The organism is Pseudomonas sp. IT-P12 (genome assembly GCF_949767465.1).
Taxonomy (GTDB): domain Bacteria; phylum Pseudomonadota; class Gammaproteobacteria; order Pseudomonadales; family Pseudomonadaceae; genus Aquipseudomonas.
Genome location: NZ_CATKPY010000028.1, coordinates 114002 through 171672 on the forward strand (window position 1 = coordinate 114002; position 57671 = coordinate 171672).

Consider the following 57671-nt stretch of genomic DNA (forward strand, 5'->3'; position numbering starts at 1 on the left):
CCAGTTGCTCGGGACTGATTGCCAAGATGTGCGCCAGTGCCGAGCAGATCGCCGGCAAGTGCGCCGGGCTGTTGCGCTGGCCGGCAAACATGGCAGGCGCCATGTCCGGCGAATCGGTTTCCAGCACCACGGACTCCAGCGGCAATTCGGCCAGCACGCGGTGCATGCGCAAGGCCTGTGGCCAGGTGGCGGCACCGCCCAGGCCCAACCTGAAGCCGAGCCTGATGTACTCCCGGGCCTCTTCGCGACTGCCGGCGAAGGCGTGGATGATGCCGGCGCGTTTGAGCTTGAAGCGTTTGAGGGTGGCGATCACCGCCGCATGACTGCGCCGTACGTGCACCAGCACGGGCAGATTGAAGTCGACGGCCAGTTGCAACTGGGCTTCGAACAATGCCTGCTGGCGTTCGCGATCAAGGGTCTCGATGAAGTAGTCCAGTCCGATTTCGCCGACGGCGCAGAGCTGGCGGTGACCGGCCAGGCGACTCAGCCAGTCACCCAGTTCACGCAGATCTTCGGGTCGATGCTGCTCCAGGTACACAGGATGCAGGCCAAAGGCTGCATGCAGGTCCGGATCGCCCTGCACCAGCTCCCAGACCCGCTGCCAGTTGCCCTGGTGAACGCCCAAGACCACCATCCGACGCACGCCGAGGGCGCGACTTTCGGCCATCAATGCCTGGCGGTCGGCGTCGAAGTCCGGGAAGTCGAGGTGGGTATGGGTGTCGATCAGCTCCACGGCTCAGTCCTGGCGAATTCGCTGCTTGAAGGTCCGCGCGATGGCGTGCACGCCGGGTTGGTAGTCCGACTGCTCGATGGCGGCGAGGGCCAGTTGCAGCGCCTTGTCGGCGATCAACTGATGCTGCTGGGCCATCGCGTTGACCGGCAGGGGCAGGAAGTCCAGCAGCTGCGTGTCGCCAAAGGTGCCAAGGCGCAGGGGGCGGGATTTCAGTGGGAAATCGTGCAAGGCATCGAACACACCCTGCAGCAGCACATAGGATGTGGTGACCAGCGCATCCGGCAGATGCCCCAGGCGCTCAAGCAGTTCTTCCATCAATTGCTTGCCCCATTCGCGGCTGAACGACTCGCCGTGTTCGATCAGGATCTCGCCGGTGAATCCACCCAACGCCTCCTTGAACCCGGCGGCCCGCTCCTGGCTGATGCTCAGTTCAGGGCGCGCGCCGATCAGGGCGATCTGCCGGGGTACGGGGTCGAGCAGGCTGCGCGTCAGCTGCAGGCTGGCTTCGTGGTCGTCGCTGATCACCGAACAGAAGTCGTCAGGCGCCATGACCCGGTCGATGGCGATGATCGGCATCCCCTTGGCTTGCAACTGACGGTAGCTGTCGTCATCGGCTGGCAGGCAACTGGCGACGATCAAGGCGTCGCAGCGCCGGGCGCGGAACAATTGCAGCAATTGCCGCTCGCTGTCCGGCGCATCGTCGGAGCTGGCGATCAACAGTTGATAGCCGCGCGCCCGGGCCCCCTGTTCCAGCAACTTGGCGATCCGCGCATAACTGGGGTTTTCCAGGTCCGGCAGGATGAAGCCCAGGGTGCGGGTATGCCGGCTGCGCAGCCCCGCCGCTTGCGGGTTGGGTGTAAAGCCATGGAGTTCGACGACCGCGCGCACGCGCTCGACGGTGGCGCTGCTGATCCGTTGCTGTTCAGCCTTGCCATTGATGACATAACTGGCGGTGGTCACGGACACACCGGCCAACTGTGCAATATCACTGAGTTTCAAACCGGGATTTCCTTTTTTTCGGGCGTGCCCCGAGATTTTCGCCAATCCTACCCGATTCGGGCATGCACCCTATTGTCGCAACCATCCGACAGGTTGGGCTTCAACCCTGAAAGATTATCGAGTAACGTGCCAAACATTCTAGATTAAACGTTTCAGCAAGCGTATTTTCTACACATTAGGTGCATTTGGCCGGTTCTGCCGCGAAACCGCCAAAAGTTGCGACCAAGCGCCTAAGCTGACTCATTCAAAACAATACCTGGCGCCCCGAGGTGCCAAAAAGGAGAACGCATGCTCGAGCTTACGATAGAGCAGATATCCATGGGCCAATCGGCCGTGGACAAGTCCGCCGCGCTGGAGCAGTTGGCCCGGCACCTGGTGGCCGATGGCCTGGTTGCCGACGGTTACCTCGCCGGTTTGCAGGCCCGCGAGGCCCAGGGCTCGACCTTTCTGGGTCAAGGTATTGCCATTCCCCACGGTACCCCGCAAACCCGCGATCAGGTGTATTCCACCGGCGTGCGGCTGATGCAATTCCCCGAGGGCGTGGACTGGGGCGACGGCCAGATGGTGTACCTGGCCATCGGCATCGCGGCCAAGTCCGACGAGCATTTGCGGCTCCTGCAACTGCTGACCCGCGCCCTCGGCGAAACCGATCTGGGCCAGGCCCTGCGTCGCGCCAGTACGCCCGAAGCCCTGTTGAAACTGCTGCAGGGCGCGCCCCAAGAGCTGGCTCTGGACGCCCAGATGATCGGCCTGGGAGTGTCGGCCGAAGATTTCGAAGAACTGGTCTGGCGCGGTGCGCGTCTGCTGCGTCAGGCGGATTGCGTCAGCAACGGTTTTTCCGCTGTCCTGCAGCAGGTCGAAGCGTTGCCTCTGGGGGATGGTCTGTGGTGGTTGCACAGCGAGCAGACGGTCAAGCGTCCGGGCCTGGCGTTTGTCACGCCGGACAAGCCCATGCGTTATCTCGGTCAGCCACTGACGGGGCTGTTTTGCCTGGCCAGTCTCGGTGAAGCGCACCAGGCCCTGCTCGAGCGCCTGTGCGCGTTGCTGATCGAAGGTCGTGGTCATGAACTGGGCCGCGCCACCAGCCGCCGTAAAGTCCTCGAAGTGCTCGGGGGCGAGCTGCCCGCAGACTGGCCGAGCGCGCGCATTGCCCTGGCCAACGCCCATGGCTTGCACGCGCGTCCGGCGAAGATCCTCGCGCAGCTGGCGAAAAGTTTTGAAGGCGAGATTCGTGTGCGTCTCGTCGATGGAAACGACAGCGCCGTGTCGGTGAAGAGCCTGAGCAAGTTGCTCAGTCTCGGCGCCCGCCGTGGTCAGGTGCTGGAATTCATTGCCGAGCCGGACATCGCTGCGGATGCCTTGCCGGCCCTGCTGGCCGCCATCGAAGAAGGCCTGGGTGAAGAGGTCGAGCCGCTGCCCGTGGTGAGCCCGCCGCGTGAAGTCCCCACTGACATTGCCGAAGTGCTGCTCGCTCCGGCGGCCGGCAGTGTGGTTCAAGCGATCCCTGCCGCCCCGGGCATCGCTATCGGCCCGGCGCATATCCAGGTGGTGCAGGCCATCGACTATGCGCTGCGTGGCGAGTCCGCCGCAGTTGAGCGCGAGCGTCTGCAACAGGCCTTGGCGCATGTGCGTCGCGACATCGCCGGGTTGATCGAGCGGAGCCCGTCCAAGGCCATTCGTGAGATTTTCATCACCCATCAGGAAATGCTCGACGACCCGGAACTGACCGATGAAGTCGAGGCCCGCCTCAAACAGGGCGAGAGCGCCGAAGCCGCCTGGATGACGGTGATCGAGGGCGCGGCCCGGCAACAGGAATCGTTGCAGGATGCGCTGCTCGCCGAGCGCGCGGCGGACTTGCGCGACATCGGTCGTCGGGTGCTGGCGCAACTCTGTGGCGTCGAAACCCCGAGTGAACCCGATCAGCCGTACATCCTGGTGATGGACGAAGTCGGACCGTCCGATGTGGCGCGCCTGGATCCTGCCCGGGTCGCCGGCATTCTCACCGCTCGGGGCGGCGCCACCGCGCACAGTGCGATCGTCGCCCGCGCACTCGGCATCCCGGCATTGGTCGGCGCGGGCGCGGCGGTGTTGCTGCTGGCGCCGGGCACGCCGCTGCTGCTCGATGGCCAGCGCGGTCGCCTGCATGTCGACGCCGATGCGGCGACCCTGCAACGTGCCCGTGCAGAACGGGATACGCGCGAACAACGCCTGAAAGCGGCGGCCGAACAACGCCATCAACCGGCGTTGACCCGCGATGGGCACCCGGTGGAAGTGTTCGCCAATATCGGTGAAAGCGCTGGCGTCAGCAGCGCGGTGGAGCAGGGCGCCGAAGGCATTGGCCTGTTGCGCACCGAACTGATTTTCATGGCCCACCCGCAGGCGCCGGACGAGGCCACCCAGGAAGCCGAATACCGGCGCGTGCTCGATGGGCTGGCCGGTCGGCCGCTGGTGGTGCGCACCCTCGATGTCGGCGGCGACAAACCGCTGCCATATTGGCCCATCGCCAAAGAAGAGAACCCGTTCCTCGGGGTGCGCGGCATTCGCCTGACCTTGCAACGCCCGCAGATCATGGAAGCGCAACTGCGCGCCTTGTTGCGGGCCGCCGATAACCGACCGCTGCGCATCATGTTCCCGATGGTCGGCAGCGTGGAGGAATGGCGCGCGGCACGGGACATGACCGAACGCCTGCGCCGGGAAATCCCGGTCGCCGATCTGCAACTGGGGATCATGATCGAAGTGCCGTCGGCGGCGTTGCTCGCCCCGGTGCTGGCCCAGGAGGTCGACTTCTTCAGCGTCGGCACCAACGACCTGACCCAATACACCCTGGCCATCGACCGTGGACATCCGACCTTGTCGGCCCAGGCCGACGGTTTGCACCCGGCGGTGCTGCAACTGATCGACATCACCGTGCGTGCCGCCCACGCCCACGGCAAATGGGTCGGCGTGTGCGGCGAGCTGGCGGCCGATCCGCTGGCGGTACCGGTGCTGGTCGGTCTTGGCGTGGATGAACTCAGCGTCTCCGGGCGCAGCATTGCCGAGGTCAAGGCGCGCATCCGCGAACTCAGCCTGACCCAGGCTCAAACCCTTGCCCAACAGGCGTTGGCCGTGGGCAGCGCGAACGAAGTGCGCGAATTAGTGGAGGCTCTGTAATGGCCCGGATTCTCACCCTGACCCTCAACCCGGCACTGGACCTGACGGTGCAGTTGCCACGCCTCGAGCCCGGCCAGGTCAATCGCAGCGACGACATGCACACCCATGCCGCCGGCAAGGGCGTGAACGTGGCGCAGGTGCTGGCGGACCTCGGACACCAGCTCACCGTCAGCGGATTCCTCGGCGAAGACAATCTGCAAGCGTTCGAAACCCTGTTTTCCAGGCGCGGTTTCGTCGATGCCTTCATCCGCGTTCCGGGCGCCACCCGCAGCAACATCAAGGTCGCGGAAGGCGACGGGCGCATCACCGACATCAACGGTCCGGGGCCGAAGGTCAGTGAAGCGGCGCAACAGGCGTTGCTCGATCGACTGGATCAGGTTGCACCAGGGCATGACGCGGTCGTTGTCGCTGGCAGCCTGCCCCAGGGCATCAGCCCGCAGTGGTTGCAGGCGTTGGTGCTGCGCTTGAAAAAAATCGGGCTGAAGGTGGCGCTCGACACCAGCGGTGAAGCCTTGCGCGCGGCGCTCGAGGCGGGTCCGTGGCTGATCAAGCCGAATACCGAAGAGTTGGCTGAAGCGCTTGGCCGAGAGGTGGTTTCGGTCGCCGCGCAAGCCGATGCCGCGAGCCGTTTGCACGGGCAAGGCATTGAGCATGTGGTGATTTCCCACGGTGCCGACGGCGTGAACTGGTTCAGTGTCGGCGCGGCGCTGCACGCCACGCCACCGAAGGTCAGCGTCGCCAGTACGGTGGGCGCGGGGGATTCGTTGTTGGCCGGCATGCTCCACGGTCTGCTCAAGCCCGACACCCCGGAGCAGACCCTGCGCACCGCTACGGCAATTGCAGCGATGGCGGTGACGCAGATCGGTTACGGCATTGGCGATGCGACGCAATTGGCGCAGCTCGAACAGGGGGTACGCATTCATCCCCTGACAGAACAATAAGAGGGTATGTCATGAAGTTAGCCATTGTTACGGCCTGTCCGAACGGCATGGTCACCAGTGTGCTGTGCGCCCGCTTGCTCGATGCGGCGGCACAGCGCCAGGGCTGGAGCACCAGCGTCGAAGTGGTGGATGCGGCGCACCCTGAGCGGCAGTTGTCGGCGGCGACGATCGAAGCGGCCGAATGGGTGCTGCTGGTGACCAGTGCGCCAGTCGACCTGTCGCGATTTGTCGGCAAGCGCGTGTTCCAGAGCACCCCGGCGCAGGCGCTGCAGGATGTCGAGGCGGTGTTGCGCCGTGGGGCGCAGGAAGCACAGGTGCATGTGGCACCTGAAGTGGCGGTCGAACCTGTGGCCGATGCGCAGAACGCCCCGCGCCTGGTGGCGATCACGGCGTGCCCGACCGGGGTGGCCCATACCTTCATGGCGGCCGAAGCCTTGCAGCAAGCCGCCAAAAAATTGGGCTACGACCTGCAAGTTGAAACCCAGGGCTCGGTGGGCGCGCGCAATCCCTTGAGCGCCGCCGCGATTGCCGAAGCCGACGTGGTGCTGCTGGCCTGCGATATCGAAGTCGCCACCGAGCGATTTGCCGGAAAAAAAATCTACCGTTGCGGCACCGGTATCGCCCTGAAACAGGCCGAGGCGACGTTGAACAAGGCCCTGGCCGAGGGCAAGCAGGAAAGTGCGGCTGCCGGGGCCAAGGCACCGGCCAAGGAAAAGACCGGCGTCTACAAACACCTGCTGACCGGGGTGTCGTTCATGCTGCCGATGGTGGTGGCGGGCGGCTTGATGATCGCGTTGTCGTTCGTCTTTGGCATCACTGCGTTCAAGGAAGAAGGCACCCTCGCGGCGGCCCTGATGCAGATCGGTGGCGAGACGGCCTTCAAGTTGATGGTGCCGCTGCTGGCAGGCTACATCGCCTATTCGATCGCCGACCGCCCGGGCCTCGCACCGGGGATGATCGGCGGCCTGCTGGCGAGCACGCTGGGCGCCGGTTTCATCGGCGGGATCATTGCCGGTTTCATCGCCGGCTATGCGGCGCAGGCGATCAATCGCTACGCGCGTCTACCGCAAAGCCTTGAAGCGTTGAAGCCGATTCTGATCATCCCGCTGCTGGCGAGCCTGTTCACCGGCCTGGTGATGATTTACGTGGTCGGTAAACCGGTGGCGGGAATGCTTGCCGGGCTGACGCATTTTCTCGACAGCATGGGCACCACCAACGCGATTCTGCTCGGCGTGTTGCTCGGCGGCATGATGTGTGTGGACCTTGGCGGGCCGATCAACAAAGCGGCGTATGCCTTCTCGGTGGGGCTGTTGGCCTCGCAGAGCTACGCTCCGATGGCCGCAACCATGGCGGCCGGCATGGTGCCCCCCATTGGCCTGGGCATCGCCACGTTCCTCGCCCGTCGCAAGTTCGCCCAGACCGAACGCGAGGCCGGGAAAGCGGCGCTGGTGCTGGGTTTGTGCTTCATCTCTGAAGGCGCCATTCCCTTCGCCGCCAAAGACCCGTTGCGGGTGATCCCGGCAAGCATGGCCGGCGGCGCGCTGACCGGGGCCCTGTCGATGTACTTCGGGTGCAAACTGATGGCGCCGCATGGTGGGTTGTTTGTATTGGCGATTCCCAATGCGATCAACCATGCCTTGCTGTACCTGTTGGCGATTGTCGCCGGCAGCCTGCTGACCGCCGTGGCCTATGCCCTGTTGAAGCGCCCGGAAGCGGTCGAGCTGGCCGCCGAGCCCGTGAACGCCTGAGCACGCGAGACTTGTGTGGGAGCGGGCTTGCCCGCGATAGCGGAGTGTCAGGCGCCATGGATGTTGGCAGTGAGGGCCTCATCGCGGGCAAGCCCGCTCCCACAGGTTTTTGGGGTGTTCACTCTGTCCAGAAACTACCCGATTCACTGTGGGAGCGGGCTTGCCCGCGATGGCGGTTTGTCAGTAGACGTCCCGACGATAGCGTCCCTGTTCGATCAGCCGCTCGACCTCTGCGGCGCCGAGTACGTCGTTGAGTACCTGGTCCACGCCGCTGGCCATGCCTTCCAGGCTGCCGCAAACGTAGAGCATCGCGCCGTCGGCCAGCCATTTTTTCAGTTCATCGGCGGATTCGCGCAGGCGATCCTGAACGTAGATCTTCTCGGCCTGGTCCCGCGAGAAGGCCAGGTCCAGGCGCTCGATATCCCCTGAAATCAGCCACTCCTGCAACTCATCGCGGCACAGGAAGTCATGCTCGCGATTGCGCTCGCCGAACAGCAGCCAATGACGCTGTTGCCCGTCGGCGATCCGAGCCTTGAGCAAGCTGCGCAGGCCGGCCAGGCCGGTACCGTTGCCCACCAGGATCATCGGCACGGGCTCGACCGGCAGATGGAAACCGCTGTTGCGGCGTACCCGCAGGCTGATGCCGCTGCCCACCGGGGCGTGTTCGGTCAGCCAGCCGGAGCCAATGCCCAGGCTGCCATCGGCATGCAGTTGCTGGCGCACGATCATTTCCAGCACGCCGTCGGCGGCAATCGACGCGATGGAGTATTCGCGCATCGCCAGAGGCACCAGCGCATCGACCAGGGCCTGGGCATGCAGGCCGACCAGATGGGCACGGTTCTCGGGCAACTGGCGACTGGCGAGTGCCTGTTCCAGTGGCTGCGACAGGCTGTCGAGCTGCACCGTGGCCCGCCCATCGAGCCCCAGGCCATCAAGGAAGTGTTCGATGGCCCACGGGCAATTGCGCGGCAGCACTTCCACCAGGTCGCCGGCCAGCCAGCTGCTGGTGGTCGGGGCGCGAAGACCGAGCAGGTACACCGGCGAGCCGCTGCTGTCGGGGTTCATCAGGTCTCGGCGCACCAGCGTCCAATGGTCGTAGCTCGGTGCCTGCCAGGTGTCCACGGGCGCCTGCCCGGTCAGCAGGCCCAGCTGTTGCTGCCAGTGACGCAAGGCGTACGGGTCGCCGCTGTCCACTTCCACCGGGGTGAACAGGCTCTTGCCGCCGTGTTCGCCCAGCCAGGTGTGCAAGCGCCGGGCGAAACCACAGAAGTGCTGATACTGGCGATCGCCCAGGCCCAGCACGGCGTAGTTCAGCCGCTCCAGGCTCAACGCCCGGCCCAGCACCTTGCGTTCGAACCCGCGGGCACTGTCCGGCGCGTCGCCGTCGCCGAAGGTGCTGACCACGAACAGCGCGTTGTTCGATTCCCGCAGATCCTGTTCGCTCAGGCTCGCCAGCGGCTGCACGTTCACCGGCAACCCGGCGGCCTGCAACTGGCCGGCGGTCTGCCACGCCAGTTGCTCGGCAAACCCGCTCTGGCTGGCGAAGCCGATCAGCCATGCCGGGGTGTTGCCGCCCGGTTGGACCAGGCCCTGGCGCGCTTCCTTGATCTGGCGCTTCTTGCGGCGGCGGTCGAGATAGAGCATCCAGCCGGTGATGAAAAACAACGGCATGGTCAGGGCGGTGAGCGTCAGGATGATGCGTCCGCCAATACCGAAGTAGCTGCCGGTGTGCAGGGCGTAAATGCTGGTCAGCAACTGCGCCTTGAAGCTTTTGTCGCTGTAGCGGTCGTGCCGTTTGATCACGCCGGTGACCGGGTCCAGGGTGATCTGGTTCAGGGCGCGGTCATGGGGCGAGTCTTTCAACAGGTAGAACACCGTCGCCGGTTGTCCGGCCACGGGTGGCATGCGGGTGTTGTAGAAACTCAGGTCGGGACCCGCCGCGCTGTAGATGCTGCTCCACATGGCCGAGTAATCGGCGACCGGCGCCGGGCCGGCTGGCGCCGGGCCGCGATTGCGCACGCGTTCGTTCTGCGGCGCGTCGGAGAGCAACCGGGTCAGGCCCTTGCTGTACCACTCGTAGGACCAGAACAGCCCGGTCAGCGCCGACAGGAGGTAAAACACCAGGCACCAGGTGCCCGCGACGGAATGCAGGTCCCAGTTGAAGCTGCGACCTTTTTTCTTCCAGTCCAGGGTCAGCCAGGCGCGCCAGCTTTTCCACTGGCGGGGCCAGCGCAGGTAGAGGCCGGACAGGCAGAAGAACACCAGGATCAGCGTGCAGGCCCCGGTGATCTGGCGACCGCTGTCGCCCATGGCGAGGAAGCGGTGCAATTGCAGCATCAGGCCGAAGAAGGACTGGCCGCTCGCTTCGCCCAGCAGTTCGCCGGTGTACGGATCGAAGAAACGCATGGGACCGCGCCGTTCACCCGGCGGCGGGGTGAAGAAGGCCCGGGCGGCGATGTCGCTGTCGATGTCGACCGAGAGCATCGCGACCTTCAGGCCGGTGGCCGCTTCGACTTTCGCCACCAGTTCGGCGGGCGGCAGCACACCGGCAACCTGTTTCTGTACCTGCAGCACAGAGGGGTTCACCGCATACAGGATTTCATCCTGAAACGAGACCATTGCCCCGGTGATGCCCATCAGGGCCAGGACCAGCCCGGCACTGATGCCAAAAAACCAGTGCAACTGGAACAGGGTTTTCTTCAACACGTCGCTCGCCTTGTTCGTTCGAAAGTGGTCATCACGGCGCGCATTATGATGCCGTGGGTTGTCGAGAAACATTCTTTTTCACACGCAAAAGCCCTGTTCATCCGGATGAACAGGGCTTCGCCTGACGGTTACTGCTTCGGTGGGAGCGAGCGGGCTCGCTCCCACCGGTCTGGCGGTGTTCCGGGAATCAGAAGTGGAAATTGGTGCTCAGCAATGCCGTACGACCGGCCGCCTGGTTGGCGAAGTGGGTCGAGAAGGCTTTGTCGTAATAGGTTTCGTCAGTCAGGTTCTGCACGTTCAATTGCAGGTCGATGTTCTTGGTCAGCTTGTAGGCGGCCATCGCATCGTAGCGAACGTAGGAATCCACCATGGTGGTGTTGTCCACGTTGCCAAATACCTTATCGACGTAGAACGCTCCGCCACCGATGGTCAGCTTTGGCGTGACTTGATAAGTCGTCCACAGGCTGGCGCTGTTTTTCGGGGTGTTCGGCAGTTCGTTGCCATTTTTGGCTTTGTTGGCAGGCAGATCACCGCCATCGACCTGTTCGCTGTCCATGTAGGCGTAACCGGCGAACACTTGCCATTGGTCGGTGAGCTTGCCGCTGGCCGACAGCTCGAAGCCCTGGACGCGGGTTGTGCCGGCGTTTTCATACGACGTGGTGTTGACCTGAACCCGGGCGTTTTCCTTCTCGGTGCGGAACACATCGGCGGTCAGCGACAGGCGATCGTTCAGGAAGTCCCACTTGGTGCCGATTTCGTAGTTCTTGGTGGTCTCCGGCTCCATGTCGCTGCTCAGCAGGTTGCCGCTGCGATCCGGCGTGCCGCTCAACGGGTTACCGTCCTGGCCTTCACCGAGGGTGGCGCCCGGTGGTGTGGCCGACGTCGCATACGAGGCGTAAATGCTGCCGTTCGGTGCCGGCTTGTAGACCACGCCGAACTGACCGGTGACGAACTCACTGACGTCATCGCCCTTGTAGGTCGTCGCGCCGGCCGCGGTGTAGCTTTTGTATTCGGTGTCGAAATGGTCGTAGCGCAGGCCCATGTTCACCAGCCACTGCTCGGACAACTCCAAGGTGTCGAACACGTACAGCGCATAGGTGTCGGCTTTGGTGTCGGTGCCGGCATAGTTGCGCGAGATCGCGCCGTTCCATGGATCGTTCGGGTTCGGGTTCGACAGCGAGGTGCAGTTATAGCCACTTGGCGCGCCGATCATGGGAGGACGGCAGTTGGTGCTGGATGGAGGCGCTGTGGTCAGCGGCGTGGTGTCGGTGTTCACGTTGTACGACGATTTTTCACTTTCTTCGCGGCTGAACTCGATGCCGGTGGAGAAGCTGTTCTTGAACCCGGCGATGTAGACATCACCAAACAGATCGGTCTGGTTGGTCGTCGTTTCCGTGTTGCTGACGCGGGTGTTGGCCCGGCGCCAAACGCTGTCGAAGTTGACGTTGCCCTTGCTGTCGTCCGGCTGGGTCAGGATGTAATCCTGCATGCTGGTGCCGTGGCGCAAGGTGTTCTTGATCGTCAGCGCGTCGCTCAGATCATGCTCGATGGCGAAGGTGGCGGTATCGGTGCGGCCCTTGCGGAAGTCGCGGTCCAGACCATAGAAATTGCTGTCGTCGCCTCCGGAGAACGGCTTGTCCGGATTGGCCTTGGTGCGCGGCGACGAGAACGAATACGGAATGCCCGAGTCCGGTGTGTCGTTACTTTCCAGGTGGTAGTAATCGAGATTGACCCGGGTGTCGGTGCCCAGGCCGAACACCAGGGATGGCGCGACACCCCAACGGTCGTAATCGACCTGATCACGGCCGGCGACATTGCTTTCGTGGCTCATCAGGTTCAGACGGCCGGCAGCGGTGTCGGTGAACTGGTAGTTGCCATCGAAGGTGTAACGCTGGGTCTGGTCCGAACCCCAGGTGAAGCCACCGTCGAGCGAGTTGCCAAGGTGAGCTTTCTTGCTCACCAGGTTGATTGTGCCACCGGCCGCGCCACGACCGCCAATGGCGGAATTCGGGCCCTTGCTGACTTCGATCGATTCGACCGCGAAGATCTCACGGCTCTGCGAACCGGTGTCGCGCACGCCGTCCAGGTAGGTATCGCCCTGGGCATCGAAGCCGCGAATGAATGGACGGTCGCCCTGCGGGTTACCGCCTTCACCGGCACCAAAGGTGATGCCGGGAACCGTGCGCAGGGCGTCCTGCATGTTCAGCGCGCCGGTGTCCTTGAGGACTTGTTGTGGAATGACGGTGACCGAGCGCGGCGTGTCGACCAGCGGGGCGGTGTACTTGGGCGAAGAGGCCTTCTCGGCGTTGTAACTGGTCGCGTCCTGCGCTTCACCGGTGATGGCAGTGGCATCCAGGGCAATCGCGCCGTTCGGTGCCTTTTCGTCCGTCTTCTCGGCGGCGAACACCATGTGCCCTGCGGAGCCGGCGGTAAGTGCCACGCCAATCGCCGAGGCGAGCAGACGCGGTGAACTGACAGGTAATTGTGCTGGTTGGCGCGACATCTGAATTTCCCTTCCCCAAGGATTTGAGGTCGCGGAATATAGGGTAGACGCGTCTTTGTATCAATTGCGAAACGTTACTATTCGCACTGAATTTACATTCTTTACAATTTGCCCTTACGGTTTTTGATGATTCATTCGTCTGCCGGGTTTTACACTGGCAATAAGAATCAATACCATTGTCATCCTTTTGCCTTCAGGTACTTTCCATGCTGCTGCACATCAAGGGCTTGTTCACCAAAGAAGAGGTGCAGCGTATTCGCGAAGCCCTGGAACAGGCCGATTGGGCGGACGGCAAGATCACGGCCGGCTATCAGTCGGCCAAGGCCAAACACAATCTGCAATTGCCCGAGGGTCATCCGCTGGCCAAGGAGATCGGCGCGGCGATGGTCGAGCGGCTGTGGAAAAACCCGCAATTCATGTCGGCGGCGTTGCCGCACAAGGTCTTTCCACCGTTAGTGAACTGTTACACGGCGGGCGGCAGTTTCGACTTCCATATCGACAACGCCGTGCGCCAACCCAAGGGCAGCATCGAGCGCGTGCGCACCGACCTGTCATCGACGCTGTTCTTCAGCGAGCCCGAGGATTACGACGGCGGTGAGCTGGAAATCCAGGACACCTACGGCGTGCAACGGGTCAAGCTGCCGGCTGGCGACATGGTCCTGTATCCCGGCACCAGCCTGCACAAGGTCAACGCTGTCAGCCGAGGCACGCGGTTCGCCGCGTTCTTCTGGACGCAAAGCCTGGTCCGTGAAGACAGCCAGCGCGCGCTGCTGTTCGAAATGGACGGGGCGATCCAGCAATTGACACAGGACGTGCCTGATCATCCGTCACTGGTTCGCCTGACCGGGACCTATCACAACCTGCTGCGTCGTTGGGTCGAGGTATGAGTTTTCGACTGCGCCGTGAGGAAGTGCTCGATGGCGACCAGCTCAAGGCCATGCTTGAGGAAAGTCCTGCCAGCGCCGCACAGGCCATCCTGATCGCCGCGCGCGCAGGTGTGCTCGACGCTCAAGCGTTGCTCGGACAAATCCTGCTGGACGGGCAGGGCATCGAACTGGACCAAAGGCTGGCGCTGCGCTGGTTCGAGATCGCGGCACAGGGCGGGCACCTGATGGCCCGCAACATGCTCGGTCGTTGCCATGAGCATGGCTGGGGTTGCGTGGCCGATGCCGCCGTCGCCGCCCGGCACTATGGCGTTGCTGCCGATGCCGGGCTGGATTGGGCGATGTACAACTACGCCAACCTGCTGGCGACCGGACGGGGTGGAGTCGAGGATCAGGTGCAGGCGCTGAGCCTTTATCGACGTGCCGCGCAGTTGGGCCACGCGAAGTCGATGAACCTGCTGGGGCGATACCTGGAGGAGGGGCGGTTCTGTCCAGCGGACCCGGCGGGCGCTGTGCACTGGTATCGACGTTCGGCCCTCGGCGGCGATTTCCGTGGGCAGTTCAGTTATGCGGCGGTGTTGGCGAGTGAAGGCAACCTCGATGAGGCGCTGGATTGGTTACGCAAGGCGCTGGTCGGCGGCAATCTGAATTTCCTGCGGGTGGCGAGCCAGTCGTTGCTGGGCGCCACCGATCCACAGATCCGTGCCCTGGCAGCCGACTACACCGAACGCTGCGCTGAACTCGAGCAGACGCTAACCCCCTTGTAGGAGCGATCTACAGGTGCACAAAAAAGCCCATGACAGGTCATGTCATGGGCTTTTCAATGCCTGCAGCGTTTACACGTAGAACGATTTCAGCGGCGGGAAGCCGTTGAACTCGACTGCGCTGTAGCTGGTGGTGTAAGCACCGGTCGACAGCCAGTACAGGCGATCGCCGATGGCCAGGTTCAGCGGCAGGCCGTACTTGTAGTTTTCGTACATGATGTCGGCGCTGTCGCAGGTTGGGCCCGCGATCACCACTTCTTCCATTTCGCCTTTCTTCTCGGTCCAGATCGGGAACTTGATCGCTTCGTCCATGGTTTCGATCAGGCCGGAGAATTTGCCCACATCCGTGTACACCCAACGCTCGACGGCGGTACGGGATTTACGGGCAACCAGCACCACTTCACTGACCAGGATGCCGGCGTTGGCGATCAGCGAACGGCCGGGCTCCAGGATGATTTCCGGCAGGTCGTCACCGAAGTCTTCCTTGAGGAAGCGGATGATTTCCTCAGCGTAGGTTTCCAGGCTGTTGGTGCGGGTGATGTAGTTGGCCGGGAAGCCGCCACCCATGTTGATCAGCTTGAGGTGGATGCCGTCTTCTTCTTTCAGGCGCTCGAAGATCACCTTGACCTTGGCGATGGCGGCGTCCCAGACGCTGATGTCGCGCTGTTGCGAGCCGACGTGGAACGAGATGCCGTAAGGCACCAGGCCCAGGTCGCGGGCGAGGATCAGCAGGTCCATGGCCATGTCGGTCTGGCAGCCGAATTTGCGCGACAGCGGCCAGTCAGCCGTGGTCGAGCCTTCGGTGAGGATGCGCACGTAGACCTTCGAGCCCGGTGCCGCCTTGGCGATGTTGCGCAGGTCCGCTTCGGAGTCGGTGGCGTACAGGCGCACGCCCTTGTCGTAGAAGTAGCGGATGTCCTTGGACTTCTTGATGGTGTTGCCGTAGCTGATCTGATCCGCGCTCACGCCACGGCTCAGCACCTTGTCCAGCTCATAGATCGAGGCGATGTCGAAGCTCGAACCTTTCTCTTTGAGCAGGTCGATGATCTCGACGGCCGGGTTGGCCTTGACCGCGTAGTAGACCTTGGCGAATTCGAAACCGGCACGCAGGTCATCGTAGGCCTGGGCGATCATCGCGGTGTCGATCACCACGAACGGGGTTTCCTGTTTGTCGGCGAAGGCCTTCATTTTCTGAAAGGTTTCGCGCGCGAAATAGTCTTCGACCTGGATCGACATGCTGGGAACTCCTACTGGCAAACTGAAAAATCAATGGGTGCAAATGAACGCCCTCCGTATCCCCACTTTGGTTCGCCTACTTCCCAAGGCATTGCCGCCGAAAGCAAAAAGGCCATCCAGATCGTTTGAGAGCTACTGCAGGCTCGGCGCCTACGGCGCTACGCACGCAATACTGCGTTGGGAAGAGGCTCGGAATGCTCATTTACAATCAGTAGACTCCGCTTCCTCGCCTCTTCCCGCCTTGTCTTGCCTGCGCTCGCTACGCTCTCAAACGATCTGGACCTGTGTTCCCTTGGCCTTGCTGTCTCGTCGTCAGTACTTGAGCCGGATGGATCGTTTCCAGCATGGACGTTCGGCGCGAACTTTAGGGCGTGAGGGACCTGAGATCAACAAAAAATGTCGCGTTTTTGCACTCTTCTGACGTGCGTGACCGACATCACTCTTTGTAGCGGACAGAGATGACGGGCAGATGTTCCCGGACAATTTTCAAGTGTTAAAAATACCTGCACGTTCGACACTTATGAGCCCCAGATCATCGATAACTACAATGACGTCAACATCGGCGACGTTGGCTGCGAGACGGTTCTGTCAGTGCAAATCTGGTGAGTGCGAGGGCGGTTTTTCGAAGCGGTTGAAAGGCGTGGGTGTTGATATTTCTTTCCGGCCGTTGAGTAACGCCGAATGGCAGCGAAAAAGTGGGAGCGAGCCTGCTCGCGATTTGCCATGGCCACATTGTCGTTGGCTGACACTCCGCTATCGCGAGCAGGCTCGCTCCCACAGGTTGACGTGATGGGGGCCGATCAGACGGCCGCAGCCTCCGCCGGCGACACGATGCTGGTCTTGCCGCCACGGGATTTGCCGGAACTCAGGTACTCGGCAATCGATTCTTGGGTCACTTCCCCCAGGAACACCCGCTCGGCATCCATCACCGGCAACCACGAGCGGTTGAACTCGTACATCCGCGACAACAGGATGCGCAAATGCTCGTCATACGCCGCAGTGGCATTGAACTCACGCAGGTACTGCGCACAGGTACCGGTCTGACGGTGCAGGTCGCGACGTCGTACGTAACCGAGCGCCTTGTTCTCGCCATCCGTGACCACGACGTAACGACGGTCATGCTCATCCATCAATTCCAGCGCATCGGCCACCGGGGTTTCCGGGCTGACCGACGGCGCGTTGTCCGCCGCGTCTTCGGCCTTCACCAGCAACAGGCGCTTGAGGGTGCTGTCCTGGCCGACGAAGTTGCTGACGAACTCGTCCGCCGGGTGGGCCAGCAAGGTGTCCGGGTGGTCTATCTGCAATAGCTTGCCGGCGCGGAAGATGGCGATCTTGTCGCCCAGCTTGATGGCTTCGTCGATGTCGTGGCTGACCATGATCACGGTCTTGTTCAGCGCTCGCTGCATCTCGAAGAATTCGTTCTGGATCATCTCGCGGTTGATCGGGTCGACCGCGCCGAACGGTTCGTCCATCAGCAGCAGCGGGGCGTCGGCGGCCAGTGCGCGGATGACGCCGATCCGTTGTTGCTGACCCCCGGACAGTTCGCGGGGGTAACGGTGCAGGTACTGTTTGGGTTCCAGCTTGATCATGCTCATCAACTCGCGGGCGCGGTCGTGGCACTTCTGTTTGTCCCAGCCGAGCAGTTTCGGCACGACCACGATGTTCTCCTCGATAGTCATGTTCGGGAACAGGCCGATCTGCTGGATCACATACCCGATGTTGCGCCGCAGCGTCACTTCGTCGAGGTCGGTGGTGTCTTCGCCGTTGATCAGGATCTTGCCCGAGGTCGGCTTGATCAGGCGGTTGATCATTTTCAGCGTGGTGCTCTTGCCGCAACCCGATGGCCCGAGGAACACGCAGATCTCGCCCTCATTGACGGTCAGGCTGACCGAGTCCACGGCTTTCACGTCTTTGCCGTTGCTTTGGAAGGTCTTGCTGAGGTTTTGGAGTTCGATCATTTCAGGAGTCCTTTTGGAGTCAGCGTGCGTTGCAGCCATTGCAGGAGCAGGTCGGCGAAGATGGCCAGGAGACTGACCAACACGGCGCCGACGATCAGCATCGACATGTCGCTGCGGCTGATGGAAGCGAGGATGAGTACGCCGAGGCCACCGGCCCCGATGGTGGCGGCGATGGTCATGACACCGATGTTCATCACCACAGCGGTGCGCACGCCCGCGAGGATCACCGGCACCGCGATTGGCAGTTCGACCATGCGCAGGCGCTGGCCGAAGGTCATGCCAATGCCGCGTGCGGCTTCGCGGATACCCGGTTCGACGCCGGTCAGGGCCAGGTAGGTGTTGCGCATGATCGGCAGCAACGAATAGAGAAATACCGCGGTGATCGCCGGCATCGGGCCAAGACCCTGGCCGAAGGTCGAGTAGAACGGCAGCAACAGGCCGAACAGGGCGATCGACGGTACGGTCAGCAGCACCGTGGCGCTGGCCTGCAATGGGCCGGCGAGGGTCGGGAAACGCGTCATCAGAATGCCCAGCGGCACGCCGACCACGATCGCCAGGGTCACGGCGATGCCGACCAGGGTGATGTGCTGCCAGGTCAGGTGCAGCACTTGCTGCCAATCGAGGTGGGAAAAGGCGTTGATAAATTCCATGTCTTTTCCTTTATCAGTTCAAGGGATGCTGGCGCAGGAAGTCTGCGGCAACGGCTGAAGGGCTTTGGTGATCGACATCCACCCGCGCGTTGAGCTGGCGCATGGTTTCGTCGTCGAACAGTTCGGCCAGGGGCTTCAATTGCTCGGCCAGTTGCGGATGGGCATCGAGGAAGGCCTGGCGCACCACCGGCGCGGCGGTGTAGTCCGGGAAGTAATGCTTGTCGTCTTCGAGCAGTTTGAGTTTGAAGGCGTTCAGGCGGCCGTCGGTGGTGTAGACCAGTCCGGCGAACACCTGACCGTTGCGCAACGCGGTGTAGACCAGGCCGGCGTCCATCTGGCGGATGTTCTTGCGTGTCAGGTTCATGCCGTACAGATCGACCATGCCGGCCAGACCGTCGGAGCGATTGGCGAACTCGGTGTCCAGGGCCACCAGGTTGTTGGTCGTGGCTTCCTGGTGCAACACCTTGTTCAGATCGCTGATGCTGTTGATCTGCGGGTACTCGTCGGCCACCTTTTTCGGCAGGGCGAGGGCGTAGGTGTTGCTGAATTTCGACGGGCTCAGCCAGACCAGACCTTTTTTCGCGTCGAGTTCTTTCACCCTGGCGTAGGACTGCGCGCTGTCGAGTTTTTCGGTGACATGGTTGTAGGCCACCAGCGACACGCCGGTGTATTCCCAGAGCATGTCCAACTGGCCGCTTTCGTGGGCACTGCGCGCCAGGTTACTGCCCAGGCCACCGGTGACTTGCACGTCGTAGCCCTTGGTGCGCAGGTATTGCGAAGTGATTTCCGCCAGCAGGGTTTGTTCGGTGAACACCCGGGCGCCGATGCGCAGCAGCGGTTTTTCGGCGGCTTGGGCAAAGCCAGCGAGCAGCAGGAGGCCGCCTAGAATCAAGCTTGGTATTTTCATGAATATTCCTTTGCCGAGGCTTAAGACGGGCGCAGGCCGCGTTCGAGCCAGAGTCGGCTGGCGAATGTCACCAGGCCGTCGAGCAGCAGGGCCAGCAGGGCGGTGCAGGCGGCGCCGAGCAGCAGTTGCGGCTGATTGTTCAGGGCGATGCCGGGGAAGATCAGGCTACCCAGGCTGTTGGCGCCGATCAGGAATGCCAGGGGTGCTGTCCCGACGTTGATCGCCAGGGCCACACGCACACCGCCGATGATGATCGGCACCGCGTTCGGCAGTTCGACTTTCCACAGGACCTGGCGCGGGGTCATGCCGATGCCGACGGCGGCTTCCTTGAGCGAGCCCTGGACGTTTTTCAAGCCTTCGTAGGTGTTGCGCACGATGGGCAGCAGCGAGGCGAGGAACAGGGCGAAGATCGCAGGGCCGCTGCCGATGCCCAGAATGCCCAGGGCGATGGCGAGTACGGCCAGAGGCGGCACGGTGTTGCCGATGTTGAAGATTTGCATGAAGCGCTCGGCGCGGTCGACCATCGACGGGCGGCTGAGAAAGATCCCGGCGGGGATGCCCACAACGAGGGCGGCCAGCATGGAGGCCAGGACCAGAATCAAATGCGCTTGCAGGTAAAACAATAAATCGTCGCGGTACTGTTCAATCGTGTTGATGCCAATCCAGTGGACCAGCAGGGCCAGGAGGGCGACCGCAACCGCACCTCCTGTCAGCCCTTTGCCATAGCGAATAGCCACAGGCGGACTCCTTTTCTTGGTCGGCGAACGCAGTCCCGTCTGGCAGGCCATTGCTGGCTGCCGGGCAGGCGTTCGCGAGAAGCGGCTGATGGCCGAGCGCTTTCCACTGCAGGAGCGAGCTTGCTCGCGATAGACGTCCAGGCAACGGGTACTTTCACAAGCACGCGTTATCGTTGACGACCATCGCGAGCAAGCTCGCTCCTACAGGGGACGGCGTACGGCCACATCGAGCCATGAGCGCAGCCTCGTCAGGCTAACTTGCTGATTTTTCAGCCCCTGATACGAGTGTCGTAACAGGGGAGTGGACGCCTCCACCTTTTAAAAGGTTCCATAGCTGGCAGCATTTAGCCACCCTTTATCCTGCCCCACGTTCCTTTCAAGACCGCAAAGTGGCCGGCGGGCGGTGGTTTGGGGCGGTCGGTTTGCGCTATACTCGCCGCCCTTTTTTGAATCACCGCCAGGCGATTTCCCATGACCAGACAGGCCGCCGAAGTCGCGAAACGCCGCACTTTTGCCATTATTTCCCACCCCGATGCCGGTAAAACCACCATCACCGAGAAGCTCTTGCTGATGGGCAAGGCGATTGCGATTGCCGGTACGGTGAAATCCCGCAAATCCGACCGCCATGCCACTTCCGACTGGATGGAAATGGAAAAGCAGCGGGGCATCTCGATTACCACGTCGGTCATGCAGTTCCCGTATCGCGAGCACATGATCAACCTGCTCGACACCCCGGGTCACGAAGACTTCTCCGAAGATACCTATCGCACCCTGACGGCGGTGGACTCGGCGTTGATGGTGCTCGACGGCGGTAAGGGTGTAGAGCCACGGACCATCGCGCTGATGGACGTCTGCCGACTGCGCGACACGCCGATTGTCAGCTTCATCAACAAACTCGACCGTGACATCCGCGACCCGATCGAACTGCTCGACGAAATCGAAGCCGTCCTCAAGATCAAGGCTGCGCCGATCACCTGGCCGATCGGTTGCTACCGTGATTTCAAAGGCGTTTACCACCTCGCCGGCGACTACATCATTGTCTACACCCCTGGCCATGGTCATGAACGCACCGAAACCCGGATCATCGAGAAACTCGACTCCGACGAAGCGCGCGCGCACTTGGGTGACGAGTACGAGCGCTTCCTCGAGCAGCTCGAGCTGGTCCAGGGTGCCTGCCACGAATTCAACCAGCAGGAGTTCATCGACGGTCAGATGACCCCGGTGTTCTTCGGCACCGCGCTGGGCAACTTCGGCGTCGATCACGTCCTCGACGCCGTGGTGGACTGGGCGCCGCGCCCGCTGGCGCGTGTGGCCAACGAGCGCACCGTGGAGCCGGTGGAGGAGAAGTTCTCGGGCTTCATCTTCAAGATCCAGGCGAACATGGACCCCAAGCACCGCGACCGTATCGCCTTCATGCGCATCTGCTCCGGCAAATACGAAAAAGGCATGAAGATGCGCCACGTGCGCACTGGCAAGGACGTGCGCATCGGCGACGCCCTGACCTTCTTTTCTTCCGAGCGTGAGCAACTGGAAGAGGCGTACGCCGGCGACATCATCGGCCTGCACAACCACGGCACGATTCAGATCGGCGACACCTTCAGCGAAGGCGAAACCCTGGGCTTCACCGGCATCCCGCACTTTGCCCCGGAACTGTTCCGCCGCGTGCGCCTGCGTGACCCGCTGAAATCCAAGCAGTTGCGCCAGGGCTTGCAGCAACTGGCCGAAGAAGGCGCGACCCAGGTGTTCTTCCCGGAGCGCAGCAACGACATCATCCTGGGTGCCGTGGGTGTGCTGCAGTTCGACGTGGTCGCCAGCCGCCTGAAAGAGGAATACAAGGTGGAATGCTCCTACGAGCCGATCACCGTGTACTCCGCGCGCTGGATCGAATGCGCCGACAAGAAGAAACTCGAGGAATTCTCCAACAAGGCCGTGGAAAACCTGGCACTCGACGGCGGCGGTCACCTGACCTACCTCGCCCCGACCCGGGTCAACCTGGCCCTGATGGAAGAGCGCTGGCCAGACGTGAAATTCCGCGCGACGCGCGAGCATCACTAAACGCTGAGCTGAGACACCCAAAACCCCGGTCGCCAAAGCGCCGGGGTTTTTTATTGTTATCACGGTCCCTTGTAGGAGCGAGCTTGCTCGCGATGGTCTGAAGTGCGCCGCTGGGTGTCAGGCTGCCAGCGTCATCGTTGATGACCATCGCGAGCAAGCTCGTTCCTACAGGGGGCGGAGGGATTGGAATAAGGGTAATTCACAACCGGTCTTTCGGTTGCTTGCATTTTCTGGATGCAGTGGCGTCCTATCTGGAGAACGGGGCTGATCGGCACTGATGGGTATTCGGCGCCGGATGGCATTCGTTGATCAGGAGGGAATCGGCTATGAACAGGTTGTTTCGCATTCTATTGCTGTTGAAGGTGTTGGTGATGCTGTCCTTCGGGACGTCGATGGCTTGGGCCGAGTGCGAGGACCATGACACGCAGGCGTCGAGCGGGCAGGAGGGGCATGCGGGGTTGATGGTCGCCAAGTCCGAATCCGAACCGGGTGATCAGGGACAGGGTGGCAGTTCGGGCGATGATGATTCGATGGACGATCCGGGTGCTGATGACGCGGATGAGGATGATAGTCAGACGTAAACTGCGGGAATCGACGCAACCTTGTGGGAGCGAGCTTGCTCGCGATGGCGGTGTGTCAGTCAACATGAATATAGACTGACACACCGCCATCGCGAGCAGGCTCGCTCCCACAGGTCTTTTTTACGCAGCGCCGTCGAGGAACTGCTCCGCGTAGTGGCAAGCCACCTGACGGCTGTCCAGTGGACGCAGCAGCGGCTCTTCAGTGCTGCAGCGCTCGGTCGCGTAAGGGCAGCGCTTGTGGAAGGCGCAGCCCGGCGGCGGGTTCAGCGGGTTGGGCAGCTCGCCGACGATCTTGATTTTCGGCTTGGCCGGATCCGGGTGGATGGTCGGTGTCGCCGACAGCAGTGCCTGAGTATAGGGGTGCAACGGACGGGCATAGATGTCGTGCTTCGGACCGATTTCCACCGGGCGACCGAGGTACATCACCATCACATCATCGGCCACGTGTTGCACCACGGCCAGGTTGTGGGAGATGAACACGTAGCCGGTGTTGAATTCCTGCTGCATGTCCATGAACAGGTTCAGCACCTGTGCCTGGATCGATACGTCCAGCGCCGAGGTCGGTTCGTCTGCCACCAGCACCTTGGGCTGCAGCATCATCGCGCGGGCCAGGGCGATCCGCTGGCGCTGACCGCCGGAGAACATGTGCGGATAACGCTGGTAGTGCTCGGGACGCAAGCCAACCTGCTTCATCATCGCCTGGACTTTCTCGCGACGTTCGGCGGCGCTCAGGCTGGTGTTGATCAGCAGTGGCTCGGCCAGTTGATCACCGATCTTCTGGCGTGGGTTGAGCGAGGCGTACGGGCTCTGAAACACCATCTGCACGTCTTTGCGCAATTGCTTGCGCTGGGCCTTGTCGGCACCGGCCACTTCCTGGCCGGCGATTTTCAGCGACCCCGAGGACGGCTCTTCGATCAGCGTCAGGGCGCGGGCCAGGGTGGATTTGCCGCAACCGGATTCACCGACGACGGCCAGGGTCTTGCCAGCTTCCAGTTCGAACGACACGCCGTTCAGGGCGCGCACGGTGGCGTGGCCCTTGAACAGGCCACGGGACACTTCGTAGTGACGGGTGAGGTCGCGGGCGGTAAGTACGACGGCCATTACGCCACCTCCTGGTTCAGCGGGTAGAAGCAGCGGGCGAGGCTGTGGCTTTTCGGATCAAGGCCTGGACGTTGCGCGCGGCAGTTGTCCTGCACGTACGGGCAGCGCGGCGACAGCAGGCAGCCCTGCGGACGGTCGTAACGACCGGGAACGATGCCCGGCAGGGTCGACAGGCGTGAAGCCCCGAGGCTGTGCTCCGGAATCGCCTTGAGCAGTGCTTCGCTGTACGGGTGCGCAGGAATGTCGAACAGTTGCGGCACCTGGCCGACTTCAACGGCCTGGCCGGCGTACATCACGCACACGCGCTGGGCGGTTTCGGCCACGACCGCGAGGTCGTGGGTGATCAGCACCAGGCCCATGTTCTGCTCTTTCTGCAACGCCAGCAGCAGCTCCATGATCTGCGCCTGAATCGTGACGTCGAGGGCGGTGGTCGGTTCGTCGGCGATCAGCAGTTTCGGTTCGCCGGCAATCGCCATGGCGATTGCGACACGCTGGCTCATGCCGCCGGACAACTGGTGCGGGTAGGCGTCCATACGGCTGGCGGCGCCCGGGATTTCAACCTTTTCCAGCAGTTCGATGGCACGCTTGCGCGCCGCCTTGCCGGACATTTTCAGGTGCAGGCGCAGGACTTCTTCGATCTGGAAACCGACGGTGTAGCTCGGGTTCAGTGCGGTCATCGGGTCCTGGAACACCATCGCCAGGTCCTTGCCGACGATCTGCCGGCGCTGGCGGCTGCTGAGCTTGAGCATGTTCTGGCCGTCGAAACTCAGGGAATCGGCGGTGACGATCCCCGGGTGCTCGATCAGACCCATCAGCGCCATCATGGTTACGGACTTGCCGGAGCCGGACTCGCCAACGATGGCCAGCACTTCGCCCTTGTCCACCTTGAGGTCGAGGCCGTCGACCACGGGTGTGGCGTTCTTGTCGCCGAAGCGAACGTTGAGATTCTTGATTTCTAGCAGTGACATGGGAATCTCCTCAGGCGGCGTTCTTGAGTTTCGGGTCCAGCGCATCGCGCAGACCGTCGCCCATCAAGTTGATTGCCAGCACGCTGAGCAAAATGGTCAAGCCCGGCAGGCTCACCACCCACCAGGCGCGTTCGATGTAGTCGCGGGCCGAAGCCAGCATGGTGCCCCACTCCGGGGTTGGCGGCTGTACGCCAAGGCCGAGGAAGCCCAGGGCGGCGGCATCGAGAATCGCCGAGGAGAAACTCAGGGTGGCCTGAACGATCAGCGGCGCCATGCAGTTGGGCAGCACGGTGATGAACATCAGGCGTGGCAGGCCGGCACCGGCCAGGCGTGCAGCCGTCACGTAGTCGCGGTTCAGCTCGCCCATGACAGCGGCGCGGGTCAGGCGAACGTAGGACGGCAGCGACACCACGGCGATGGCGATCACGGTGTTGATCAGGCCTGGGCCGAGGATGGCGACGATCGCCACGGCCAGCAGCAGCGACGGCAGGGCCAGCATGATGTCCATCAGGCGCATGATGGTCGGGCCGAGCATTTTCGGGAAGAAACCGGCGAACAGACCGAGCAGGATCCCCGGAATCAGCGACATCACCACCGACGACAGACCGATCAGCAACGACAGGCGCGAACCCTGGATCAGCCGCGACAGCAAGTCGCGTCCCAGTTCGTCGGTGCCGAGCAGGAATTGCATCTGCCCGCCTTCGAGCCAGGCCGGAGGGGTCAGCAGGAAGTCACGGTATTGCTCGCTCGGGTTATGCGGGGCCACCCACGGCGCGAAGATCGCGCAGAAGATCACCAACAGCATGAACAGCAGGCCGGCGACAGCACCTTTGTTCCGGGCGAACGCTTGCCAGAATTCCTTGTAGGGCGAGGGGTACAGCAGGCTCTGATCCGCCGCGGAGGCAGCGGTGGCTACTGAGGAAGTTGGAGTGCTCATGAATGATGTCCTCAGCGCTGATGACGGATGCGTGGGTTGGCAAAGCCGTAGAGGATGTCCACCACGAAGTTGACCAGAATCACCAGGCAGGCGATTAACAGGATGCCGTTTTGCACGACCGGATAGTCACGGGCGCCGATGGCTTCGATCAGCCATTTGCCGATGCCCGGCCAGGAAAAGATGGTTTCGGTCAGGACCGCACCGGCCAGCAGGGTGCCGACTTGCAGGCCGACCACCGTCAGGACCGGAATCAGCGCGTTGCGCAGGCCGTGCACGAACACCACGCGAGCGGGCGACAGGCCTTTGGCGCGGGCGGTACGGATGTAGTCCTCGCGCAGCACTTCGAGCATCGACGAACGGGTCATCCGCGCGATCACCGCCAGCGGGATGGTGCCGAGCACGATGGCTGGCAGGATCAGGTGATGCAGGGCGTCGGCAAACGCACCGGGCTCATCGGCCAGCAGCGTGTCGATGAGCATGAAGCCGGTGCGCGGCTCGATGTCGTACAACAGGTCGATCCGTCCGGAAACCGGGGTCCAGCCCAGGGACACCGAGAAGAACATGATCAGGATCAGGCCCCACCAGAAGATCGGCATCGAGTACCCCGTCAGGGAGATGCCCATCACCCCGTGGTCGAACAGCGATCCTCGCTTGAGTGCCGCGATGACCCCGGCCAGCAGGCCCAGGATGCCGGCGAACAACAGCGCGGCCATGGACAGCTCCAGGGTCGCGGGGAAGAGGGAGGTGAACTCGGTCCATACGCTTTCACGGGTACGCAGGGATTCTCCCAGGTCGCCGTGGGCCAGTTTACCGATGTAGTCCAGGTACTGGGCGTAGAGCGGTTTGTTCAGACCTAGGCGTTCCATTGCCTGAGCGTGCATTTCGGGGTCGACCCGACGTTCTCCCATCATGACTTCCACCGGATCGCCAGGGATCATGCGTATCAACGCGAAAGTCAGCAACGTGATGCCGAAGAACGTGGGGATCAGTAACCCCAGTCGGCGGGCAATAAAACTAAACATCGTGTGGTGTACCTCATCAGCCGGTTAGGCGTGCCTGGTGTCCCTGGGGTCAGGGACACCGGGAGTTTTCTTATTTACTTCACCTGGGTGGTGGCGAAGTTATTCGTGGTGAGGGGGCTAATGTGATAGCCCTCTACGTTGTTGCGCATTGCGGTGAACATTCTAGTGTGCGCCATGCTGATCCATGGCAGATCCTGGTTAAAAAGAACCTGGGCCTGTTCATACAAGGCTGCACGTTCGGCCGGGTCGGTTTTCGCCCGGGCCTGATCAAGCAGGGTTTGAAACTTGTCGTTACACCAGCGGGCGTAGTTTTCGCCGTTTTTGGCCGCCTCGCAACTCAGAAGAGGCGTGAGGAAGTTATCCGGGTCGCCGTTATCGCCCGCCCATCCGGCGGAAACCAGGTCGTGCTCGCCGTTTTTCGCGCGCTTGAGCATTTCGCCCCATTCCATCACGCGAATGTCGATCTTGATCCCGACCTTGGCCAGGTCAGCCTGCATCATCTGCGCGCCGAGCATCGGGTTGGGGTTGGTCGGACCGCCACCGTTGCGGGTGAACAGGGTGAAGGTGGTGCCTTCCGGTACGCCGGCTTCCTTGAGCAGGGCACGGGCCTTGTCGAGGTCGCGGGTCGGGTTTTTCAGCGTGTGGTTGTAGCCTAGCAGGGTGTCGGGGTACGGGTTGACCGCGACGGTGGCATTGCCCTTGCCAAACAGCGCGTTGACCGCCGCTTCCTTGTCGAACGCTATGTCGATGGCTTTGCGCACGCGCACGTCGCTCAAGTATTTGTGCGACGTGTTCATGGCGATGTAGGCAACGGTCATCGCGTTGAGTTCATCGACTTTCAGCTTCGGATCGTTCTTGATGCTCGGAATGTCATCGGGCTTGGGATACAGGGCGATCTGGCATTCGTTGGCCTTGAGTTTCTGCAGGCGCACGTTGTTGTCGATGGCGATCGCCAGGATCAGCGAGTCAGCCGGTGCCTTGCCACGGAAGTACTCCGGGTTGGCCTTGAAGCGAACCTGGGCGTCCTTGTTGTAGCGCTGGAAAATGAACGGTCCGGTCCCGATTGGCTTGCTGTTCAGGTCGCCGGTCTTGCCGGCCTTGAGCAACTGGTCGGCGTATTCGGCAGGGTAGATCGAGGAGAACGCCATGGCGATGTCGGCCAGGAACGGCGCTTCGCGGCGGGTCAGGGTGAATTTGACCGTGTTGTCGTCAACTTTCTCGACGCTTTTCAGCAGCTCCTTGAAGCCCATGCTTTCAAAGTAGGGAAAGCCCACGCTCGACTTGTCGTGCCACGGGTGCTTCGGGTCCAGCTGACGCTGGAAGCTCCAGACCACATCGTCGGCGTTCATGTCGCGGGTCGGCTTGAAGTATTCGGTGGTGTGGAACTTGACGCCCTTGCGCAGGTGGAACGTGTAGGTCAGGCCGTCTTCGCTGATGTCCCAGGACTCGGCCAGTGCCGGCACGACATCCGTAGTGCCGGGCTTGAAGTCTGCCAGGCGATTGAAAATGGTTTCGGCCACCGCGTCGGCTGTGACTGCAGTCGTGTATTGAACCATGTCGAAGCCTTCCGGACTGGCCTCGGTGCAAACCACCAGGGGCTTGGCCGCTGCGCCAACCGCAACACTCAGCAAGGCGGCCGCGATGGCCGCACGTAGGGGAAGCATTTTCATCAAGAACCCTCTGCAATCGGTTAAGAGGACAAAAGCCGAACGGCCGATTCATCGCTGAATCAGCCGTTCGGCCGGGTGCATTACAAAATGTTGAACGGGATGGTGGTCACGAGGCGGAACTCGTTGATGCTGCCATCGGATTGTTGCTCACTGGCGCGGTGGGTGGTGTAGGTGGCGCGGATGGCAGTGGCTTTCAGCGGGCCGCTTTGTACCGCGTAGGAGGCGCCGATGCCATATTCGTAATGGTGTTCACCGTCCTGTTTCTGAATGCCATCGTAGCCTTTGCCTTCTACGCCGCCATTGCCGTTGTAGTGAGTGCCGTCGATGCCCCAGCCGCGCGCCTGGTAGAGGTTGAATTTCAGGCCTGGCACGCCGTATTCAGCCATGTTCAGGCCGTAGGCGATCTGGAACGATTTTTCGTTCGGGCCGTTGAAGTCCGACAGCAGGGAGTTGGCCAGGTAGATACCGTTGGTTTCGTGCAGGTAGTCGAAGTACTCGTTACCGTTCACTTCCTGATACGAGAAGGTCAGGCTGTGGGCCTGGTGGGTCAGACCGAACGACAGCGAGTAGGTGTCGTTGTCGATGTCGCCGAGCAGCTTTTTACCTTCGTCCTGGGTTTTGTAGTAGTTCAGGCCGGTGGTCAGGCTCAGCACCTGGCTGTCACCCAGCACGTGGCTGGCGCCGAAGTAGTACTGGTTCCAGAAGTCCTTGGCCTGGGTCGCCCAGAGGCTGGTGGTCAGGCTGGCCAACGGGTTGTAGGTGATGCCGCCAGTATAGATGTGGTCGGATTCCACGCTGCGGTTGCCGTATTCGGAACGGAATTTCTGCTGGCTCTGCTCCATACGCGGGGACACGCGGTCAAAGGTCGCGAAATCGAAAGCCAGGTTGTCCAGCTCGCCGATTTTCAGGCTGGCGCCCTGGAAGCTCGATGGCAGCGCACGGTTGCCGATGGTATCCACTTGCGGGCTGCTGTAGCTCTGGCGACCGACGGTCAGGGTGCTGTTGGAGAGGCGTGCCTTGACGTTGGCCAGGCCGAGTTTGCTCCACTGGTCGACCGCGTCGCCGTTGGAGTGAGCCAGGGTGCGGTTGGAGCCACCCTTGATGTCTTCGCGGCTACGGTCCAGCGCAATCGCGTTGTACGCCGCCACTTCGGTGCTGAAACCCACGGTGCCTTGGGTGAAGCCCGAACTGTAGTTGAGGATGGTGCCCTGGACCCAATTGATCCGGCGCGAGCCTTCCAATTCCTCACCGTGGCGCTCGTAGCCATAACGGCCACCGCGCTGCAGGTCTTCGTTGGAGTACCAGTTGCGGGTCGTGCCGCTCAGGGACTGGCCGTCGATGAAGCCGGTCGCTTCGCTCTGTGCACTCTTGTCTTTCACGGTGACCGGGGTGAACGCCTGGCTCTGGGTTTCCGCGTAAGCCGTGGCGGTGATGCTGCTGATGGCCAGGGCCAATATCGCGGTGCTGCTCAGTTTCATGGGTGAAGCTCCTTACTTTCTTTTTTTTTAATGCCGGTTTTTTTGGTGGTCCGGCTATTTGTTGGAACTCATTCACGCAAGGCAAACGTTTGCTAGTTGCCCATAAGGCGATTTACGGCAATACGCTTGCGTGAGGGTGCAATGCACCCCCAAGCGTTTTAGCTACACGGTTTGTTATTTATCGATGCTGACACCCGAGAACACGTTGCGGCCGAACGGGCTTACCTTGAAGCCTTCGACTTTGGCGCTCAACGGCTGGTTGACCGTCGAGTGGGCGATAGGCGTGATCGGCACCTGCTGCTTGAGCAGTTGCTGGGCCTGTTTGTAAAGCACGGTGCGCTGGTCGCGATCGGTGACGATCTTGGCCTGCTTGATCAACTTGTCGTAAGCCGGATCGCACCATTGGGAGTAGTTGTTGCCGCCGATGGCATCGCAGCTGTAGAGCGTGCCGAGCCAGTTGTCCGGGTCACCGTTGTCGCCGGTCCAGCCGATCAGACTGATGTCGTGTTCGCCATTCTTGGTGCGCTTGATGTATTCGCCCCATTCGTAGCTGACGATCTTTACCTTGAGCCCGATCTTCGCCCAGTCGGCCTGGAGCATTTCGGCCATCAGCTTGGCGTTCGGGTTGTAGGGGCGCTGGACCGGCATCGCCCACAGGGTGATTTCGGTGCCTTCCTTGACGCCGGCAGCCTTGAGCAGTTCCCTGGCTTTTTCCGGGTTGTAGGCGACGTCCTTGATGGTGTCGTCGTAGGACCACTGGGTCGGCGGCATGGCGTTGACCGCCAGTTGGCCGGCGCCCTGGTACACGGCGTTGAGAATGCCCTGCTTGTTCACCGCCATGTCCAGCGCCTGGCGCACCTCGAGCTGGTCGAAGGGTTTGTGGCGCACGTTGTAGGAAATGTAGCCGAGGTTGAAACCAGGCTTCTCGATGAGCTTGAGTTTCGGGTCGTTCTTCAGTGCGTCGACATCGGCAGGGCGAGGGTGCAGGGTGACCTGGCACTCGTTGGCCTTGAGCTTCTGCACCCGTACCGAGGCGTCGGTGTTGATGGCGAAAATCAGGTTGTCGAGTTTGACCCGGCTCGGGTCCCAGTACTGCTTGTTGCCGCTGTAACGGATGTTGGAGTCTTTCTGGTAGCTCTTGAACACGAACGGCCCGGTGCCGATCGGCTTCTGGTTGATTTCGCTCGGCTTGCCCGACGCCAGCAACTGCTCGGCGTACTCGGCGGACAGGATGGCGGCGAAGCTCATGGCGATATTCTGGATGAACGCGGCGTCCACGCTGTTGAGCGTCATGACCACGGTCAGCGGCCCGGTCTTTTCGACCTTGGCGATGTTCTTGTTCAGGCTCATCCCGTTGAAATACGGGAATTCGGTGGGGTAAGCCTTACGGAAAGGTTGCTGCGGATCGAGCATGCGGTTGAAGGTGAACAGCACGTCGTCGGCGTTGAAGTCACGGGTTGGCGTGAAGTACTTGGTGGTGTGGAACTTCACCCCTTCGCGCAGGTGGAAGGTATAGGTCAGGCCGTCTTCGGAAATATCCCAGCTCTTCGCCAGCCCCGGGACCACATTGGTGGCGCCTTTTTCGAACTCTGCCAAGCGGTTGTACAGCGGTTCGGCGGCATCGTTATCGGTTGCAGTGGTGTACTGCGCGGTGTCGAAGCCCGCCGGGCTGCCTTCGGAGCAGAACACCAGGCTGTTGTTGGCGGCCTGGCTGACGGAGGTGGCGGCCAACAGGCCGGTGCCCAGCAATGCGGATAAAACCAAGGTATGGCGCATGACGCTCCCTTTTCTCGTTCTCTAAGTGTTCTCAACGAGCGACCCACCCCGCCGCAGGCGTGGTGGCCTCTCTTGTTTCAATCCATGACAAGCAGCGATAACCCATTGCCCACGCATACACTGGTCAGATCCCGACGTTAAGAGGCGTGGGTCTGGCAGTAAATGCGTAAAGTCCTAAAGACTCGTAGGAAAGGTCAACGCGTCCGGCACCGCTGACGTGGTACTCGGCGGAATTTTATGTAGGTAATTTCCTACTTTGCCGGCAGATAAAACGGCGGCGACGTCAGGAACGTCGCCGCCGTCAAACCTTACTTGCTGACGCTGACGCCGTAGAAGGAGTTCAAGCCAAATGGGCTGATCTTGAAGTCCTGCACGTTGGTGCGCATGGGTTGGAACACCGTCGAGTGAGCGATAGGTGTCATTGGAACAGCGTCCTTGAGGACGTGTTGCGCCTGCTTGTACAGTTCGGTGCGCTTGGCCTGGTCCGAAGTACGCTTGGCTTGCTTGACGATGTCGTCGAACTTCTTGTCGCACCACTTGGAGAAGTTGTTGCCTGCAAGCGAGTCGCAGCCGAACAGCACGTTGAGCCAGTTGTCCGGGTCACCGTTGTCGCCGCTCCAGCCAATCAGCATCGCGCCGTTCTCACCACCCTTGGAGCGCTTGATGTACTCGCCCCACTCGTAGCTCTGGATCTTCACGTTGAGACCGATTTTCTTCCAGTCGGACTGCAGCATTTCTGCCATCAGCTTGGCGTTCGGGTTGTACGGACGCTGTACCGGCATGGCCCACAGAACGATCTCGGTGCCTTCCTTGACGCCCGCTTCCTTGAGCAGCTCCTTGGCTTTCTCAGGATCGTACTTGGCATCCTTGATGGTGGTGTCGTAGGACCACTGGGTCGGCGGCATGGCGTTGACTGCCAGTTGGCCGGCGCCCTGATACACGGAATCGATGATCTGCTGCTTGTTGACCGCCATGTCCATGGCCTGGCGCACTTTCAGCTGGGACATCGGGTTTGGCTTGTCGTCGCCCTTGATCTTGTCCATCACGTTGTAGGCGATGTAGCCAAGGTTGAAGCCTGCCTGGTCAGGCATCTTCAGGTCCTTGTCTTCTTTCAGCGCCTTCAGGTCGGCCGGACGAGGGAACAGGGTGACCTGGCACTCGTTCTTCTTCAGCTTCTGGATACGCACCGACGGGTCGGTGGTGATGGCGAAGATCAGGTTGTCGATCTTGACGTCGTCAGGCTTCCAGTAGTCCTTGTTCCCGGTGTAGCGGATGTTGGAGTCTTTCTGGTAGCTCTTGAACACGAACGGGCCAGTGCCGATCGGCTTCTGGTTGATGTCCGGGGCCTTGCCGTCCTTGAGCAGTTTCGCGCCGTATTCGGCGGACTGGATCGAGGCGAAGCTCATGGCCATGTTCTGGATGAACGCGGCATCAACGTCCTTGAGGACGAACTTGACGGTCTTGTCGTCGACTTTCTCGACCTTGGTGATGTTGGTGTCCATCCCCATGTCGGTGAAGTACGGGAATTCAGTCGGGTACGCCTTACGGAACGGGTCGTCCTTGTTCAGCATGCGATTGAAAGTGAACAGCACGTCGTCGGCGTTGAATTCGCGAGTCGGCTTGAAATACGGGGTGGTGTGGAACTTGACACCGTCGCGCAGGTGGAAGGTGTAGGTCAGGCCGTCAGGGGAGACGTCCCAGCTGGTTGCCAGGCCAGGAATGACGGCGGTGCCACCACGCTCGAACTGAGTCAGGCGGTTGAACATGGTTTCTGCAGAGGCGTCGAAGTCGGTTCCGGTGGTGTATTGACCTGGATCGAAACCGGCCGGGCTCCCTTCGGAGCAGAACACCAGGTTAGTCGCAGCTTGAGCGAAGGGTGCGCTAGCCAGGAGGCTGGCGCCGACTAAAAACGGAATGACCGCGTGTTTGAGCATGGTGGCCTCATGATTTGTTGTCATTTTTGAATGTGAGGACGACCTTGTGAGTCGTGCCTGCGGATACTTATGCAGGGGCTGTACCCAATGCAATATCCCGAGTCGTTACAAGCCTGAAACGGTGGCACGAACGTACCTTAATGTCGCATTTGTATAATTTTGATGCATTTGAACGTTTGCGCGTTGCTTTTCTGGGCTGACTTGCGCACTTTTTTGGTGCGCGAAATCCTCGGGTTGCCCACGGCTGGGGCGAGGGTGTTACCTATTTAAACCCCGTAGTGTGGGGGGATAATGGGAGTGGTTATCGTTGCACTGAAAGTGTCCCCTGCCTTTGAGTTGCACTCAGTGCAACTCAGGTCGTTTTTTGCGGTAGGACTTTATCGGTGGCAGATCCAGCATAGACGCTGGTGCAAAAAAAAGGCGATCACCGGGTGATCGCCTTTTTCGCCTTCGGGTTATCGAGTCAAGGCAGCAGCACTTCAATCGACCCGTCGGCCGTCATGCTGACCTGGCTGGTTCCGGCTTCAACTTCCGGGGTGACCGGCGCACTGTCCATGCTCGCGGCTTTCATCATCATTGGCGCGCGCATGTAGGGTTGCGGGTAGCCGTTGCTGTTGAGGTTCAGGTTGACGATTTTGTAGCCCTTGCCTCCCAGTGCATCGGTGGCCAGTTGCGCGCGGGCCTTGAAGGCGGTCACGGCTTCCTTGAGCAGTGTGTCCTCGCTGGCCTTGCGGGTCGGCGTGGCGATGGCGAAGTCCATGCCGCCCATTTTCAGGTCGGTCAGCAGCTCGCCGGTCAGCTTCGACAGCGCGGCGAAGTCGGTGCTTTCCAGGCGCAGTTCGGCGCGTTCGCGCCAACCGGTGATTTTCTGACCCTTGGCGTCGTAGATCGGGTAGCTGTTGCGGCTGCCCTGGCGCAGGGTGATGTCCTTGACTTGTTTGGCCTGGTCCAGCGCCTTGTTCATGGTGGTGCTGACGGTTGCGGCCAGTTTGGCAGGATCGGTGTTTTGCTCTTCGGTGTAGAGGGTCACGATCATCAGGTCGCGAGCCACTTCCTGGCTGACTTCGGCGCGCAGGGAAATCTGGTTGTAGTGAAGTTCGTCGGCAGCCAGTGCCGGGAGGCTGGCAACGGTGCCGGCACTGAGAGCGAGAAGGGCGGCGCTGCGGCGGAAAGTGTGCATGAAAGCTCCTTGGGCAATGCGCAGGGGTTGAGTCCGAGCCTGCGTGAAACCATCAGACTCTAGCTTTATTGATCCGGTTCGCCCAGTTACAACTTCTATACAGATGCCAGCATCGCAGGCAAGCAAGCAGGGCCTGTCTTATAGACGCCAGGGCAATTCCTGCCATGTGGCTGTTTGCCGCACTTTCGCCTGTCAGCCTCCGTGGTTGGTTATACTCCGTACGATTCGCCTGGAGCGCTCATCAGGAGAGCTCATGCTCGTCCCTTTTCAAATTACTTCTGCGACGCGCCAGAACCTCTGGCGGCTGACGTTCATCCGCATTCTGGTACTGGCTGCCCAGGCCGGTTCCGTGGGCCTGGCCTACTGGCTCGACCTGTTGCCACTGCCCTGGTTCCAGCTGGCGGCGACCCTCATTTGCTCGATGCTGCTGTGCGCCTTCACCGCCATTCGCCTGCGCACCACCTGGCCGGTGACGGAGCTTGAATACGCCGTGCAGCTGGCGTGCGACTTGTTTATCCACAGTGCCCTGCTGTATTTCTCCGGCGGTTCGACCAACCCCTTCGTGTCCTATTACCTGGTGCCGCTGACCATCGCCGCCGTCACGCTGCCATGGCGTTATTCGCTGATTCTGTCGGGCATCGCACTGGCGATGTACACCCTGCTGCTGGCGCGCTTCTACCCGCTGCAAACCTTCCCGATTGCTCGGGAAAACCTGCAGGTTTACGGGATGTGGCTGAGTTTCGCCCTGGCCGCCGCGGTGATCACCTTCTTTGCCGCGCGCATGGCCGAAGAACTGCGCCGCCAGGAAGAGCTGCGCGCCATCCGCCGCGAAGAAGGGCTGCGCGATCAGCAACTGCTGGCTGTCGCGACGCAGGCTGCCGGCGCCGCCCACGAACTGGGCACGCCGCTGGCGACCATGAGCGTGCTGCTCAAGGAAATGCGCCGGGACCATCACGACCCGATGTTGCAGGAGGACCTGAGCGTGCTGCAGGACCAGGTCATGCTGTGCAAGCAGACCTTGCAGCAACTGGTGCGCGCCGCCGAGGCCAATCGCCGGATGGCGGTCGAGACGCAATACGTCACCGACTGGCTCGATGAAGCGCTGAATCGCTGGCACCTGATGCGCCCCGAAGCCAGTTACCGCTTCCAGCGCCTGGGCCAGGGGCTGGTGCCGCGCGTTGCGCCGCCGCCTGACCTGACCCAGGCGCTGCTGAACCTTTTGAACAACGCCGCCGATGCCTGCCCCGAAGGGCTGCAAGTGACGCTGGACTGGAATGAGGAAGACCTGACCATCAGCATCCGCGACCATGGCGCCGGTGTGCCGTTGGCCATTGCCGAGCAGATCGGCAAACCGTTTTTTACCACCAAGGGCAAAGGCTTCGGCCTCGGCCTGTTTTTGAGCAAGGCCAGCGTGACACGCGCCGGCGGCTCGGTGAAACTCTACAGTCATGAGGAAGGCGGCACGCTCACCGAGCTGCGCCTGCCCCGTGTTGCCCGAGGAGATGAACATGAGTGACGAGATCCAAGTCGAAGGCGAAGAACTGCCGCATTTGCTGCTGGTAGATGACGACGCCACGTTCACCCGCGTGATGGCGCGTGCCATGGCTCGCCGTGGTTTTCGCGTCACCACCGCCGGTTCCGCCGAGGAAGGCCTGACCATCGCTCAGTCCGACATCCCCGACTACGCCGCGCTGGACCTGAAAATGGACGGCGACTCGGGCCTGGTGCTGTTGCCGAAACTGCTCGAGCTCGACCCCGAAATGCGCGTGGTGATCCTCACCGGATATTCGAGCATTGCCACGGCGGTCGAAGCGATCAAGCGCGGTGCCTGCAACTACCTGTGCAAACCGGCGGATGCCGATGACGTGCTGGCCGCGTTGCTGTCCGAGCACGCCGACCTCGACACCCTGGTGCCGGAAAACCCGATGTCGGTGGATCGCCTGCAATGGGAGCACATCCAGCGCGTGCTGACCGAGCACGAAGGCAACATCTCCGCCACTGCCCGGGCCCTGGGCATGCACCGCCGCACCTTGCAGCGCAAATTGCAGAAGCGCCCCGTTCGCCGCTGAACCTGCGCTGAACGGACCACGTACACATCTCGCGACAAATCGAGCCGATCATCTATGATCGGTTCGTGCGTGTTCTTTTCTTTATCGAGCCTTTTTCATGAATCAGAACGCTGAGTATTCCGCGGTCAACGATGCTGTGCGCGGGCAGTTCTTTCGCAAAGTCTGGGCGATGATCACGCCCTACTGGCGCAGTGAGGAGAAAGCCAAGGCCTGGACGCTGCTGATCGCGGTGATTGCATTGTCGCTGCTCAGCGTGGGGATCTCGGTGTGGTTCAACACCTGGTACAAGGATTTCTACAACGCCCTGCAACAAAAGGACGAGGCGGCCTTCTGGCGCCTGATCCTGTATTTCTGCGGGATCGCCGCGGTGGCGATTGTCGGCGCGGTCTACCGGCTTTACCTGACCCAGATGCTGACCATTCGCTGGCGGGCCTGGTTGACCGAGCGGCACTTCAGCCGCTGGCTCGGCCACAAGAACTACTACCAGATGGAGCAGGGCGGTTACACCGACAACCCGGACCAGCGGATCTCCGAGGACCTCAACAACTTCACCTCCAATACCCTGGAGCTGGGCATTGGCCTGCTGCGCAACATTGTCAGCCTGGTGTCGTTCTCGATCATTCTGTGGGGCGTGTCGGGCAGCATCGAAGTGTTTGGTTTCACCGTTCCCGGCTATATGTTCTGGTGCGTGCTGGTCTATGCCGTCGTGGGCAGCTGGCTGACGCATCTGATCGGTCGTCGCCTGATCGGCCTGAACAACCAGCAACAACGTTTCGAGGCCGACCTGCGTTTCTCCATGGTGCGTATTCGCGAGAACGCCGAGAGCATTGCGCTGTACAACGGCGAGCCCAATGAGAACCGGCGATTGAGCGACCGTTTCGGGCTGGTCTGGCACAATTTCTGGGACATCATGAAAGTGTCCAAGCGTCTGACGTTCTTCACCGCCGGTTACAGCCAGGCCGCCATCATCTTCCCGTTCATGGTCGCCGCCCCGCGCTACTTTGCCGGCAAGATCGAACTGGGTGAGCTGATGCAGATCAGTTCGGCGTTCGGCAACGTGCAGGAGAGTTTCAGCTGGTTCATCAGCGCCTACCAGAGCCTCGCCTCATGGCGCGCCACCTGTGATCGCCTGCTGAGTTTCCGTCAGGCCATGACCGACAACGAAGAGCGCGCGCCGGCCATCGATGTGCAGAATGCCGGCGCCATGTTGCAGGTGCGCAACCTGGGACTCGACCTCGCCGACGGTCGTCATTTGCTGACCGACGCCGACATGACCGTGGCGCAGGGCGAGCGTGTGATGCTCAGTGGTCGTTCGGGCAGCGGCAAATCCACGCTGCTGCGGGCGATGGGACATCTGTGGCCGGCCGGCCATGGCAGCATTCGTCTGCCGGCGACGCGCTATCTGTTCCTGCCGCAAAAACCCTATCTGCCGATTGGCACATTGCGTGAAGCCCTGAGTTATCCACAGGCCGGCGACACTTACCCGCACGAGCGCTATGTCCAGGTGCTGGAAACCTGTCGCTTGCCGCACCTGGTCGCGCGCCTGGATGAAGCCAATCACTGGCAGCGCATGCTCTCGCCGGGTGAGCAGCAGCGGCTGGCCTTCGCCCGTGCCTTGCTGTACGCGCCGCAATGGCTGTACATGGACGAAGCCACGTCGGCGATGGACGAAGAGGATGAAGCGTCGCTGTACCAGGCGTTGATCGATGAGATTCCGGGGTTGAGCATCGTCAGCGTCGGGCATCGCAGCAGCCTGAAACGCTTCCATCCGCGGCATGTTCGTATCGATAATGGACACCTTGTGGAACAGACCGTGACCGCCTGAACATCCCCGCCCCGCAGGGCGGGGTGATCGTACAACCGTGTTGCGCTATGATGCAGTTTCAGCCGAACTTTCGAGACAGACGTTCACCATGGAAAACCCGATCGAAGCTCCACGCCTCCCGCGCAAGCGCCGCAGCCTCGCACAGGAATTGGTGACGGTGCTGTCCGAGCAGATCCGCGACGGTCACCTCAAGCGGGGTGACAAGTTACCCACCGAGTCGGCGATCATGGACGCCCATGGTGTCAGTCGCACCGTGGTGCGCGAAGCGATTTCCCGCTTGCAGGCGGCCGGTCAAGTGGAGACCCGCCACGGTATCGGCACCTTCGTGCTCGACACCCCGAGCCCGAGTGGTTTCCGCATCGATCCGGCAACGGTGGTGACGCTGCGTGATGTGCTGGCGATCCTGGAGCTGCGCATCAGCCTCGAAGTCGAGTCCGCCGGCCTTGCCGCGCAACGCCGCAACCCCGAACAGCTTGCGCTGATGAGGGCGGCGCTGGATGCCCTCAACGAAAGCGCGGCCCATGCCAGTGATGCGGTGGCCTCGGACTTCCAGTTCCACCTGCAAATCGCGCTGTCGACCGGCAACCGCTATTTCACCGACATCATGACGCACCTGGGGGCCAGCATCATTCCACGTACGCGCCTCAATTCGGCACGCCTGGCCCATGATGACCAGCAGCACTACATGAGCCGGCTGAGCCGTGAGCACGAAGAAATCTACGACGCGATTGCGCGCCAGGATTCCGATGCGGCGCGGGCCGCCATGCGCTTGCACCTGACCAACAGCCGCGAGCGCTTGCGTCATGCGCACGAAGAGGCTGAAGCACAGCGCGGCTGAGTGTCAGAGGATCGTTCCCTGGAACCGGGAACGATCCGCGTAGGGCCCCGGTTTCAGGGCTCAATACGCATCAGCAGCACATCCGAGGACAACTCCAGGCTCGACTCGTCCCGGAACTTGTAGCGCAGCGCGACCTGAGTGCCGAGATACGGCTCCAGGTCGGTCTTCGGGATCTGCAGTTCTATCCCCGTCAGTTCGACCATCTCGTCAGTCGTCTCGTCCCAGACACCGGCCGGCTCATCCTCGCCGTGCCACTCCGGCTCATCCGGGTCCGGGCCGAGGATCGGGTACAGCTCCCAGTTCGGCGGAATATCGTGCGGATCGCGCACGCGCACGATCAATGCATCCGTCAGGCTCGACAATGTCACGGTAGCGACCTGATCACGAGGGTCGGTGGGGAACTGGGGCAACACGGGTGAAGGAAAACACATCTTCGAGTACTCCATCTCATTGGGCGCCACGATCCATTCGTGACGTCGTTTGACTCTAGGTGATGGCCTGCCGGTTCGCCGTTCACGATGTTTTTCGGAAAATTTCGACGGGCATTCGTTGCCGCGCTGACAAGCGCCGAGGCGCTCTGGACAAGGCTCCAGAGTGGTGCGAATCGCGGCCGGCGAACCGATTTGTGGCAGAAATTTTCACGCTGACGATGAAATGCAGTTGACGGTTGTTTTTTAAGTTGTACGATGACCTACAACTTCAGCGCAGGCTGAACGATTTCCTCACACAAAAACGTTGCTACCCAGGGTGTTCGAATAATGAATCCACAAGAACTGAAGTCCATCCTCTCTGCCGGTCTGCTGTCCTTCCCGGTTACCGATTTCAATGCCCAGGGCGATTTCAACCGCGCTGGCTACATCAAACGTCTTGAGTGGCTTGCCCCGTACGGCGCTTCGGCCCTGTTCGCCGCAGGTGGCACCGGTGAGTTCTTCTCCCTGGCCGCCAGCGAATACTCGGAAATCATCAAGACCGCCGTCGACACCTGCGCCACCAGCGTGCCGATCCTGGCCGGTGTCGGCGGTTCGACCCGTCAAGCCATCGAATACGCACAGGAAGCCGAGCGTCTGGGCGCCAAGGGCCTGCTGCTGCTGCCGCACTACCTGACCGAAGCCAGTCAGGACGGCGTTGCCGCCCACGTTGAAGCCGTGTGCAAATCGGTCAACATCGGCGTCGTGGTCTACAACCGTAACGTATGCCGCCTGACCGCTCCGCTGCTCGAGCGTCTGGCCGAGCGCTGCCCGAACCTGATCGGTTACAAGGATGGCCTGGGCGACATCGAACTGATGGTGTCGATCCGTCGTCGCCTCGGCGATCGCTTCAGCTACCTGGGTGGTCTGCCGACCGCCGAAGTCTACGCCGCTGCCTACAAGGCGCTGGGCGTGCCGGTCTACTCCTCGGCGGTGTTCAACTTCATCCCGAAAACCGCGATGGATTTCTACCACGCCATTGCGCGTGAAGATCACGCCACCGTTGGCAAGATCATCGACGACTTCTTCCTGCCATACCTGGACATCCGTAACCGCAAAGCCGGCTACGCGGTGAGCATCGTCAAGGCGGGTGCAAAAATTGCCGGCTATGACGCAGGTCCTGTGCGTGCGCCACTGACCGACCTGACCGGCGAGGAGTACGAAATGCTCGCCGCGCTGATCGACAAGCAAGGTGCGCAATAAAACATTCGATGCAAGGAGGCCGCTGAGTATTCAGCGGCCTTTTGCGTGAAGTCTCTTTATTTCGAGGGCGGTCCCGTGGCCACTGCAAAACGTTACGACAACTACATCAACGGCGAATGGGTTGCCGGTGCCGATTATTCGGCCAACATCAACCCGTCCGAGCTGAGCGACAACATCGGCGACTACGCCAAGGCTGACCTGGCCCAGGTCAATGCCGCCATCGACGCCGCACGTGCCGCTTTCCCGGCATGGTCCACTTCCGGTATCCAGGCACGTCACGACGCCCTGGACAAAGTCGGCACTGAAATCCTCGCCCGTCGCGAAGAGCTCGGCACCCTGCTGGCCCGGGAAGAGGGCAAGACCCTGCCTGAAGCCATCGGCGAAGTCACCCGCGCCGGTAACATCTTCAAGTTCTTCGCCGGTGAATGCCTGCGCCTGTCCGGTGACTACGTGCCGTCGGTGCGCCCGGGCGTCAACGTTGAAGTCACCCGCGAAGCGCTGGGCGTGGTCGGTCTGATCACGCCGTGGAACTTCCCGATCGCCATCCCGTCGTGGAAAATCGCCCCGGCCCTGGCCTACGGCAACTGTGTGGTGCTCAAGCCTGCCGACCTGGTGCCGGGCTGTGCCTGGGCCCTGGCGGAAATCATTTCTCGCGCAGGCTTCCCGGCCGGCGTGTTCAACCTGGTGATGGGCAGCGGTCGCGTGGTTGGCGATGCACTGGTCAATAGCCCGAAAGTCGACGGCATCAGCTTCACCGGTTCGGTGGGCGTCGGTCGTCAGATCGCCGTCAGCTGCGTCTCGCGCCAGGCCAAGGTCCAGCTGGAAATGGGCGGCAAGAACCCACAGATCATTCTCGACGACGCCGACCTCAAGCAAGCGGTCGAGCTGTCGGTACAGAGCGCGTTCTACTCCACCGGCCAGCGCTGCACCGCGTCGAGCCGCCTGATCGTCACCGCCGGCATTCACGACAAGTTCGTCGAAGCCATGGCCGAGCGCATGAAGTCGATCAAGGTCGGTCACGCGCTGAAGGCCGGCACCGATATCGGTCCGGTGGTTTCGCAAGCGCAACTTGAGCAGGACATGAAGTACATCGACATCGGCCAGTCCGAAGGCGCTCGCCTGGTGAGTGGTGGCGGTCTGGTGACTTGCGATACCGAAGGTTACTTCCTCGCGCCAACACTGTTTGCCGACAGCGAAGCGTCGATGCGCATCAGCCGTGAAGAAATCTTCGGTCCGGTGGCCAACATTGTTCGCGTCGCCGACTACGAGGCCGCGCTGGCCATGTCCAACGACACCGAGTTCGGTCTGTCGGCGGGCATCGCCACCACGTCCCTGAAGTACGCCAACCACTTCAAGCGTCACTCCCAGGCCGGGATGGTGATGGTCAACCTGCCAACCGCCGGCGTGGATTACCACGTTCCGTTCGGTGGGCGCAAAGGTTCGTCCTATGGGTCGCGCGAGCAGGGCCGCTATGCGCAAGAGTTCTACACCGTAGTGAAAACTGCCTACATCGGTTCCTGATACACGCAATACCCGCAGCAACGAGCTTGCTCGCGATGGTCCAGATCCGCGGTGTAACCGCCCCGCGTCTTCGTTGACGACCATCGCGAGCCAGCCCGCCGCTGCACAGACGACATCGTTATTACCCGCATAAAAATAATCAGTGGGAGTACATCTACATGCAAGCCACCCAAAAGCCGACTCACGTCCGCTATTTGATCCTGCTCATGCTGTTTCTGGTGACCACGATCAACTATGCCGACCGGGCTACCATCGCCATTGCCGGCTCCAGCCTGCAAAAAGACCTCGGCATTGACGCGGTCACCCTCGGTTACATCTTCTCCGCTTTCGGTTGGGCCTACGTGGCCGGGCAAATTCCCGGTGGCTGGCTGCTGGACCGTTTCGGTTCGAAAAAAATCTATGCGTTGAGCATCTTCACCTGGTCGCTGTTCACCGTGCTGCAAGGCTTCGTCGGTGAATTCGGCATGTCCACGGCAGTGGTTGCGCTGTTCATGCTGCGCTTCCTGGTGGGCCTGGCCGAAGCGCCGTCCTTCCCTGGCAACGCGCGCATCGTTGCAGCGTGGTTCCCGACCGCTGAACGCGGTACGGCCTCGGCGATCTTCAACTCGGCGCAATACTTCGCCACCGTGCTGTTCGCGCCGCTGATGGGCTGGATCGTCTACTCCTTCGGCTGGGAACACGTGTTCATCGTCATGGGGATCCTGGGCATCATCTTCTCGCTGGTCTGGCTGAAAGTGATCTACAGCCCGCGTGAACACCCACGGATCAACGATGCCGAGTTCAAGCACATCTCCGAGAACGGCGGCATGGTCGACATGGACCAGAAGGGCAAGAAGTCCGACGGTCCGAAGTGGGATTACATCCGTCAGTTGCTGACCAACCGCATGATGCTCGGCGTATACCTGGGCCAATACTGCATCAACGGCATCACCTACTTCTTCCTGACCTGGTTCCCGGTGTACCTGGTGCAGGAGCGCGGCATGACCATCCTCAAGGCCGGTTTCATCGCCTCGTTGCCGGCCATCTGCGGCTTCATCGGTGGTGTCCTCGGCGGCGTGATCTCCGACTACCTGCTGCGCAAGGGCCACTCGCTGACCTTCGCCCGCAAGGCGCCGATCATTGCCGGCCTGCTGGTTTCCAGCAGCATCGTGGCGTGCAACTACGTGGAAGTCGAATGGATGGTCGTGGGCTTCATGGCCCTGGCATTCTTCGGCAAAGGCGTGGGCGCACTGGGTTGGGCGGTGGTATCCGATACCTCGCCGAAACAGATCGCCGGTTTGAGCGGTGGCCTGTTCAACACCTTCGGCAACCTCGCGTCGATCACCACCCCGATCGTCATCGGTTACATCATCAGCTCCACCGGTTCGTTCAAATGGGCGCTGGTATTTGTCGGTTGCAACGCGCTGGTTGCGGTGTTCAGCTATCTGGTGATCGTAGGTCCGATCAAACGTGTGGTGCTCAAAGAGCCACCGGTCAGCGGTCCTGAAGCCACTAAATTGTCCCAAGCGCATTCCTGAGGAGCGGCGTCATGCAGTTGATTGAACATTCCGACTCGCCGCGCTACATCCGTCTGCACGAGCGCGACAACGTGGTGATCGTGGTCAACGATCAGGGCGTTCCGGCCGGCACCGAGTTCGCCGATGGCCTGGTCACCGTGGACTTCGTGCCGCAGAGTCACAAGGTCACCCTGGAAGACATTCCGGAAGGCGGCCAAGTGATTCGTTACGGCCAGACCATTGGCTACGCCTTACAGCCGATTCCACGCGGCAGCTGGGTCAAGGAAGATCAACTGCGCATGCCGACCGCGCCACCGCTGGACAGCCTGCCGCTGTCCACCGAAGTGCCGGACGCTCAGGCACCGCTGGAAGGCTACACCTTCGAGGGTTACCGCAACGCCGACGGCACCGTCGGCACGCGCAACATCCTGGGCATTACCACCACCGTGCAGTGCGTGACCGGTGTGCTGGACCATGCGGTCAAGCGCATCAAGGACGAGTTGCTGCCCAAATACCCGCACGTCGATGACGTGGTGGCCCTGACCCACAGCTACGGCTGTGGCGTGGCGATCACCGCGACGGACGCGTACATCCCGATCCGCACCGTGCGCAACCTGGCGCGCAACCCGAACCTGGGTGGCGAAGCCCTGGTGATCAGCCTGGGCTGCGAGAAATTGCAGGCCGGGCAGGTGATGCACGAGAACGACAGTTCGGTGGACCTGAGCGATGAGTGGCTGTATCGCCTGCAGGATTCGAGTCACGGTTTCACCGAAATGATCGAGCAGATCATGGCGCTGGCCGAGGTTCGCCTGAAGAAACTCGATCAACGTCGTCGGGAAACCGTGCCGGCGTCCGAGCTGATCCTGGGCATGCAGTGCGGGGGCAGCGATGCGTTTTCCGGTATCACCGCCAACCCTGCGCTGGGTTTCGCCTCGGACCTGTTGCTGCGTGCCGGTGCGACGGTGATGTTTTCCGAAGTCACCGAAGTGCGCGACGCCATTTACCTGCTGACTTCCCGCGCGCAAACCAAGGAAGTCGCGCAGGAGCTGGTGCGGGAAATGGACTGGTACGACCGTTATCTGGCCAAGGGCGAAGCGGACCGTAGCGCCAACACCACCCCGGGCAACAAGAAGGGCGGGCTGTCGAACATTGTCGAGAAGTCCCTGGGGTCGATCGTCAAGTCCGGCAGCAGCGCGATCAATGGCGTGCTTGGCCCTGGCGAGCGCTTCAAGGGCAAGGGCCTGATCTTCTGTGCGACCCCGGCCAGCGATTTCGTGTGCGGGACCTTGCAGCTGGCCGCGGGCATGAACCTGCACGTGTTCACCACCGGCCGTGGTACGCCGTACGGTCTGGCGATGGCACCGGTGGTGAAGGTGTCGACCCGCACCGAGCTGGCGCAGCGCTGGCCGGACCTGATCGACATCGACGCCGGGCGGATTGCAACCGGACGTGCTTCCATCGAAGACCTCGGCTGGGAGTTGTTCCACTACTACCTGGACGTGGCCAGCGGCAAGAAGCAGACGTGGTCGGAGCAGCACAAGCTGCATAACGACATTACGTTGTTCAATCCGGCGCCGATTACGTAAGGCCGCGATGACTGCATCGCGAGCAGGTTCGTTCTCCCATTCGATTCAGTGGGAGCGAGCCTGCTCGCGATAGCTTTCTACCAGACGCCGAGGTCTCCAGTGGCTTATCATTAGCCCCCTAACGACACTCACCTGAAGGTCCTCTCCGGCATGCTGGCAATTTTCCTCGAAACCCTGAACATCACCGCTCCGGTGTTTGCCATGCTGTTTCTGGGGGTGGTGCTCAAGCGCGTCAACTGGATCAACGACAATTTCATTCACACAGCGTCGGCCCTGGTGTTCAACGTCACCATGCCGGCGTTGCTGTTTCTGGGCATCCTGCATGCCGATCTGCACGCCGCGCTGCAACCGGCGCTGCTGATCTATTTCGCCATTGCCACGCTGGTGAGCTTCGCGGTTGCCTGGGGCTGGGCGATCTTCAAGTGTCCGCGTGAAGACCGCGGTATCTACACCCAGGGCGCCTTTCGCGGTAACAACGGCGTCATCGGCCTCGCGCTGGCGGCAAGCATGTACGGCGACTACGGGATTTCCCTGGGCGCCATCCTCGCGGCCCTGGTGATCCTCTTCTACAACACCCTGTCGACCATCGTGCTGGCGGTCTACAGCCCGGTGATCAAGTCCGATCCGTGGAGCATCTGCAAAAGCGTGATGAACAATCCGCTGATCATCAGCGTGTTGGCGGCAGCGCCTTTTGCCTATTTCAAGATCGGTTTGCCGGGTTGGCTGGAAATGTCGGGCCAATACCTGGCGCAAACCACCTTGCCCCTGGCGTTGATCTGCATCGGCGGCACGCTGTCGCTGGCGGCCATGCGCAAAAGTGGCTCGATGGCCTTGAGCTCGAGCCTGGTGAAGATGGTCGGTTTGCCGGTGCTGGCAACGCTGGGCGCGTGGCTCTGGGGATTTCGCGGCGCGGAACTGGGGATTCTGTTCCTGTACTTCGGCAGCCCGACCGCTGCCGCCAGTTTCGTCATGGCCCGCCAGGCCAACGGCAATCATGAACTGGCGGCGGCGATCATCGTGATCACCACCTTGATGGCGGCGGTGACCACCAATATCGGGATCTTCCTGTTGCAGTGGGGCGGGTGGATCTGACCTGCGTCATGCCGTGTTCTTCGGATCGAATCGCGAGCAGGCTCGGTCCCGCCATTGGAAAGCATTGCCTCCTGTGGGAGCGAGCCTGCTCGCGATAACGGTAGATCATCCACCGCAGGGGCAAAGGGTCATTCGGGCTTCTGGTAACTGTCGATCACTTCCTGCGCCGCCCGAAACGCATCGATCGCCGCCGGCACGCCTGCATACACCGCGCAGTGCAGCAACGCCTCGCGAATCTCTTCCACCGTACAACCGTTGTTCAGCGCGCCCCGCACGTGGCCTTTGAGTTCCTGTGGGCATTTCAGTGCGGTCAGGGCGGCGAGGGTGATCAGGCTGCGGGTCTTCAGCGGCAGGCCGTCGCGGTTCCATACGCTGCCCCAGGCGTGCTCATTGACGAAGTCCTGCAGCGGCTGGGTGAACTCGGTGGCGTTGCCCAGGGCGCGGTCGACAAACGCATCGCCCATCACCTGGCGGCGCACTTCAACGCCGGGTTTCTTGTTGTCGGTCATGGCCATTCCCTCTTGTGATGTTGGCGGCGCCAGGCGCGTAGCGACGTGAACAGCAGAAACGCCACCAGCGCCGGCAGGACGAAAAACAGCATCAGGTGTTCAAGCTTGCCGGCCAGGGGCATGCCGGTGGTGAACGACACCACGTGCAGGCCATAAGCCAGGTACAGCCCCAGAAACAGCAGGCCTTCGGCGCGGGTCACCCGATAACCGGAATAGAACATCGGCAGGCACAGCAAGGCGACGCCCAGCATCACCGGCAAGTCGAAATCCAGTGCATTGGGCGAGACCGACAGTGGCGAAGGGGCAATCAGCGCCGTCACGCCCAGCACGCCCAGGAGGTTGAACAGGTTGCTGCCGATCACGTTGCCCACGGCAATGTCACGCTGGCCGCGCAGGGCGGCAATCAATGAGGTCGCCAGTTCCGGCAGGGACGTGCTGACTGCGACGATGGTCAGGCCGATGATCCGCTCCGACAGCCCGAGATCGGTGGCCACCGCAACGGCGGCGCCCAACAGCAGATGCCCGGCGTACACCAGCATGGCGAGCCCGGCGACAATCATCAGCAAGCTGCTCAGCCATGGCGCTTGAGGGCCTTCGTGAGGGTGCGATTGCGGGCGGGCCGAATGCCGCGACTGGCGCAGCAACAGCCCCAGGTACAACGCCAGCGCCGTCAGCAGCACCGCGCCATCGACACGGGTGAGTTCTTCATTCCACGCCAGCACGAACACCAGCAGGCTGGCGCCGATCATCAGGGGAATGTCCAGACGCACCACTTGCCGTGACACCCGCAGCGGGATGATCAGCGCCGACAGGCCGAGGGTCACGAGGATGTTGAAGATGCTGCTGCCGATCACGCTGCTGACGGCGATGTCGACGTTCTGCGCAAGGGTGGCTTGCAGGCTGACCGCCATTTGCGGCGCGCTGCTGCCCAGGGCGACGATGGTCAGGCCGATGATCAGCGGGCGCACGTGCAGGCGTGCGGCCACGCGCACGGCGGCGCGCACCATCAGTTCTGCGCCGGCGATCAACAGGACCAGGCCGCTCAGCAGTTCGAGCACGCTGAGCAGGGGGAGATCGGCAAGTCCGAAAATGGTCGCGGCTCCCGTGGTCAGTCGTCGAGCGCTTGCACGCGAACCCGCGCGGTGCCGCTGCGGATCATGCCCAGTTGCTCGGCGGCTTCGTGAGACAGGTCGATCAGGCGTCCACGGGTGTGCGGCCCGCGATCATTGATGCGGACCACGCAGGATTGGTTGTTCTTCAGGTTGGTGACCTTCACCCGCGTGCCGAAGGGCAACTGGCGGTGGGCGGCGGTCAGAGAATTCTTGTCGAAACGTTCGCCACTGGCGGTGCGCTTGCCCTGGTGCCTGGCGCCGTAATAGGACGCGATGCCCGTCTGGTCGTAGCCGTGTGGATCGACGGTATCGGTACTGGCGCAGCCGGCCAGTAGCGAGAGCAGGGCGAAGCTTGCGAACAGACGCTTCATTCAGGGGGTTCCAGATAGCAACTGCAGGAGCGAGCACGCTCGCTCCTGCAAGGGGCGGAGCCAGGCTTGTCTACTGGCTCCATTCTCATCAGCCTTCGAGCTTGCTTTTCAGCAGTTCGTTGACCTGTTGCGGGTTGGCCTTGCCCTTGGAGGCTTTCATGGCCTGGCCGACGAAGAAGCCGAACATCTTGCCGCGTTTGGCTTCATCCGCCGCGCGATATTGCTCGACCTGCTCGGCATTGGCCGCAAGCATCTCGTCCAGTACCGCCGAAATCGCGCCACTGTCGGTCACTTGCTTGAGGCCGCGCTTGTCGATGATCTCGTCCGCGCTGCCTTCGCCGCTGGCCATGGCCTCGAACACGACTTTGGCAATCTTGCCGGAAATGGTGTTGTCCTTGATGCGCAGCAGCATGCCGCCCAGTTGCTCGGCCGATACCGGCGACTGGTCGATGTCCAGGCCCTGTTTGTTCAACAGGCTGCCCAACTCCACCATGACCCAGTTCGCCGCCAGCTTCGCGTCGCCGCTGATGCTCGCGACTTTCTCGAAGTAATCGGCTTGCTCGCGGCTGGTGGCCAGGACGCTGGCGTCATAGACCGACAGACCGAACTGTTCCTGGAAGCGCTCGCGCTTCTGCGGTGGCAGTTCCGGCAAGGTTGCGCGCACTTCGTCGAGGTAGGCGTTTTCGATGACCACCGGCAGCAGGTCAGGGTCGGGGAAGTAACGGTAGTCGTTGGCTTCCTCCTTGCTGCGCATCGGGCGGGTTTCGTCCTTGTTCGGATCATACAGGCGGGTCTGCTGGATGACCTTGCCACCGTCTTCGATCAGTTCGATCTGACGCTGGATTTCGCTGTTGATCGCCTTCTCGATGAAACGGAACGAGTTGACGTTCTTGATCTCGCAGCGGGTGCCGAACTCGACCTGGCCTTTCGGGCGGATCGACACGTTGCAGTCGCAACGCAGCGAACCTTCGGCCATGTTGCCGTCGCAGATGCCCAGGTAGCGCACCAGCGCGTGGATCGCCTTGACGTAGGCCACGGCTTCCTTGGCGCTGCGCATGTCCGGCTCCGACACGATTTCCAGCAGCGGCGTGCCGGCGCGGTTCAGGTCGATGCCGCTGGCGCCGTTGAACTCTTCGTGCAGGCTTTTGCCGGCGTCTTCTTCCAGGTGCGCGCGGGTGATGCCGACGCGTTTGACCGTGCCGTCCTCCAGGGCGATGTCCAGGTGGCCCTTGCCGACGATCGGCAACTCCATCTGGCTGATCTGGTAGCCCTTGGGCAGGTCGGGGTAGAAATAGTTTTTACGGGCGAACACGTTGTGCTGGCCGATTTCGGCATCGATGGCCAGGCCGAACATGACCGCCATGCGCACCGCTTCCTGGTTCAGCACCGGCAGTACGCCGGGCATGCCGAGGTCGACCAGGCTGGCCTGGGTGTTCGGCTCGGAACCGAAAGTGGTGGAACTGCCGGAAAAGATTTTCGACCGGGTGGTGAGCTGGGTGTGAATCTCCAGCCCGATCACGACTTCCCATTGCATGTGTGTCTCCTCAGAAGCCGGTTGGGGTGCGGGTGTGCCAGTCGGTGTTCAACTGGTACTGGTGCGCAACGTTGAGCAAGCGGCCTTCCTGGAAATACGGGGCGAGCAGTTGCACGCCGACCGGCAGACCGTCGACGAAACCGGCCGGCATCGACAGGCCCGGCAGGCCCGCGAGGTTGGCGGTGATGGTGTAGACGTCTTCCAGGTACGCAGCGACCGGGTCGCTGTTCTTGGCGCCAAGCTTCCAGGCCGGGTTTGGCGTGGTGGGGCCGAGAATGATGTCGACCTCGTTGAAGGCGGCCATGAAGTCGTTCTTGATCAGGCGACGGATCTTCTGTGCCTTCAGGTAGTAGGCGTCGTAGTAGCCGGCCGAGAGCGCGTAGGCGCCGACCATGATCCGGCGCTGCACTTCCGCGCCGAAACCTTCGCCACGGGAACGCTTGTACAGGTCGATCAGGTTTTTCGGGTCTTCGCAGCGGTAGCCGAAACGCACGCCATCGAAACGCGACAGGTTGGAGGAGGCTTCCGCCGGGGCGATCACGTAGTACGCCGGAATCGCGTGCTGCATGTTCGGCAGGCTGATCTCCTTGATCACGGCACCGAGTTTCTGCAGTGCCTTGACGCTGTCCTGGATCAGCTCGGCGATGCGCGGGTCGAGACCGGCGCCGAAATATTCCTTCGGTACACCGATGCGCAGGCCCTGCAGCGAACCGTTGAGGCCGGCGCTGTAGTCAGGCACGGGCTCGTCGATGCTGGTGGAATCGTTCGGGTCGAAGCCGGCCATGCCTTGCAGCAGGATGGCGCAGTCTTCGGCAGTGCGCGCCAGAGGGCCGCCCTGATCGAGGCTGGAAGCGTAGGCGATCATGCCCCAGCGCGAGACGCGACCGTAGGTCGGTTTCAGGCCGGTGAGGTTGGTCAGCGCGGCGGGCTGGCGAATCGAACCGCCGGTGTCGGTGCCGGTGGCTGCCGGCAGCAGGCGCGCGGCAACCGCCGCCGCCGAACCGCCGGACGAGCCGCCCGGAACGTGTTCCAGGTTCCACGGGTTTTTCACTGCGCCGTAGTAGCTCGACTCGTTGGCCGAGCCCATGGCGAATTCGTCCATGTTGGTCTTGCCCAGCGTCACCGCGCCGGCGGCCGCCAGCTTGGCGACCACGGTGGCGTCGTACGGGGCCTTGAAGTTGTCGAGCATCTTCGAGCCGCAGCTGGTGCGAATGCCCTGGGTGCAGAACAGGTCTTTATGGGCGATCGGCGCGCCGAGCAGGGCGCCGCTCTCACCGTTGGCCCGGCGTGCGTCAGCGGCTTTGGCCTGCTGCAGCGCGAGCTCTTCGGTGAGGCTGATGAAACTGTTGAGCTGGGGATCGAGCTGGGTGATACGCGCCAGCAGGGTTTTGGTCAGCTCTTCGGAAGAAAACTTTTTATCGGCGAGGCCGCGGGCGATCTCGGCCAGAGTCAATTGATGCATTGCAGGCTCTTTCCCTTTAGTCGATGACTTTCGGAACCAGGTACAGGCCGTTTTCGACCGCTGGTGCGATGGACTGATAGGCCTCGCGATGATTGGACTCGGTCACGACGTCTGCACGCAGGCGCTGGCTGGCTTCCAGAGGATGGGCGAGGGGCTCGATACCGTCGGTATTGACCGCCTGCATTTCGTCGACCAGACCCAGAATGCTGTTCAGGGCCGAAGTAATATGTGGAAGATCGACTTCATTCAGGCCAAGGCAGGCCAGATGAGCGATTTTTTCCACGTCGGAGCGTTCAAGCGCCATGGGAATCTCCAGTGGAAAACAGGACGGAAGGCGTCCGTGTGTTAGATTGTCGGAACACTATCGCACTTCTACGGTCAATAAGGCCGCGATTGTGGGGCTTGGTGCACAGAAAAGCGGCCAATTTAACATATTGGCGCCTTGCCCAAAATCCCTGTCGTTGTTAGAGTTTGCCGCACTTTTTTACCCACGCGTTGCCTAGGGTCCCTTTCCCATGTTCAAGAAACTGCGTGGCATGTTTTCCAGCGATCTCTCCATTGACCTGGGCACTGCCAACACCCTTATTTACGTGCGCGAGCGCGGCATCGTCCTGAATGAGCCATCGGTTGTGGCTATTCGGACACACGGTAACCAGAAAAGTGTCGTCGCTGTCGGCACCGAAGCCAAGCGCATGCTTGGTCGTACGCCGGGCAATATCGCGGCCATTCGTCCGATGAAGGACGGCGTCATCGCCGACTTCAGCGTCTGCGAAAAGATGCTGCAATATTTCATCAACAAGGTTCACGAGAACAGCTTTCTGCAGCCCAGCCCGCGTGTGCTGATCTGCGTTCCGTGCAAATCCACCCAGGTTGAGCGCCGCGCCATCCGTGAGTCGGCCCTCGGTGCCGGTGCACGTGAAGTGTTCCTGATCGAAGAGCCAATGGCGGCAGCGATCGGTGCCGGCCTCCCGGTCGAGGAAGCACGCGGTTCGATGGTCGTCGATATCGGTGGCGGTACCACCGAAATCGCACTGATCTCCCTCAACGGTGTGGTGTACGCCGAATCCGTACGAGTGGGCGGCGACCGTTTCGACGAAGCGATCATCACCTACGTGCGTCGCAACTACGGCAGCCTGATCGGCGAGTCCACCGCCGAGCGCATCAAGCAGGAAATCGGCACCGCTTACCCGGGCGGCGAAGTACGTGAAGTCGACGTCCGTGGCCGTAACCTGGCCGAAGGCGTTCCACGCGCCTTCACCCTGAACTCCAATGAAGTGCTGGAAGCTCTGCAAGAGTCGCTGGCCACCATCGTTCAGGCGGTGAAAAGCGCACTGGAGCAATCGCCTCCGGAACTGGCTTCCGACATCGCCGAGCGTGGCCTGGTGCTGACCGGTGGTGGCGCCCTGTTGCGCGACCTCGACAAGCTGCTGGCCCAGGAAACCGGTCTGCCGGTGATCGTTGCCGAAGATCCGCTGACCTGCGTGGCTCGCGGCGGTGGCCGTGCATTGGAAATGATGGATAAACACACCATGGACCTGCTTTCCAGCGAATAAGTCGCCGGATTGCCTCTATGCTGTTGCGCGCGCAGGCGGCACTTTGCAGTGCCGCCTGTTGGCGTTTATCTTCTGTCAATCTGTATCCAGGCCGGTCTGGCGTATGAATAAACGGAACATTTGCCTGGGAGGAGCGGCTTATTAAACCGCTTTTCACCAAGGGGCCTTCACTGGGCGTGCGCTTGTTGGTGCTGGCCGTGCTATCGGTCGCGCTGATGGTGGTCGATGCCCGCTTCTCGCTGCTCAAGCCAGTGCGTAGCCAGATGTCGTTGGTGCTGATGCAGTCCTACTGGATCACCGACCTGCCGCAGCGGCTGTGGCAAGGTGTGGCCAGCCAGTTTGGCAGCCGCACCGAACTGGTCGCCGAAAACGAAAAACTCAAGACCGAAAACCTGCTGTTGCAGGGGCGCATGCAAAAGCTGGCGGCCCTCACCGAGCAGAACGTGCGGCTGCGCGAGTTGCTCAACTCCTCCGCGCTGGTCAATGAGAAAGTCGAAGTGGCCGAGTTGATCGGCATGGACCCCAACCCCTTTACCCATCGCATCATCATCAACAAGGGTGAGCGCGACGGCGTGGTCCTCGGCCAACCGGTGCTCGATGCCCGCGGCCTGATGGGCCAGGTGGTCGAGTTGATGCCCTACACCTCCCGCGTGTTGCTGCTGACCGATACCACCCACAGCATTCCGGTACAGGTGAACCGCAACGGCCTGCGGGCGATTGCCAGCGGCACCGGCAACCCCGAGCGCCTGGAGCTGCGTCACGTGGCCGACACCGCCGACATCAAGGAAGGCGACCTGTTGGTCAGCTCGGGTCTCGGCCAGCGGTTCCCGGCGGGTTACCCGGTGGCCACGGTCAAGGAAGTGATTCACGACTCCGGCCAGCCGTTCGCCATTGTCCGCGCCGTGCCGACGGCCGCCTTGAACCGCAGCCGTTATCTGCTGCTGGTGTTCAGCGACAACCGCACGGCCGAAGAGCGCGCCAATGACGCGGCGCAGGCCCAGGAACACCTGGATGCGCAGGGTGGCGGGCCGATCATTCCACCGACCGTACCGAAACCTGTCGGCGTGATTGCCCCGGCCGCCGCAGCCCCCGCCGCCACCCCGGCGACGCCTGCGACGCCTGCGACGGCACCGGCGGCAACCCCGGCCAAGCCGCCTGCCGCACATCCCGCCGCTGCCAAGCCGCCCGCGACGACACCGGCCGCCAAGCCACCTGCTGCCGTGAAACCGGCCGCCAAACCGCCTGTCTCCGCGCCGGCCACCACAGGGGGAAGAGAATAATGCCCGGTGCAACCGCCTCCCGAAACGGCTGGATGGTCTGGATGACCTTCGCCATCGGCATGTTGCTCAGTGTTTCGCCACTGCCGCAGTTCATGGAAATCCTCCGCCCCTTGTGGCTGGCCCTGCTGCTGGCATTCTGGGCCCTGGCCATGCCGCAGAAAGTCGGCATGGTCACCGCCTGGTGCCTGGGGCTGGCTGAAGACGTGCTTTACGGCACGTTGCTGGGCCAGAATGCCCTGATCCTGACGCTCATCACGTTCCTGGTGCTGTCGTTGCAACAGCGGCTGCGGATGTTCCCGATGTGGCAGCAAAGCCTGGTGATCCTGGTGATCTTCGGCCTTGCGCAGCTGGTGCAGCTGTGGCTCAGCGCCTTGACCGGCAACCGCCAGCCGACGCTGGCGCTGGTCCTGCCGGCATTGGTCAGCGCGTTGCTCTGGCCCTGGGTCAGCTTCGGTTTGCGTGGCTTGCGTCGACGTTACAAAATCAGCTGATTCACTCAGGCATTGGCCCGCACTTGGTGACACGGGGCACTAAACAGGGAGATGTCTTGATGAAACAGTTGTACCTCGCCTCTGGCTCGCCGCGTCGGCGTGAACTGCTCACGCAGATCGGCGTGCCGTTCACCGCGATCAGTGCGGACATCGATGAAACCCCTCTGAACCATGAATCGCCATCGGCCTACGTCGAGCGCCTTGCGCGCGGCAAGGCGCAGGCCGGGCGCGGGGCTGTGCCGTCCGGCACGGCCTTCTGCGTGCTGGGTGCCGATACCGCCGTGGTGCTCGACGGGAAAATTCTCGGCAAACCGGTGGACGAAGCCGACGCGTGCGCCATGCTTATGATGTTGGCCGGTCGGGAACATGAAGTCCTGACCGCCATTGCCGTGCTTGACGGCGAGCGGTGCGAGTCACGGGTTGTGCGCAGCCTGGTGCGCTTCCGTCCTGTCGATCGTGCTGAAGCCGCCGCCTACTGGGCGAGTGGCGAACCTCGGGACAAGGCGGGTGGCTATGGTATTCAAGGGCTGGGCGCGGTGTTCGTCGCTGGCCTCAGCGGCAGTTACTCCGCCGTGGTTGGATTGCCGCTGTGCGAAACCGCTGAGTTGCTTGGCCGTTTCGACATACCCTGTTGGCAAACCCTTAACGCGCTCTGAGCGCCGTAATGACAAGATGCGGCCATTATCGTGAACATGCCTGAACGAGACCCTGCCATGAGTGAAGAAATCCTGATCAACATCACGCCGATGGAGTCGCGCGTGGCGGTGGTTGAAAACGGTGTTCTGCAAGAGGTCCACGTCGAGCGCACACAAAAGCGCGGGATTGTCGGCAACATCTACAAGGGCAAGGTGGTGCGGGTTTTGCCGGGCATGCAGGCGGCGTTCGTCGACATCGGTCTGGACCGTGCGGCCTTCATTCACGCATCGGAAATTTCCCTGCGCGAAGGTCCGGCAGTCGAAAGCATCAGTGCACTGGTCCATGAAGGCCAGAGCCTGGTGGTGCAGGTCACCAAGGACCCGATCGGTTCCAAAGGCGCGCGCCTGACCACCCAGTTGTCGATCCCTTCGCGATACCTGGTGTACATGCCGCGCACCGCGCATGTCGGCATTTCCCTGAAGATCGAAGACGAAGCCGAACGCGAACGCCTCAAGCAGGTGGTCTCCGATTGCGTGGCCAGGGAAGGAATCAAGGAAGCGGGTGGGTTCATCCTGCGAACGGCCGCCGAGGGCGCAGGCGCCGACGAAATCCTCATGGACATCCGCTACCTGCGCAGGCTCTGGGACCAGATCAGCGAGCAGATCAAGACCATCGGCGCACCGAGCGTGATCTACGAAGACCTCGGCCTGGCCTTGCGTACCCTGCGCGATCTGGTCAGCCCGAAGATCGAGAAAATCCGCATCGACTCCCGGGAAACCTTCCAGAAAACCACGCAGTTCGTCGCAGAACTGATGCCGGAAATCGCCGATCGCCTGGAGCATTACCCGGGCGAGCGGCCGATCTTCGACCTCTACGGCGTCGAGGATGAAATCCAGAAAGCCCTGGAGCGCAAGGTCCCGTTGAAGTCCGGCGGTTACCTGGTGGTGGACCCGGCGGAAGCCATGAGCACCATCGACGTCAACACCGGGGCGTTCGTCGGTCATCGCAACCTCGAGGAAACCATCTTCAAGACCAACCTCGAGGCCGCGACCGCCATCGCTCGCCAGCTGCGCCTGCGCAACCTGGGCGGGATCATCATCATCGACTTCATCGACATGGAAGACGAGGAACACCAGCGCCAGGTGCTGCGCACCCTGGAGAAACAACTGGAGCGCGATCACGCCAAGACCAACATCATTGGCATCACCGAACTGGGCCTGGTACAGATGACGCGCAAGCGCACCCGAGAAAGTCTCGAGCAGGTGCTGTGCGAGCCCTGCACCAGCTGCCAGGGGCGTGGCAAGCTCAAGACGCCGGAAACCGTTTGCTACGAAATCTTCCGCGAAATCCTCCGCGAGGCTCGCGCTTATCAGGCGGAGGGCTATCGTGTATTGGCCAACCAGAAAGTCGTTGATCGCTTGCTGGACGAGGAGTCGGGCAACGTTGCCGAGCTGGAAGGTTTTATCGGGCGCACCATCCGGTTCCAGGTCGAAACCATGTATTCCCAGGAACAATACGACGTGGTGCTGCTCTGAACCCCTGTGTTTCATCCTCACTAGAACGGCTGGCCTCAGCTTGTTGCAGTTTTTTTGCCATGGGAGCCAACTGACATGGAGCGTCTCACACGCGTAATGGCCGCACTGACCCGCTGGGGTCTGGGCCTGTGCGCGTTGGCTTTGGTGCTGATGGCGCTGTACGTCAGCCTGGGGCGCGAACTGACGCCGCTGGTGGCCGAATACCAGCCCGAAGTCGAAGCCAAGGGCAGCGAAGCGCTGGGCATGCCGCTGAACATTGGATCGCTGGAGGGCAACTGGCACGGCTTCGCCCCGATCCTGTTCGCTCGCGACGTCATGGTGGGCGAGGGAGCCAACGCCCTGCACCTGGATCAGGTGCGTGTGGTGCCGGATATCTGGGCCAGCCTGCTGGCACGCGAAGTGCGCATCGCTCATCTGGAACTCAATGGCCTGAAAATCAGCCTCAAGGAAGGCGAGGACGGTCATTGGTCGCT

Annotated in this window: 47 protein-coding genes (2 of these 47 running past the window's edge); 22 read left to right on the plus strand and 25 right to left on the minus strand. The window is 61.8% G+C overall.

Annotated elements, in window-relative coordinates; genetic code table 11:
• Both ACM6IM_RS28880 and cra read right to left on the minus strand, forming a co-directional pair.
• Positions 1 to 733, minus strand: the 5' portion of a protein-coding gene (locus ACM6IM_RS28880) for a TatD family hydrolase (protein ID WP_201194595.1). The gene continues 44 nt to the left of window position 1, outside the view; only the first 733 of its 777 coding nucleotides appear in the window; its start codon is at positions 731 to 733; its stop codon lies beyond the left edge, outside the window.
• A 3-nt stretch (positions 734 to 736) separates the two neighbouring features.
• Positions 737 to 1732 carry a catabolite repressor/activator gene (gene cra / locus ACM6IM_RS28885; RefSeq protein ID WP_414866974.1) on the minus strand — a complete coding sequence of 332 codons (996 nt, stop codon included), beginning with the start codon at positions 1730 to 1732 and terminating at the stop codon, positions 737 to 739.
• A gap of 288 nt (positions 1733 to 2020) precedes the next feature.
• Here cra and ptsP point away from each other — a divergent pair, with 288 nt between their 5' ends.
• From ptsP to ACM6IM_RS28900, 3 genes are read left to right on the plus strand one after another with little or no spacing between them, the layout of a single operon-like run.
• Positions 2021 to 4882 carry a phosphoenolpyruvate--protein phosphotransferase gene (ptsP, locus tag ACM6IM_RS28890; RefSeq protein ID WP_414866975.1) on the plus strand — a complete coding sequence of 954 codons (2862 nt, stop codon included), beginning with the start codon at positions 2021 to 2023 and terminating at the stop codon, positions 4880 to 4882.
• Complete coding sequence (gene pfkB / locus ACM6IM_RS28895; protein ID WP_414866976.1) at positions 4882 to 5823, plus strand: 1-phosphofructokinase; 942 nt, start codon at positions 4882 to 4884, stop codon at positions 5821 to 5823. The genes ptsP and pfkB overlap by 1 nt, the downstream gene beginning before the upstream one ends.
• A gap of 11 nt (positions 5824 to 5834) precedes the next feature.
• The gene (locus ACM6IM_RS28900) at positions 5835 to 7571 is read left to right on the plus strand and encodes a PTS fructose-like transporter subunit IIB (RefSeq protein ID WP_414866977.1); all 1737 of its coding nucleotides are present in this window, start codon (positions 5835 to 5837) and stop codon (positions 7569 to 7571) included.
• Between the two features lie 180 nt (positions 7572 to 7751).
• Here the strand turns inward: ACM6IM_RS28900 and ACM6IM_RS28905 are convergent, their stop codons facing one another.
• Together ACM6IM_RS28905 and ACM6IM_RS28910 are read right to left on the minus strand one after the other, a co-directional pair.
• Positions 7752 to 10277 (minus strand): PepSY domain-containing protein, encoded by a 2526-nt coding sequence (locus ACM6IM_RS28905; protein ID WP_414866978.1) that lies wholly within the window; start codon positions 10275 to 10277, stop codon positions 7752 to 7754.
• Between the two features lie 187 nt (positions 10278 to 10464).
• A complete protein-coding gene (locus ACM6IM_RS28910) occupies positions 10465 to 12780 on the minus strand; it encodes a TonB-dependent receptor (RefSeq protein ID WP_414866979.1) in 2316 nt (771 codons plus the stop codon).
• 206 nt (positions 12781 to 12986) lie between these two features.
• On the opposite strand from ACM6IM_RS28910, the gene ACM6IM_RS28915 reads away from it, so the two are divergent.
• The gene (locus ACM6IM_RS28915) at positions 12987 to 13667 is read left to right on the plus strand and encodes a Fe2+-dependent dioxygenase (RefSeq protein WP_414866980.1); all 681 of its coding nucleotides are present in this window, start codon (positions 12987 to 12989) and stop codon (positions 13665 to 13667) included.
• A complete protein-coding gene (locus ACM6IM_RS28920) occupies positions 13664 to 14431 on the plus strand; it encodes a tetratricopeptide repeat protein (protein ID WP_414866981.1) in 768 nt (255 codons plus the stop codon). The genes ACM6IM_RS28915 and ACM6IM_RS28920 overlap by 4 nt, the downstream gene beginning before the upstream one ends.
• A 69-nt stretch (positions 14432 to 14500) precedes the next feature.
• Here ACM6IM_RS28920 and ACM6IM_RS28925 read toward each other — a convergent pair whose 3' ends face one another.
• The 5 genes from ACM6IM_RS28925 to ACM6IM_RS28945 all read right to left on the minus strand — a co-directional run bounded on the left by ACM6IM_RS28925 (position 14501) and on the right by ACM6IM_RS28945 (position 19916).
• Positions 14501 to 15664 (minus strand): type III PLP-dependent enzyme, encoded by a 1164-nt coding sequence (locus tag ACM6IM_RS28925; RefSeq protein ID WP_192309578.1) that lies wholly within the window; start codon positions 15662 to 15664, stop codon positions 14501 to 14503.
• Positions 15665 to 16464: 800 nt separating this feature from the next.
• A complete protein-coding gene (locus ACM6IM_RS28930) occupies positions 16465 to 17622 on the minus strand; it encodes a betaine/proline/choline family ABC transporter ATP-binding protein (RefSeq protein ID WP_192309580.1) in 1158 nt (385 codons plus the stop codon).
• A complete protein-coding gene (locus tag ACM6IM_RS28935; protein WP_192309582.1) occupies positions 17619 to 18272 on the minus strand; it encodes an ABC transporter permease in 654 nt (217 codons plus the stop codon). The genes ACM6IM_RS28930 and ACM6IM_RS28935 overlap by 4 nt, the downstream gene beginning before the upstream one ends.
• A gap of 13 nt (positions 18273 to 18285) precedes the next feature.
• Complete coding sequence (locus ACM6IM_RS28940) at positions 18286 to 19179, minus strand: glycine betaine ABC transporter substrate-binding protein (RefSeq protein ID WP_414866982.1); 894 nt, start codon at positions 19177 to 19179, stop codon at positions 18286 to 18288.
• A gap of 20 nt (positions 19180 to 19199) precedes the next feature.
• On the minus strand, positions 19200 to 19916 hold the full coding sequence (locus ACM6IM_RS28945) for an ABC transporter permease (RefSeq protein WP_414866983.1): 717 nt from the start codon (positions 19914 to 19916) through the stop codon (positions 19200 to 19202).
• 471 nt (positions 19917 to 20387) lie between these two features.
• On the opposite strand from ACM6IM_RS28945, the gene ACM6IM_RS28950 reads away from it, so the two are divergent.
• Entirely contained in the window at positions 20388 to 21971 is a 1584-nt protein-coding gene (locus tag ACM6IM_RS28950; RefSeq protein WP_192309588.1) for a peptide chain release factor 3, read from the plus strand.
• A 326-nt stretch (positions 21972 to 22297) separates the two neighbouring features.
• The gene (locus ACM6IM_RS28955) at positions 22298 to 22552 is read left to right on the plus strand and encodes a hypothetical protein (RefSeq protein ID WP_414866984.1); all 255 of its coding nucleotides are present in this window, start codon (positions 22298 to 22300) and stop codon (positions 22550 to 22552) included.
• Between the two features lie 120 nt (positions 22553 to 22672).
• On the opposite strand, the gene ACM6IM_RS28960 is transcribed toward ACM6IM_RS28955, so the two are convergent.
• From ACM6IM_RS28960 to ACM6IM_RS29000, 9 genes are all read right to left on the minus strand, one after another.
• A complete protein-coding gene (locus ACM6IM_RS28960) occupies positions 22673 to 23653 on the minus strand; it encodes a peptide ABC transporter ATP-binding protein (RefSeq protein ID WP_192309592.1) in 981 nt (326 codons plus the stop codon).
• Positions 23653 to 24621, minus strand: coding sequence for an ABC transporter ATP-binding protein (locus ACM6IM_RS28965; RefSeq protein WP_414866985.1), 969 nt, complete (start codon positions 24619 to 24621; stop codon positions 23653 to 23655). Before ACM6IM_RS28965 ends, ACM6IM_RS28960 begins: the two co-directional genes overlap by 1 nt.
• A gap of 10 nt (positions 24622 to 24631) precedes the next feature.
• Positions 24632 to 25558 (minus strand): ABC transporter permease subunit, encoded by a 927-nt coding sequence (locus ACM6IM_RS28970; RefSeq protein ID WP_192309596.1) that lies wholly within the window; start codon positions 25556 to 25558, stop codon positions 24632 to 24634.
• Positions 25559 to 25569: 11 nt separating this feature from the next.
• On the minus strand, positions 25570 to 26580 hold the full coding sequence (locus ACM6IM_RS28975; protein ID WP_192309599.1) for an ABC transporter permease subunit: 1011 nt from the start codon (positions 26578 to 26580) through the stop codon (positions 25570 to 25572).
• A gap of 74 nt (positions 26581 to 26654) precedes the next feature.
• Positions 26655 to 28250: an ABC transporter substrate-binding protein gene (locus ACM6IM_RS28980; RefSeq protein ID WP_414866986.1), complete on the minus strand. Its 1596-nt coding sequence runs from the start codon at positions 28248 to 28250 to the stop codon at positions 26655 to 26657.
• Between the two features lie 80 nt (positions 28251 to 28330).
• Positions 28331 to 29728 (minus strand): OprD family porin, encoded by a 1398-nt coding sequence (locus tag ACM6IM_RS28985; RefSeq protein WP_192309603.1) that lies wholly within the window; start codon positions 29726 to 29728, stop codon positions 28331 to 28333.
• 174 nt (positions 29729 to 29902) lie between these two features.
• Positions 29903 to 31504 carry an ABC transporter substrate-binding protein gene (locus ACM6IM_RS28990; RefSeq protein ID WP_414866987.1) on the minus strand — a complete coding sequence of 534 codons (1602 nt, stop codon included), beginning with the start codon at positions 31502 to 31504 and terminating at the stop codon, positions 29903 to 29905.
• A 308-nt stretch (positions 31505 to 31812) separates the two neighbouring features.
• Positions 31813 to 33438: an ABC transporter substrate-binding protein gene (locus ACM6IM_RS28995; RefSeq protein WP_414866988.1), complete on the minus strand. Its 1626-nt coding sequence runs from the start codon at positions 33436 to 33438 to the stop codon at positions 31813 to 31815.
• A gap of 463 nt (positions 33439 to 33901) precedes the next feature.
• Positions 33902 to 34618, minus strand: a complete 717-nt coding sequence (locus ACM6IM_RS29000; protein ID WP_414866989.1) for an SIMPL domain-containing protein — start codon at positions 34616 to 34618, stop codon at positions 33902 to 33904.
• A 253-nt stretch (positions 34619 to 34871) separates the two neighbouring features.
• On the opposite strand from ACM6IM_RS29000, the gene ACM6IM_RS29005 reads away from it, so the two are divergent.
• The 4 genes from ACM6IM_RS29005 (at position 34872) to ACM6IM_RS29020 (ending at position 39350) form a co-directional block, all read left to right on the plus strand.
• Positions 34872 to 36134 (plus strand): ATP-binding protein, encoded by a 1263-nt coding sequence (locus ACM6IM_RS29005; protein ID WP_192309612.1) that lies wholly within the window; start codon positions 34872 to 34874, stop codon positions 36132 to 36134.
• Positions 36127 to 36687: a response regulator transcription factor gene (locus ACM6IM_RS29010; RefSeq protein WP_192309614.1), complete on the plus strand. Its 561-nt coding sequence runs from the start codon at positions 36127 to 36129 to the stop codon at positions 36685 to 36687. Before ACM6IM_RS29005 ends, ACM6IM_RS29010 begins: the two co-directional genes overlap by 8 nt.
• Before the next feature lie 97 nt (positions 36688 to 36784).
• Positions 36785 to 38512 carry an ABC transporter ATP-binding protein/permease gene (locus ACM6IM_RS29015; protein WP_414866990.1) on the plus strand — a complete coding sequence of 576 codons (1728 nt, stop codon included), beginning with the start codon at positions 36785 to 36787 and terminating at the stop codon, positions 38510 to 38512.
• A gap of 88 nt (positions 38513 to 38600) precedes the next feature.
• Positions 38601 to 39350, plus strand: coding sequence for a FadR/GntR family transcriptional regulator (locus ACM6IM_RS29020; protein ID WP_192309618.1), 750 nt, complete (start codon positions 38601 to 38603; stop codon positions 39348 to 39350).
• Between the two features lie 53 nt (positions 39351 to 39403).
• On the opposite strand, the gene ACM6IM_RS29025 is transcribed toward ACM6IM_RS29020, so the two are convergent.
• A complete protein-coding gene (locus ACM6IM_RS29025) occupies positions 39404 to 39781 on the minus strand; it encodes a hypothetical protein (protein ID WP_192309621.1) in 378 nt (125 codons plus the stop codon).
• A 327-nt stretch (positions 39782 to 40108) separates the two neighbouring features.
• Between ACM6IM_RS29025 and kdgD the strand changes: the two genes are divergently transcribed.
• The 5 genes from kdgD to ACM6IM_RS29050 all read left to right on the plus strand — a co-directional run bounded on the left by kdgD (position 40109) and on the right by ACM6IM_RS29050 (position 46715).
• Positions 40109 to 41020 (plus strand): 5-dehydro-4-deoxyglucarate dehydratase, encoded by a 912-nt coding sequence (gene kdgD / locus ACM6IM_RS29030; RefSeq protein WP_007981458.1) that lies wholly within the window; start codon positions 40109 to 40111, stop codon positions 41018 to 41020.
• Between the two features lie 75 nt (positions 41021 to 41095).
• A complete protein-coding gene (locus ACM6IM_RS29035; protein WP_192309623.1) occupies positions 41096 to 42541 on the plus strand; it encodes an aldehyde dehydrogenase family protein in 1446 nt (481 codons plus the stop codon).
• A gap of 158 nt (positions 42542 to 42699) precedes the next feature.
• Entirely contained in the window at positions 42700 to 44058 is a 1359-nt protein-coding gene (locus ACM6IM_RS29040) for an MFS transporter (RefSeq protein ID WP_192309625.1), read from the plus strand.
• Between the two features lie 11 nt (positions 44059 to 44069).
• Positions 44070 to 45623 carry a galactarate dehydratase gene (garD, locus tag ACM6IM_RS29045; RefSeq protein WP_414866991.1) on the plus strand — a complete coding sequence of 518 codons (1554 nt, stop codon included), beginning with the start codon at positions 44070 to 44072 and terminating at the stop codon, positions 45621 to 45623.
• A 150-nt stretch (positions 45624 to 45773) separates the two neighbouring features.
• Positions 45774 to 46715, plus strand: coding sequence for an AEC family transporter (locus ACM6IM_RS29050; protein WP_371051946.1), 942 nt, complete (start codon positions 45774 to 45776; stop codon positions 46713 to 46715).
• 128 nt (positions 46716 to 46843) lie between these two features.
• Here the strand turns inward: ACM6IM_RS29050 and ACM6IM_RS29055 are convergent, their stop codons facing one another.
• The 6 genes from ACM6IM_RS29055 to gatC all read right to left on the minus strand — a co-directional run bounded on the left by ACM6IM_RS29055 (position 46844) and on the right by gatC (position 52007).
• Positions 46844 to 47224, minus strand: coding sequence for a carboxymuconolactone decarboxylase family protein (locus ACM6IM_RS29055; protein ID WP_192309630.1), 381 nt, complete (start codon positions 47222 to 47224; stop codon positions 46844 to 46846).
• Positions 47221 to 48282: a calcium/sodium antiporter gene (locus tag ACM6IM_RS29060; protein ID WP_414866992.1), complete on the minus strand. Its 1062-nt coding sequence runs from the start codon at positions 48280 to 48282 to the stop codon at positions 47221 to 47223. The genes ACM6IM_RS29055 and ACM6IM_RS29060 overlap by 4 nt, the downstream gene beginning before the upstream one ends.
• A gap of 50 nt (positions 48283 to 48332) precedes the next feature.
• Entirely contained in the window at positions 48333 to 48707 is a 375-nt protein-coding gene (locus ACM6IM_RS29065) for a septal ring lytic transglycosylase RlpA family protein (protein WP_192309632.1), read from the minus strand.
• An 88-nt stretch (positions 48708 to 48795) separates the two neighbouring features.
• Positions 48796 to 50241, minus strand: coding sequence for an Asp-tRNA(Asn)/Glu-tRNA(Gln) amidotransferase subunit GatB (gatB, locus tag ACM6IM_RS29070; protein ID WP_192309633.1), 1446 nt, complete (start codon positions 50239 to 50241; stop codon positions 48796 to 48798).
• Positions 50242 to 50251: 10 nt separating this feature from the next.
• Positions 50252 to 51703: an Asp-tRNA(Asn)/Glu-tRNA(Gln) amidotransferase subunit GatA gene (gene gatA / locus ACM6IM_RS29075; RefSeq protein ID WP_192309634.1), complete on the minus strand. Its 1452-nt coding sequence runs from the start codon at positions 51701 to 51703 to the stop codon at positions 50252 to 50254.
• Positions 51704 to 51719: 16 nt separating this feature from the next.
• Positions 51720 to 52007 carry an Asp-tRNA(Asn)/Glu-tRNA(Gln) amidotransferase subunit GatC gene (gatC, locus tag ACM6IM_RS29080; protein WP_192309635.1) on the minus strand — a complete coding sequence of 96 codons (288 nt, stop codon included), beginning with the start codon at positions 52005 to 52007 and terminating at the stop codon, positions 51720 to 51722.
• A 211-nt stretch (positions 52008 to 52218) separates the two neighbouring features.
• On the opposite strand from gatC, the gene mreB reads away from it, so the two are divergent.
• The 6 genes from mreB to ACM6IM_RS29110 all read left to right on the plus strand — a co-directional run.
• A complete protein-coding gene (gene mreB, locus ACM6IM_RS29085) occupies positions 52219 to 53256 on the plus strand; it encodes a rod shape-determining protein MreB (protein ID WP_002555108.1) in 1038 nt (345 codons plus the stop codon).
• 140 nt (positions 53257 to 53396) lie between these two features.
• Positions 53397 to 54536 carry a rod shape-determining protein MreC gene (gene mreC, locus ACM6IM_RS29090; protein WP_414867008.1) on the plus strand — a complete coding sequence of 380 codons (1140 nt, stop codon included), beginning with the start codon at positions 53397 to 53399 and terminating at the stop codon, positions 54534 to 54536.
• Positions 54536 to 55027 carry a rod shape-determining protein MreD gene (mreD, locus tag ACM6IM_RS29095; RefSeq protein WP_201194673.1) on the plus strand — a complete coding sequence of 164 codons (492 nt, stop codon included), beginning with the start codon at positions 54536 to 54538 and terminating at the stop codon, positions 55025 to 55027. Before mreC ends, mreD begins: the two co-directional genes overlap by 1 nt.
• 59 nt (positions 55028 to 55086) lie before the next feature.
• On the plus strand, positions 55087 to 55683 hold the full coding sequence (locus tag ACM6IM_RS29100; RefSeq protein ID WP_192309639.1) for a Maf family protein: 597 nt from the start codon (positions 55087 to 55089) through the stop codon (positions 55681 to 55683).
• A gap of 57 nt (positions 55684 to 55740) precedes the next feature.
• The gene (rng, locus tag ACM6IM_RS29105) at positions 55741 to 57198 is read left to right on the plus strand and encodes a ribonuclease G (protein ID WP_192309641.1); all 1458 of its coding nucleotides are present in this window, start codon (positions 55741 to 55743) and stop codon (positions 57196 to 57198) included.
• A gap of 75 nt (positions 57199 to 57273) precedes the next feature.
• On the plus strand, positions 57274 to 57671 hold the start of the coding sequence (locus tag ACM6IM_RS29110) for a YhdP family protein (RefSeq protein WP_414866993.1). It continues 3406 nt past the right edge of the window; 398 of the gene's 3804 nt are visible here — the first part of the coding sequence; it begins with the start codon at positions 57274 to 57276; its stop codon lies off the right edge, out of view.

Coding starts and splice junctions, on each gene's coding strand:
- ptsP (WP_414866975.1), top strand. CDS start 2,021: ATGCTCGAGCTTACGATAGAGCAGATATCCATGGGCCAATCGGCCGTG.
- pfkB (WP_414866976.1), top strand. CDS start 4,882: ATGGCCCGGATTCTCACCCTGACCCTCAACCCGGCACTGGACCTGACG.
- ACM6IM_RS28900 (WP_414866977.1), top strand. CDS start 5,835: ATGAAGTTAGCCATTGTTACGGCCTGTCCGAACGGCATGGTCACCAGT.
- ACM6IM_RS28910 (WP_414866979.1), bottom strand. CDS start 12,780: ATGTCGCGCCAACCAGCACAATTACCTGTCAGTTCACCGCGTCTGCTC.
- ACM6IM_RS28915 (WP_414866980.1), top strand. CDS start 12,987: ATGCTGCTGCACATCAAGGGCTTGTTCACCAAAGAAGAGGTGCAGCGT.
- ACM6IM_RS28920 (WP_414866981.1), top strand. CDS start 13,664: ATGAGTTTTCGACTGCGCCGTGAGGAAGTGCTCGATGGCGACCAGCTC.
- ACM6IM_RS28925 (WP_192309578.1), bottom strand. CDS start 15,664: ATGTCGATCCAGGTCGAAGACTATTTCGCGCGCGAAACCTTTCAGAAA.
- ACM6IM_RS28930 (WP_192309580.1), bottom strand. CDS start 17,622: ATGATCGAACTCCAAAACCTCAGCAAGACCTTCCAAAGCAACGGCAAA.
- ACM6IM_RS28935 (WP_192309582.1), bottom strand. CDS start 18,272: ATGGAATTTATCAACGCCTTTTCCCACCTCGATTGGCAGCAAGTGCTG.
- ACM6IM_RS28940 (WP_414866982.1), bottom strand. CDS start 19,179: ATGAAAATACCAAGCTTGATTCTAGGCGGCCTCCTGCTGCTCGCTGGC.
- ACM6IM_RS28950 (WP_192309588.1), top strand. CDS start 20,388: ATGACCAGACAGGCCGCCGAAGTCGCGAAACGCCGCACTTTTGCCATT.
- ACM6IM_RS28955 (WP_414866984.1), top strand. CDS start 22,298: ATGAACAGGTTGTTTCGCATTCTATTGCTGTTGAAGGTGTTGGTGATG.
- ACM6IM_RS28960 (WP_192309592.1), bottom strand. CDS start 23,653: ATGGCCGTCGTACTTACCGCCCGCGACCTCACCCGTCACTACGAAGTG.
- ACM6IM_RS28965 (WP_414866985.1), bottom strand. CDS start 24,621: ATGTCACTGCTAGAAATCAAGAATCTCAACGTTCGCTTCGGCGACAAG.
- ACM6IM_RS28970 (WP_192309596.1), bottom strand. CDS start 25,558: ATGAGCACTCCAACTTCCTCAGTAGCCACCGCTGCCTCCGCGGCGGAT.
- ACM6IM_RS28975 (WP_192309599.1), bottom strand. CDS start 26,580: ATGTTTAGTTTTATTGCCCGCCGACTGGGGTTACTGATCCCCACGTTC.
- ACM6IM_RS28980 (WP_414866986.1), bottom strand. CDS start 28,250: ATGAAAATGCTTCCCCTACGTGCGGCCATCGCGGCCGCCTTGCTGAGT.
- ACM6IM_RS28985 (WP_192309603.1), bottom strand. CDS start 29,728: ATGAAACTGAGCAGCACCGCGATATTGGCCCTGGCCATCAGCAGCATC.
- ACM6IM_RS28990 (WP_414866987.1), bottom strand. CDS start 31,504: ATGCGCCATACCTTGGTTTTATCCGCATTGCTGGGCACCGGCCTGTTG.
- ACM6IM_RS28995 (WP_414866988.1), bottom strand. CDS start 33,438: ATGCTCAAACACGCGGTCATTCCGTTTTTAGTCGGCGCCAGCCTCCTG.
- ACM6IM_RS29000 (WP_414866989.1), bottom strand. CDS start 34,618: ATGCACACTTTCCGCCGCAGCGCCGCCCTTCTCGCTCTCAGTGCCGGC.
- ACM6IM_RS29005 (WP_192309612.1), top strand. CDS start 34,872: ATGCTCGTCCCTTTTCAAATTACTTCTGCGACGCGCCAGAACCTCTGG.
- ACM6IM_RS29010 (WP_192309614.1), top strand. CDS start 36,127: ATGAGTGACGAGATCCAAGTCGAAGGCGAAGAACTGCCGCATTTGCTG.
- ACM6IM_RS29015 (WP_414866990.1), top strand. CDS start 36,785: ATGAATCAGAACGCTGAGTATTCCGCGGTCAACGATGCTGTGCGCGGG.
- ACM6IM_RS29020 (WP_192309618.1), top strand. CDS start 38,601: ATGGAAAACCCGATCGAAGCTCCACGCCTCCCGCGCAAGCGCCGCAGC.
- ACM6IM_RS29025 (WP_192309621.1), bottom strand. CDS start 39,781: ATGTGTTTTCCTTCACCCGTGTTGCCCCAGTTCCCCACCGACCCTCGT.
- kdgD (WP_007981458.1), top strand. CDS start 40,109: ATGAATCCACAAGAACTGAAGTCCATCCTCTCTGCCGGTCTGCTGTCC.
- ACM6IM_RS29040 (WP_192309625.1), top strand. CDS start 42,700: ATGCAAGCCACCCAAAAGCCGACTCACGTCCGCTATTTGATCCTGCTC.
- garD (WP_414866991.1), top strand. CDS start 44,070: ATGCAGTTGATTGAACATTCCGACTCGCCGCGCTACATCCGTCTGCAC.
- ACM6IM_RS29050 (WP_371051946.1), top strand. CDS start 45,774: ATGCTGGCAATTTTCCTCGAAACCCTGAACATCACCGCTCCGGTGTTT.
- ACM6IM_RS29055 (WP_192309630.1), bottom strand. CDS start 47,224: ATGACCGACAACAAGAAACCCGGCGTTGAAGTGCGCCGCCAGGTGATG.
- ACM6IM_RS29065 (WP_192309632.1), bottom strand. CDS start 48,707: ATGAAGCGTCTGTTCGCAAGCTTCGCCCTGCTCTCGCTACTGGCCGGC.
- gatB (WP_192309633.1), bottom strand. CDS start 50,241: ATGCAATGGGAAGTCGTGATCGGGCTGGAGATTCACACCCAGCTCACC.
- gatA (WP_192309634.1), bottom strand. CDS start 51,703: ATGCATCAATTGACTCTGGCCGAGATCGCCCGCGGCCTCGCCGATAAA.
- gatC (WP_192309635.1), bottom strand. CDS start 52,007: ATGGCGCTTGAACGCTCCGACGTGGAAAAAATCGCTCATCTGGCCTGC.
- mreB (WP_002555108.1), top strand. CDS start 52,219: ATGTTCAAGAAACTGCGTGGCATGTTTTCCAGCGATCTCTCCATTGAC.
- mreD (WP_201194673.1), top strand. CDS start 54,536: ATGCCCGGTGCAACCGCCTCCCGAAACGGCTGGATGGTCTGGATGACC.
- ACM6IM_RS29100 (WP_192309639.1), top strand. CDS start 55,087: ATGAAACAGTTGTACCTCGCCTCTGGCTCGCCGCGTCGGCGTGAACTG.
- rng (WP_192309641.1), top strand. CDS start 55,741: ATGAGTGAAGAAATCCTGATCAACATCACGCCGATGGAGTCGCGCGTG.